At 58.3% G+C, this 57671-nt stretch carries 36 protein-coding genes and 1 tRNA gene (1 of these 37 cut by a window edge); 16 read left to right on the forward strand and 21 right to left on the reverse strand.

Annotated elements, in window-relative coordinates; all coding sequences use genetic code 11:
• Positions 1-123: 123 nt before the first annotated feature.
• A complete protein-coding gene (locus F8N36_RS12870) occupies positions 124-1218 on the forward strand; it encodes an NADH:flavin oxidoreductase/NADH oxidase (protein ID WP_291333219.1) in 1095 nt (364 codons plus the stop codon).
• 102 nt (positions 1219-1320) lie between these two features.
• Here F8N36_RS12870 and F8N36_RS12875 read toward each other — a convergent pair whose 3' ends face one another.
• The 17 genes from F8N36_RS12875 to F8N36_RS12955 all read right to left on the reverse strand — a co-directional run bounded on the left by F8N36_RS12875 (position 1321) and on the right by F8N36_RS12955 (position 20356).
• Positions 1321-2037, reverse strand: coding sequence for a hypothetical protein (locus F8N36_RS12875; protein WP_291333220.1), 717 nt, complete (start codon positions 2035-2037; stop codon positions 1321-1323).
• 75 nt (positions 2038-2112) lie between these two features.
• On the reverse strand, positions 2113-3246 hold the full coding sequence (locus tag F8N36_RS12880; RefSeq protein ID WP_291333221.1) for a sulfite exporter TauE/SafE family protein: 1134 nt from the start codon (positions 3244-3246) through the stop codon (positions 2113-2115).
• A 72-nt stretch (positions 3247-3318) separates the two neighbouring features.
• Positions 3319-4827: an NADH-quinone oxidoreductase subunit N gene (locus F8N36_RS12885; protein WP_291333222.1), complete on the reverse strand. Its 1509-nt coding sequence runs from the start codon at positions 4825-4827 to the stop codon at positions 3319-3321.
• 140 nt (positions 4828-4967) lie between these two features.
• On the reverse strand, positions 4968-6461 hold the full coding sequence (locus F8N36_RS12890) for an NADH-quinone oxidoreductase subunit M (RefSeq protein WP_291333223.1): 1494 nt from the start codon (positions 6459-6461) through the stop codon (positions 4968-4970).
• A gap of 18 nt (positions 6462-6479) precedes the next feature.
• The gene (gene nuoL / locus F8N36_RS12895) at positions 6480-8408 is read right to left on the reverse strand and encodes an NADH-quinone oxidoreductase subunit L (RefSeq protein ID WP_291333224.1); all 1929 of its coding nucleotides are present in this window, start codon (positions 8406-8408) and stop codon (positions 6480-6482) included.
• Position 8409: 1 nt separating this feature from the next.
• Entirely contained in the window at positions 8410-8709 is a 300-nt protein-coding gene (gene nuoK, locus F8N36_RS12900) for an NADH-quinone oxidoreductase subunit NuoK (RefSeq protein ID WP_366247055.1), read from the reverse strand.
• Positions 8709-9299 carry an NADH-quinone oxidoreductase subunit J gene (locus F8N36_RS12905; protein WP_291333226.1) on the reverse strand — a complete coding sequence of 197 codons (591 nt, stop codon included), beginning with the start codon at positions 9297-9299 and terminating at the stop codon, positions 8709-8711. The genes nuoK and F8N36_RS12905 overlap by 1 nt, the downstream gene beginning before the upstream one ends.
• 111 nt (positions 9300-9410) lie before the next feature.
• A complete protein-coding gene (nuoI, locus tag F8N36_RS12910; protein ID WP_291333227.1) occupies positions 9411-10091 on the reverse strand; it encodes an NADH-quinone oxidoreductase subunit NuoI in 681 nt (226 codons plus the stop codon).
• 167 nt (positions 10092-10258) lie between these two features.
• Positions 10259-11227, reverse strand: coding sequence for an NADH-quinone oxidoreductase subunit NuoH (gene nuoH, locus F8N36_RS12915; RefSeq protein WP_291333228.1), 969 nt, complete (start codon positions 11225-11227; stop codon positions 10259-10261).
• Between the two features lie 70 nt (positions 11228-11297).
• Positions 11298-12608, reverse strand: coding sequence for an NADH dehydrogenase (quinone) subunit D (gene nuoD, locus F8N36_RS12920; RefSeq protein WP_291333229.1), 1311 nt, complete (start codon positions 12606-12608; stop codon positions 11298-11300).
• Positions 12605-13162, reverse strand: coding sequence for an NADH-quinone oxidoreductase subunit C (locus F8N36_RS12925; RefSeq protein WP_291333230.1), 558 nt, complete (start codon positions 13160-13162; stop codon positions 12605-12607). Before F8N36_RS12925 ends, nuoD begins: the two co-directional genes overlap by 4 nt.
• Positions 13144-13686 carry an NADH-quinone oxidoreductase subunit B gene (locus tag F8N36_RS12930; protein ID WP_291333231.1) on the reverse strand — a complete coding sequence of 181 codons (543 nt, stop codon included), beginning with the start codon at positions 13684-13686 and terminating at the stop codon, positions 13144-13146. Before F8N36_RS12930 ends, F8N36_RS12925 begins: the two co-directional genes overlap by 19 nt.
• Entirely contained in the window at positions 13674-14108 is a 435-nt protein-coding gene (locus tag F8N36_RS12935; RefSeq protein WP_291333232.1) for an NADH-quinone oxidoreductase subunit A, read from the reverse strand. Before F8N36_RS12935 ends, F8N36_RS12930 begins: the two co-directional genes overlap by 13 nt.
• Positions 14109-14274: 166 nt before the next feature.
• Positions 14275-14781, reverse strand: a complete 507-nt coding sequence (locus tag F8N36_RS12940; protein ID WP_291333233.1) for a 4Fe-4S dicluster domain-containing protein — start codon at positions 14779-14781, stop codon at positions 14275-14277.
• An 89-nt stretch (positions 14782-14870) separates the two neighbouring features.
• On the reverse strand, positions 14871-16985 hold the full coding sequence (locus tag F8N36_RS12945) for a molybdopterin-dependent oxidoreductase (RefSeq protein ID WP_291333234.1): 2115 nt from the start codon (positions 16983-16985) through the stop codon (positions 14871-14873).
• A gap of 718 nt (positions 16986-17703) precedes the next feature.
• Entirely contained in the window at positions 17704-19377 is a 1674-nt protein-coding gene (locus F8N36_RS12950) for a GGDEF domain-containing protein (RefSeq protein ID WP_291333235.1), read from the reverse strand.
• 70 nt (positions 19378-19447) lie between these two features.
• Positions 19448-20356, reverse strand: a complete 909-nt coding sequence (locus tag F8N36_RS12955) for an HDOD domain-containing protein (protein ID WP_291333236.1) — start codon at positions 20354-20356, stop codon at positions 19448-19450.
• Between the two features lie 378 nt (positions 20357-20734).
• Between F8N36_RS12955 and F8N36_RS12960 the strand changes: the two genes are divergently transcribed.
• Positions 20735-21067: a hypothetical protein gene (locus tag F8N36_RS12960; protein ID WP_291333237.1), complete on the forward strand. Its 333-nt coding sequence runs from the start codon at positions 20735-20737 to the stop codon at positions 21065-21067.
• 130 nt (positions 21068-21197) lie between these two features.
• On the opposite strand, the gene F8N36_RS12965 is transcribed toward F8N36_RS12960, so the two are convergent.
• Both F8N36_RS12965 and F8N36_RS12970 read right to left on the reverse strand, forming a co-directional pair.
• Positions 21198-24749, reverse strand: a complete 3552-nt coding sequence (locus F8N36_RS12965) for an alpha/beta fold hydrolase (protein WP_291333238.1) — start codon at positions 24747-24749, stop codon at positions 21198-21200.
• The gene (locus F8N36_RS12970) at positions 24746-41707 is read right to left on the reverse strand and encodes a non-ribosomal peptide synthetase (RefSeq protein ID WP_291333239.1); all 16962 of its coding nucleotides are present in this window, start codon (positions 41705-41707) and stop codon (positions 24746-24748) included. Before F8N36_RS12970 ends, F8N36_RS12965 begins: the two co-directional genes overlap by 4 nt.
• Positions 41708-41943: 236 nt before the next feature.
• Between F8N36_RS12970 and F8N36_RS12975 the strand changes: the two genes are divergently transcribed.
• The 11 genes from F8N36_RS12975 (at position 41944) to F8N36_RS13025 (ending at position 53991) form a co-directional block, all read left to right on the forward strand.
• Complete coding sequence (locus tag F8N36_RS12975; RefSeq protein WP_291333240.1) at positions 41944-43080, forward strand: KamA family radical SAM protein; 1137 nt, start codon at positions 41944-41946, stop codon at positions 43078-43080.
• 11 nt (positions 43081-43091) lie between these two features.
• The gene (locus F8N36_RS12980; RefSeq protein WP_291333241.1) at positions 43092-43811 is read left to right on the forward strand and encodes an alpha/beta fold hydrolase; all 720 of its coding nucleotides are present in this window, start codon (positions 43092-43094) and stop codon (positions 43809-43811) included.
• Between the two features lies 1 nt (position 43812).
• Positions 43813-44553 (forward strand): 4'-phosphopantetheinyl transferase superfamily protein, encoded by a 741-nt coding sequence (locus F8N36_RS12985; RefSeq protein ID WP_291333242.1) that lies wholly within the window; start codon positions 43813-43815, stop codon positions 44551-44553.
• Between the two features lie 296 nt (positions 44554-44849).
• Positions 44850-45923 (forward strand): ABC transporter substrate binding protein, encoded by a 1074-nt coding sequence (locus F8N36_RS12990; RefSeq protein WP_291333243.1) that lies wholly within the window; start codon positions 44850-44852, stop codon positions 45921-45923.
• A 44-nt stretch (positions 45924-45967) separates the two neighbouring features.
• A complete protein-coding gene (locus tag F8N36_RS12995) occupies positions 45968-46573 on the forward strand; it encodes a DUF697 domain-containing protein (protein WP_291333244.1) in 606 nt (201 codons plus the stop codon).
• 277 nt (positions 46574-46850) lie between these two features.
• Positions 46851-48536: an ATP-binding cassette domain-containing protein gene (locus tag F8N36_RS13000; protein WP_291333245.1), complete on the forward strand. Its 1686-nt coding sequence runs from the start codon at positions 46851-46853 to the stop codon at positions 48534-48536.
• Positions 48533-49024: a hypothetical protein gene (locus tag F8N36_RS13005; RefSeq protein ID WP_291333246.1), complete on the forward strand. Its 492-nt coding sequence runs from the start codon at positions 48533-48535 to the stop codon at positions 49022-49024. Before F8N36_RS13000 ends, F8N36_RS13005 begins: the two co-directional genes overlap by 4 nt.
• A complete protein-coding gene (locus tag F8N36_RS13010) occupies positions 49021-50235 on the forward strand; it encodes an SPFH domain-containing protein (protein WP_291333247.1) in 1215 nt (404 codons plus the stop codon). The genes F8N36_RS13005 and F8N36_RS13010 overlap by 4 nt, the downstream gene beginning before the upstream one ends.
• 12 nt (positions 50236-50247) lie before the next feature.
• Positions 50248-50415, forward strand: coding sequence for a hypothetical protein (locus F8N36_RS13015; protein ID WP_291333248.1), 168 nt, complete (start codon positions 50248-50250; stop codon positions 50413-50415).
• A gap of 51 nt (positions 50416-50466) precedes the next feature.
• Positions 50467-51588, forward strand: coding sequence for an ABC transporter substrate binding protein (locus tag F8N36_RS13020; RefSeq protein WP_291333249.1), 1122 nt, complete (start codon positions 50467-50469; stop codon positions 51586-51588).
• A gap of 9 nt (positions 51589-51597) precedes the next feature.
• The gene (locus F8N36_RS13025) at positions 51598-53991 is read left to right on the forward strand and encodes an MFS transporter (RefSeq protein WP_291333250.1); all 2394 of its coding nucleotides are present in this window, start codon (positions 51598-51600) and stop codon (positions 53989-53991) included.
• A gap of 49 nt (positions 53992-54040) precedes the next feature.
• Here F8N36_RS13025 and F8N36_RS13030 read toward each other — a convergent pair whose 3' ends face one another.
• Together F8N36_RS13030 and F8N36_RS13035 are read right to left on the reverse strand one after the other, a co-directional pair.
• The gene (locus tag F8N36_RS13030; RefSeq protein WP_291333251.1) at positions 54041-55057 is read right to left on the reverse strand and encodes a formyltransferase family protein; all 1017 of its coding nucleotides are present in this window, start codon (positions 55055-55057) and stop codon (positions 54041-54043) included.
• Positions 55058-55150: 93 nt separating this feature from the next.
• Positions 55151-55852, reverse strand: coding sequence for a M15 family metallopeptidase (locus F8N36_RS13035; RefSeq protein WP_291333252.1), 702 nt, complete (start codon positions 55850-55852; stop codon positions 55151-55153).
• 157 nt (positions 55853-56009) lie between these two features.
• Between F8N36_RS13035 and selD the strand changes: the two genes are divergently transcribed.
• The 3 genes from selD to tig all read left to right on the forward strand — a co-directional run.
• The gene (gene selD, locus F8N36_RS13040; protein ID WP_291333253.1) at positions 56010-57068 is read left to right on the forward strand and encodes a selenide, water dikinase SelD; all 1059 of its coding nucleotides are present in this window, start codon (positions 56010-56012) and stop codon (positions 57066-57068) included.
• A 309-nt stretch (positions 57069-57377) separates the two neighbouring features.
• A tRNA-Leu gene (locus F8N36_RS13045) sits at positions 57378-57461 on the forward strand.
• Positions 57462-57488: 27 nt separating this feature from the next.
• Positions 57489-57671: the beginning of a trigger factor gene (gene tig / locus F8N36_RS13050; RefSeq protein WP_291333254.1), read on the forward strand. Its footprint extends 1170 nt past the window's final position; only the first 183 of its 1353 coding nucleotides appear in the window; it begins with the start codon at positions 57489-57491; its stop codon lies beyond the right edge, outside the window.

Below are 57671 nucleotides of genomic sequence, written 5' to 3' on the forward strand. Positions count from 1 at the left end.
CCCTCGAAATTACCGGCAATTGAGCCACGTTTAGCGACATAAGTAAATAGCTACAGGGCGTTGGGCAAGCGCTTAACAAACAGATAGCATTCTCATATGATGGCCTATAAGCAGGAGGAATCCATGAACCCACTTTTTTCTCCCATCAAGCTCAAGGGCCTGACCCTGAACAACCGCATTGTCGTGCCTCCCATGGATCAGTATTCGGCGCAGGACGGCTTGCCCGGCAACTGGCACGTCATGCATTACGGCAACCTTGCCGCATCCGGGGCTGGTCTGCTGATTGTAGAAGCTACCGCTGTGGAGGCACCCGGTCGTATCTCACCGCAGGACATGGGACTGTGGAATGATGCACAGGAAGCCGCCCACAAGCACATGATTGATACCATACGTTCATATTCCGCAACCCCTCTGGGTATTCAGCTTGGGCATGCGGGACGCAAGGGTTCCACCGCCCGCCCGTGGGAAGGCGGCAAACCGCTGCCAGCCGACGGCGCAGGTTGGGAAATATGCGCACCTTCCGCCCTGCCCTATGCGCCGGGCCATCAAACACCCGCTGAGCTCACCACCGCAGATATTGCCCGGCTTACAAGGTCATTTGTGGCCTCAGCCCAAAGGGCGGTACGCGCCGGGTACAACTGTATTGAACTGCATGCCGCCCACGGCTACCTGATGCACGAGTTTCTCTCGCCTCTCAGCAATGTCCGCGCAGATGCATACGGCGGCAGCCTGAAAAACAGGATGCGCTTTCCGCTTGAAGTGCTGGAGGCCGTGCTCGCGGCCGTTCCGGCCAACTACCCGGTTGGCGTGCGCGTTTCCGGCACCGACTTTGTGGACCAAGGCTGGAACGTGCAGGAATGCGCCACCTTCGCCCAGGCTCTGGAAAAAGCCGGGGCAGCCTATGTCCACGTTTCTGGCGGTGGCCTTGCGCCAGAGCAGCGTATCAATCTTGCGCCCGGCTATCAGGTTGGGCTGGCGGCTGCGGTCAGGGCGTCGGTAACCAGCCTGCCTGTCATTGCCGTTGGGCTCATCACCGAGCCGGAACTGGCCGCCAGCATTGTGGTGTCAGGTCAGGCCGACATGGTGGCCATAGGCCGCGCCATGATGTACGACCCGCGCTGGGCCTGGCATGCCGCGGCCGCTCTTGGGCAGACCATTGCCGCGCCCTCGCAGTATCTGCGCTGCAAGCCGCACAACGTAAAGGACCTGTTTGCCTGAGCGGTTTGACTGCACACACATAAATAACCAACGGCCCCGCATCTTATAGGATGCGGGGCCGTTGATGTTTATAAAACGGCACAGGGCCGAAATTTCAGGCTGTCAGGGCTTGTTGGCCTTCTGGACGTTTGACTGGCTTTCTGCCCCGGAACTGTTTTCAGCGCCCGATTCAGAACTGGCGCTTGCCTCTGCAGGGGCGAAGGGTTGCGTTTGCGGCTGGGCATCTGCCCTGCGCAACTGCCAGCGTGTGATGGTTTTGTTGCTGAACATGCGCAGCGGAATATAAAAAAGAATAAACCAGAAAACCATGCCTGGCTGATTGCCAAACAGGGGCAGGCTAAAGGGCAGCTCCGGGCTGATCAGGCCAAAACGCAGTTTCATCCAGGCCAGCACAATGGGCACTGGCCACAGCGATGCCACAAACAGCGCGTTGCTGAGCGAAAAATAGTAGCCAAAGGCTTCGTGCCCCTGACGGTTCACGGCCTTAAAGGCCTCCTTGCCAGAATTCTGCAAGGCCGATTCGCTCAGCTCATGGTAATGGCGCATGTCGTCCTGCAGCTGCTTAAGACGCTTGCGGTGCATGCGCTGGGCCATGCGCAGGGTGGCAATGCCAATAAGGGCCGTCAGCAGGGCCAGGGCGGCTGTGCCAAAAAAGTAGGCTGCCTCTGGCTGCCCCACAAGGCGGTAAGGCAGCACTAAAAAGGGATCAAGCCAGACCAGTAGTTCTTCCATATGCTCAGCGGCTCCGTTATCCGCGCCGGGGGCCTTGTGCGGCACCGGCGCACGGGCGGGTGGTTGATTGTGAACAAAAGCAAACACTGCATCCCCTTGGGCTTGCCAGGGAGATGCAGTGCTTGTTCATATTTTCAGCACAGTTCGGGCAATGCCCGAATGCTAGCCGAACATCTTGATGTTGAAGAAGCCGCGCAGGATGTAATCCGTACCCACGTACAGGGCCAGCACGATGAACAGGCGCTTCAACCAGATTTCGGAGAAGAAACGCGAGGTGTAGGGGCCAACAATGGAGCCCACAGCGATACCGGCCAGTTCAAGACCAACCAGGTTCCAGTCCACCAGCGCGCCGTGCAGCATGAGGGTGGTGATACCGGTGATCATGCTGAGCAGCACGGCCAGAGCGGAGGTACCGGCGGCCAGATACATGGGCAGCTGGGTAACACTGGTGATGAAGGGCACGAGCAGGAAGCCGCCGCCCACACCAAGGAAGGCCGCGATGCTGGCGATAACCACGCCGCCCAGGAAGGGAATCAGCGGATTAAAGGAAAATTCCACGCCGCAGAAGGTGAACTGGCAGGTGGTGAAGGTAAACTTGATGAGCTTGACGCCCGTGGGCATGGCAGTGCCTTCGGTCTTGCACTTGGCGGCAGCTTCAAAAGCCTTGGCGGCTTCCTTGGCCTTGGCCTTGGAGCGCTGGCCGGCGGGCGAGGTTTCCCACATCAGGTACAGGCCCAGCACCAGCACGAAAAGACCAAAATAGCCCTGATAGGACGAGAAGTTCAGCTTGCCAGCGGTCAACGAAACAGCCGCGAAAGCACCCACAATGGAGCCGAGACCCAAGGCAAAGCCCAGGGGCAGCACAAGGCGCTTCATGCGGTAGTAGCTGAACGTGCTGATAACGGCAGAAAGACCGGCGAGCATCTGGTTGGAGGCGCGCACAGAGTCGGTAACGGATTTGTTGAGCGGGGTTTTGCCAAAAGATTTGGCATACGCGCCAAGGCCGTGCACGGTCATGTGGCCCACGCCAGCCATAACGCCGCCAAAAGCGCCCACGGTCGAGAAAATCCAGCCCACCCACAAGGCCCAGCCAAAGGCCAGAATCATGTTGACCTTGGGGCCGCCGGGGATACCCAGATAGCCGGGTTCGGCCTGCATGTTCAGGGTTTCAGGGGCAGTTTCCACCTGTTTGGCAATGGCATTGGCAAGCACACTGCCGTCGGCGGCAAAAGCGGCGCTGGCGGCAAGCACCGCAAGCGAGGCTACTAGGCCCATAAGTATCCATTTGTTTTTCATTCCAACTCCTCCCGATCAACGCTGCACACGCAGCGGATTATAATACCGGAAAACGCCCCTCAAAGCGGATTCCTAAAAAAACACATGTACCCACGTGAGCAGCATCTGTGGAAAAACGCCCCACAGTACCACACCTGCCAGACAGAACAGAAGAACCGCCCTCACTCCCGCACCGCCCGAAGCTGCCTGAACAGGCACGGGGTGATTTGCCGGGGCGTCCTGCATATACATGCGTCGTGCCACTCCAAGATAATACCAGGCCGAAATGGTGCTGCTGACCACAGCCACAAGCACCGTCAGGGTATACCCAGCCGAAAAGGCTTCTTTAAAGAGCATGAATTTGCCCATAAAGCCCGCAGTCGGCGGAATGCCCGTCAGCGAAAAAAGAAAGACCAGCATGGCCGCAGCCAAAGCAGGATGATGCGCGGCAAGGCCAGCGTAGTCATCCAGATCTTCCCCCGCATCGGCCAGAGGATTATTGCCCAGTTTTTGCCCGTGCACGGCAAGGTAGCCCATAATGGCAAAGGCCCCCATATTCATGCACAGATAAATGGTCAAATACGCCGCTGTGGCGCGCAAGCCATCGGCAGTACAGGCGGCGATTCCCAAAAGCGCATAACCCGCGTGGGCTATGGCAGAATACGCCAGCATGCGCTTGAGGCTTGTTTGCATTACAGCGGCAATGTTGCCCAGAAGCATCGTCAACGCGGCCATAAAGGCCAACGCCCCGCTCCACTGCGTGCCCATCTGCGGCAAAGCCATGACCAGCACGCGCGCAAGTACGGCAAAGCTGGCCGTTTTGGCCGCCACCGACATAAAGGCGGTCACGGTTGTGGGCGCACCTTCGTACACGTCTGGAATCCACACATGGAAGGGCGCGGCTGCCACCTTGAAACCCATGCCTGCCAGCATGAGGGCCAAAGCAACAACCAGGGCGGGCAGCGTTTGCCCGTTAGCGGCAACAGGCAAGGCAGCGGCAATCTGCGTCAGCTCCGTGTGCCCGGTAAGCCCATACAACAGGGACATACCGAACAGCAACAGGGCCGAGGCAAAACTGCCCATCAAAAAGTACTTGATGGCCGATTCACTGCTGCGGGTATCGCCGGTGCGCAGGGCAGCCAGGGCATAAATGGGCAGTGCCATGAGCTCAAGGCCCAGATAAAGCACAATAAGATCGCCCGCCGATGCCATGATGCACATGCCCAGTGTTGAACATACCGCAAGGCAGTAATATTCCCCCTGGCGCATTTGGGCATGTGAAAAAAAACTTTCGCTCATTAACGCCGTAAATGCAAGTGCCATGACGCAAACAGCTTTAAACAGTGCACCAAAGCCATCGGCGCGGAACATTCCGTCAAAAGCAGTAACTCCACCGCCACCAGAAACCGCCACAATGGCCGCCAGAGTCGCCACTGCGCCAACTACTGTCAGCCATTGCAGAAAGGCCCGTTCGCGCGGAAAAAACATATCGCTGCACAGCAAACCGATGGCCGTGACCAAGAGCGTCAGCTCCGGCAAGAGGGCCGGGATATCTTTCAGCAACGGCAGAGCCGAAAGAGGCGCTACGGATATGGCTGTCATGTTAGCTCCTATGGTGTTGCCCTTGTGCGGCCAAGCACAATACCCCTGTGGGCTGCCGCCTTGCCAGCGTCCCGGGCCGGGGCCGCAAATATTTACCGGGCCGTGACAGCAGGCGGCATGCACCGCCCGCGTCGCAGCTGCTAGTAACTGGAATAAGCCGCAAAAGCCTGCTGGGTATTCGCCACCAGATGTTCCACCGTGGCGTGCATGTATTCCAGCAGCGCATTGGGGAAAATACCGATGCCAATGATCAGCACGGCCATGACCAGCAGTATGGCAACCTCGCGCAGATCAAGTCTTTCGCCTATCAGCCCGCTTACGGTTTCTGAAACCTGACGGAAAAACACCCGCTGATACAGCCACAGCATGTACCAGGCGCCCAGTATCAGGCCCGACGATGCGACCACCGCCGCCCACGGCGCGCGTTCAAACCCGCCGAGCAGGATCAGAAATTCGCCAACAAAACCGTTGGTGCCGGGCAGGCCCACAGCCGCCAGCGTAAAGAGCATGAAAAAGGCCGCCAGCAACGGCATGACCGAGGCAAGACCGCCGTAAACCCTTATTTCACGTGTATGGGTGCGGTCGTACAGCATGCCCACGCCCAGAAAGAGCGCGCCTGTCACAATGCCATGGTTGATCATCTGCAAAATGGAGCCTTCCACGCCCTTTTGCGTAAGGGCAAAAAGGCCAAGGGTCACGAAGCCCATGTGGCTTACCGAGCTGTAGGCAATGAGCCTTTTGACGTCAGTCTGCGCAAGGCAGACCAGCGCGCCGTACACAATGGCAATGACAGAAAGCACCAGCATCGGTTTGAGCAGCACCCACGCCGCATAGGGAAACAGCGGCAGGGAAAAGCGCAAAAAGCCGTACGCGCCCATTTTGATGAGCACGCCCGCCAGAATTACCGAGGCTGCCGTGGGCGCTTCGGTATGTGCGTCGGGTAGCCACGTATGCACAGGCCACATGGGAACCTTGACCGCAAAGGCCGCAAAAAACGCCCAGAAAAGCAGCAGTTGCAGCCGGGGGTCAAAGGTGTTGCGGGCAAGGACTGCGACATCAAAAGTATGCCCGCCCTTGAGGTACAGCGTAATGATGCCAAGCAGCATGAGCAGGCTGCCCAGCAGGGTGTACAGAAAGAATTTTACCGTGGCGTAAATGCGGCGCGGCCCGCCCCACACGCCGATAAGCAGAAACATGGGAATGAGCATCGCTTCCCAGAAGATATAGAACAGCATGAGGTCTGTGGCGCAAAATACGCCCACCATGGCGCTTTCAAGCAGCAACAGGCTGATGAAAAATTCCTTGGTCTTGACCTTGATGCTTTTGTACGAAACCGCCACGCCCATAAGGGTAATAAGGGCCGTCAGCGGCAGAAACAGTACGCTTATGCCGTCCACCCCAAGGGCGTAATTTATGTTCAGGCTCTCGATCCAGGGCTGGTTTTCCACCAGCTGCATCCGCCACAGACTTTTGTCAAAGCGGCTCAGGGCCACAAGGCTGAGGCACAGCTCAAGCAGGCACACGGCAAGCGCGCCAAGCTTGATGGCCAGCTCGTTACGGCGCGAAACAGCCAGCAGGGAAAGCCCACCCGCCAGAGGCACAATGATGAGCAAGGAAAGAACAGGTACAGACATGCGATCTCCCCGCCGTGGTTAGGAAAAAATGCCCAGTTGCAGCGCCAGCAGCAGCGCGGTAACGCCGCCAGCCAGCCATGTCAGATAGTGCGCCACCTGCCCGTCCTGAAGCCTGCGCAGGCTTGTGGAGAGTCTGCCGATGGCGCGCGGCACGCCGTTGACCACGCCTTCTATGCCGCGCGTGTCCACCACGCCCAGCAGCACCTTGTCTGCCAGCCACAGCGCGGGGCGCACCAGACAGGCCACATAGATTTCGTCCACCCAGTACTTGCGCGAAAACAGGCGGTACAGGCCCGAAAAGGCGCTGGCCACCCTGCCCGGCAGTTCCGGCCTGCGGCAGTACATAAACCATGCAAGGCTGATGCCCGCCACACCCGCAGCCACAGAAACCGCCATGAGCCCAAGCTCTCCAGCCTCAGAAACATGCATATGCGGGTGCCCCGTAACCGGCGCGAGAAACTCTGCCCAGTGGTTGGAACCGCCCAGCACATGCGGAATGCCCAGCCAGCCAGAGGCCACAGCCCCCACGGCCAGAACCAGCAGGGGAACAGTGACCACAAGCGGCGATTCATGCAGATGATCGCGCTGGTGATGCGTACCCCGAAACTCGCCCGTGAACACACTGAAATACAGACGGAAGGAATAAAAAGCCGTCATGAATGCCACCAGCACGCCTACGCCCCAGGCCAGATAGCCCGTGAACGTCCCGGCGTTGAAGGCCATAAGCAGAATTTCATCCTTGCTGAAAAACCCTGCCAGCCCCGGCACACCCGCAATGGAGAGTGAGGCCAGCAAAAAGGTTGCGTTGGTCACGGGCATGTATTTGCCAAGGCCGCCCATGGAACGCATGTCCTGCTCGTGGTGCATGCCCAGAATCACCGAGCCACAGCCCAGGAACAGCAAGGCCTTGAAAAAAGCGTGGGTAAACAGGTGGAACACGCCCGCCCCGTAAGCACCCACGCCGCAGGCAATAAACATGTAGGCCAGCTGGCTGATGGTGGAATAGGCCACCACCCTTTTGATGTCTGTCTGGGTAAGGGCGATGGTGGCGGCAAACAGGGTTGTTACCGCGCCCACCACGGTAATTACCGCCAGAGCTGTGGATGAGAGGGCAAACAGGGCATTGCAGCGCGCCAGCATAAACACACCCGCCGTAACCATTGTGGCCGCGTGGATGAGCGCGCTCACCGGGGTGGGGCCTTCCATGGCATCGGGCAGCCACACATGCAGGGGCAGCTGGGCAGACTTGCCCACCGCGCCGCAGAACAGCAGCAGACAGATGAGCGTGGGAGCGCTGACCGTATAGCCGCACAGGGTGAAGCTCATGCCCTCAAGCACGGTTGCCTGGGGCAAAACGTCCGCATAGTGCAGGCTGCCAAAGATGGTGAAGATGCAAAACAGGCCCAGCAAAAAGCCAAAGTCGCCAAACCTGTTGACGATAAAGGCCTTTTTGCCAGCGTCAGAGGCAGAATCCTTTTCATAGTAAAAACCGATGAGCAGGTAGGACGAAAGGCCCACAGCCTCCCAGCCAAAGAAGAGCTGCAAAAAGTTGTTGCCCATGACAAGCATGAGCATGGAAAAGGAAAACAGGCCAAGATAGGCAAAAAAGCGGTAGTAGCCTTTTTCACCCCGCATGTAGCCCACGGAATAAATGTGTACCAGGGTGCTCACGCTGGTAACCACCACCAGCATCACCGCCGTGAGCTGATCTACCAGAAAGCCAAAGGTCACGCGCAGGTTGCCAGAGGCTATCCATGTGTGGATATCGGAGTTGACCACAGTGCCGCCCAGCACATCGCGCAGGGCCATCAGGGCGCAGACCAGCGACGTGGCGATACCCGCAATGGGCAGCCAGTGCGCTCGTTCGCCCCAGTAGCGGCCACAGATCAGGGTAAGCACAAAGGCCAGCAGGGGGCAAAAGGGAATAAGCAGCAAATATATTGGCATGTTACCCCCGCATGATGGTGATGTGTTCACTACGCACGCTTCTGCGGCTGCGGAACAGGCAGATCACAATGCCCAGCCCCACGGCTGCCTCGCAGGCGGCCACGGTAATGATGAACACGGTAAAAGCCTGCCCGCGCAGTGCGTCCATAAAATAGCTCATGGCAACCAGATTGAGGTTCACGCCATTGAGCATCAGCTCGAGCGAAAGCAGCATGACAATAACATTGCGACGCGTGAGAAACCCGGCCACGCCTATGCAAAACAGCACCGTTGCCAGCGCCATGTACCACGAAAGGGGAATCACGCCGCGCCTCCTTGGTCTTTATTGCCGCACGCGCATGTGCCGCCCTCGCCCGCCTGAGTCTGAATCTCGGCATCTGTGGCAGAAGGTTGTTTGCGCGCAAGGGTCAGGGCCGCCACCAGCGCTATGAGCAGCAGCACGCCCGCAATTTCAAGCGAGAGAAAATGGTGGGTAAACAGCTCGCGGCTCAGGGCTCTGGTGTGTGTTACCTCGCGCAACGTTTCCAGCGGCCACGGTCCCTTGCCACCCGGCACAAAACCAGCCACGCCCCACAGCATGCCGCCGCACAGGGCAGCAGCCAGCGCGTAGCCCACAATGGGTTTTGGCGTAAGGGCTGGCAGGCGCAGTTCTTTTTGCAGGTTCACCAAAAAGAGCACAAAGAGGTACATGACCAGAATGGCCCCGGCGTAAACGATAATCTGTATGGCAGCCAGAAATTCAGCCTGCAGGGTCAGGTACACTGCCGCCATGTGGAAAAAGAGCACCAGCACAAGCAACACGCAGTGGATGGGATTGCGCAGAGTTATGGCCAGCACACCGCACACCGTTATGACAAAGGCGCAGTAGAGAAAAAATATTTCACCAAACACGGTTCCACCTCCGCAGTGGACTTGCGCTCCGTTCCAGAATGCCTCTGTGTCGAGGCCAAGCTTCCATCTGGCCCGCCTTTGCGCTTGGGTATGCCACGTTCAAAAGCCAGCTCATGCCTCTGCCCCGCCCTGCCCCGATGTGGGGCTTTTCTGATTCTGGGGGCTTTCTGCATTTTTTTGCACGGTACGGTGGTTTACACCCACCCACTGCTCGGTTCCGTTCCATTCCGAATCCACAGGCACGCGCTTGGCATGGGCAAGCATGCCTTCGGGCATATTGCGGGGACGGCACAGGGGGTTCACGTAACCTGCCATGTCACCCTTTTGGGCAGCAAAGTCGTCCCAGTTATCCAGCAGGGCCTGCTTGTCAAACCTGAAGGCGGCGCGACCATTGGCGGCGTAGGCATAGACCTCTGTAAGCACGATGGCGTTTACCGGGCAGACTTCGGCACAGTAGCCGCAAAAAATGCAGCGTAAGGCGTCAATATTGTAGGCATCTACCACGCGGCTGTTATCTGCGGCGCGGCTCCAGCGAATGCGTATGCAGTGCGAGGGGCACACGCGCGCACAACGCATGCAGGCCACGCAACGGCTTTCACCGGTTTCGGCATCGCGCACCAAGGCATGCCGCCCGCGAAAGCCAGCGGCAACCACCGGTTTTTCTTCCGGGTACTGACGCGTGATGGGTTTGTTGAACATGCGCCGCAAGGTCAGAGCCATGCCCTGGGCTATTTCTGTCTGCAACAGGGTTTGCAGCCAGTTGCGAGGCGCTTTGTACTGAATCTGCATCATTGCTCTCCTCATCAAGGGCCTAGGGCCTGTTAACACTATGAGAAATTTTGTTCCCTACCAGGAAAGGAGCCTTTTTATGAAGAGAGTGTACTCTTCCGGTACTCGACCGGAATAAAAAGGCTTCCTGACGCAGGCAGAGGGGAAAGGAGCCATAGTATTAACAGGCCCTAACCCAGCAGGGCCTTGCCAAGGGCTGTGATAACAATATTGAAGAGCGCCAGGGGGATCAGCACCTTCCAGCCGAGAGCCATAAGCTGGTCGTAACGGTAGCGGGGCAAGGTCGCCCGCACCCAGAAAAAGAAGAACATGACCCCGTAAACCTTGAGCACCAGCCAGAACGGCGGGAAAAAGCCCACCTCGACCGGGCCGCGCCAGCCGCCCAGAAAACACACCACGCCCACCGTGGCCATCACAAACATGGAGGTGTATTCGGCCATGAAAAACAGGGCGTAGCGCATGCCGCTGTATTCCGTGCAATAGCCGGAAACAAGCTCGCTCTCCGCTTCGGGCAGGTCAAAGGGAACACGGTTGGTTTCTGCCAGCATGGCCACGCAAAAAATGAAAAAGCCAATGCACTGTCGAAAGGCGAACATGCCAAAAAATGACTGCCCCTGCGCCGCCACAATGTCGCCCAGATTGAGCGAACCAGAGAGCAGCATCACGCCCACAAGGCTCAGACCCATGGCAATTTCGTAGCTGATAACCTGAGCCGAAGCGCGCAGCCCGCCAAGAAAGCTGAATTTCGAGTTGGAGGCCCAGCCCGCCAGCACCACGCCGTAGCCGCCAAGAGAACTCATGGCAAAAACAAAGAGCAGGCCGATATTGATGTTGGAGAGCGCCCAGCCCTCTGCCCACGGCAGGATTGCCAGCGAGGCAAAGGCGGGCACAAGGCAGATGATGGGGGCCAGCATGAAAATGGGCTTGTCTGCCGCAGAAGGAATGATGTCTTCCTTGAAAAAGCTCTTGATGCCGTCTGCGATGGGTTGCAGCAAACCAAGCCAGCCCACCCGGGTTGGCCCCATGCGCATTTGCATATGACCGATGACCTTGCGCTCAAAGTATGTGGCGTAGGCCACATGCAGCAGCACAATCACCAGAAGCACGACAAGTTGCAGCACAATTACCAGAACATTCATGGTTTCCCTGCCAGATTTATTGTAGCCGTAAACCCGTTATTATCCTTGGCCGTTTCATTGCTGAAAGGCCCTAGCGGTCTGATTCTCCCAGCACCACGTCCATGCTGCCGATATTGGCGATGAGGTCGGCGATCAGCCCGCCGGGGGCGATGCTGGCCAGCGCTCCAATGTGGATGAATGACGGCCCGCGCACGTGCATGCGGTAGGGCCTGCTGCTGCCGTCGCTTACAAAGTAGAAGCCAAGCTCACCCTTGGGAGCCTCGGTGGCCACATACACATCGCCGGGCATATAGATGTTGTTGCCGTGTATGACCTGCCGCAGGCTGCCGCCCGCAAGCGCGGTTTCGGGCTGGCTGCGCCACTCCCTGTAGGGCATGAGCAGGTCGGGGGCATCGGCGGCAAGCGTTGCGCCGGGGGGCAGATTGTCCACACACTGCTGCAAGATACGCACAGACTGGCGCATTTCTTCCATGCGGCAGCGGTACCGCGCGTAAATGTCACCGTCGCTGCCCAGAGGAACTTCAAAATCCACCAGATCATAGGCATCATAAGGTTCGTGCTTGCGCACGTCGTAATCCACGCCCGAACCGCGCAGGCAGGCCCCGGTAAGGCCCAGCGCCAGCGCTTCATCGCCGCTCAGAACGCCCACGCCCACAGTACGCTGCAACCAGATGCGGTTGGTGTCGAGCAGGGTTTCGTATTCTTCAATGCGCTTGGGAAAGATGTGCAAAAAGTCCTGCAAACCACCCATGAAGCGGCCGGTCACGTCCTGCCGCACGCCGCCGATACGCGGGTAGGTCAGGGTGAGGCGCGCGCCGCACAGGTCTTCAAACAGGTCGAGCAGCATTTCGCGCTCGCGGAAGCAGTACAGAAAAACCGTCATGGCCCCGATGTCGAGCGCATGGGTGGCAAGCCAGAGCAGATGCGAGCACAGGCGCGACATTTCGCAGGCGATGGTGCGGATGTAACGGGCGCGCATCGGCGCTTCGACGCCCAGCAGTTTTTCTACCGCCAGGCAGTAGCCCGTGTTGTTGGACATGGCGGCGATATAGTCGAGCCGGTCTGTGAGGGTGAGGGCCTGCGCGTAGGTGAAGGTTTCCGCCATTTTTTCAAAGCCACGATGCAGATACCCCACCTGTGGGTCGCAGCTAAGAATGGTTTCGCCCTCAAGCTCAAGGTCAAGGCGCAGCACGCCGTGCGTGGCGGGGTGTTGCGGCCCAAGGCGCAGGCTGGTGCGGTCTTCGTCGCCTTCGTCAAAGCAGTCGAAGTCATCCTCGCCTTCCGGAGCGTTGCCGCCCAGCAGCTCCTGCATGCTCTGCCGCCCCACGGGCTGGCCGTGGCGCACAGGGCATTCAATACTCTCTTTGCGAATTTCGCTCATGCCTCGTCTCCTCCCTGCCAGCTCAGGGCGTCGGCCTCTTTGGCGCGCTCCCGCAGCTCGGTCAGGCCCGACCACTCTGGCACGCCACGCAGGGGAATGCGCACGGGGTAGGTTTTGCGCAGCGGGTGGCCCTGCCAGTCATCAGGCAGTAAAATGCGGCGCAGGTCGGGGTGCCCCTTGAAATGTATGCCCATGAGGTCAAAAACCTCGCGCTCAAGCCAGTTTGCCACGGGCCACAGCGGCACGGCAGAATCAATGCCCGCCTCGGGGTCTTCCAGCTGGGCGCGCAGGCGCAGGGCCACGCGCTGCGTGACCGAGTACAGGTTGTACACAACCTCGAAAGCACCAAGGCCCTGTTCGTGACGACGGCTGTTGTCCACCCCGCAGAGCGAGCGCAGGTGCATTAGGCCAAGCTGCTGCCTGGCGTACACGAGCACATCAAGAATGCGCTCGTGGCGCAGCAGCACGGCCACCTGTCCTCGGTGCTCCCTGATGTCGAGCACTTCCCGAGGAAAAGCCTCACGCAGCAAACGCGCTATCTCCAGGGACTCCATCGAAATTGCTCCTTGTTAATTTTCTCCTGCAACTTGATAAAGCCGTCAAAAAGCGCCTCTGGTCGCGGGGGACAGCCCGGCACGTACACGTCAACCGGTACAATCTGGTCCACACCCTGGGTTACGGCATACGACTGAAAAAGCCCGCCGCTGCAAGCACAACTGCCCATGGCAAGCACATAGCGCGGCTCGGGCATCTGGTCGTACACCCTGCGCAGCACCGGAGCCATTTTTTTGCTCAGGGTTCCGGCCACCACCATGCAGTCGGCCTGCCTTGGGCTGGCGCGAAAGATAATGCCAAAACGGTCAAGATCGTGGGTGGATGCGCCAGTGGCCATCATTTCGATGGCGCAGCAGGCAAGGCCAAAGGTTACCGGCCAGATGGAACCGCGCCGCCCCCAGTTGACCAGGGAGTTGAGCGGCCCAAGCACTGCATTGGCACCGGGAAAAAACCGCAGGCCGTCCTTGTGCACCACAAGGGGCTGGCCGTCGTGCGCTGCGGGGCGCGTAACTACTTCACCCATTCGAAGGCCCCCTTCTTCCAGGCATAGGCATAGGCCAGTATGAGCAGGGTCATGAAGGTCAGCATTTCTACCAGCCCAAGGCTGCCCAGGCGTACAAATTCCACGGCCCAGGTGTAGAGATAGATGGCTTCCACATCGATAATGACAAAGAGAATGGCAACGTAATAAAACTTGATGGAAAAGCGCGTGCGGGGCGCTGCGGTTGGCTCGTTGCCGGATTCATAAGGCATGAGCTTTTCGCGATAGGGCCGACGCATGCGGAAAAACCGTCCGAAAAAGAGCGTGAGCACGCCAAACAGCAGCGCAATTATCAGCAGCAGCAAAATGGCAAGATACTCTTCTCCGGCAACCGTGCGCACCATAAAAGCCACCTTGTTGAATGCCCTGGCAATCACCGCAGGGCGATTGTAGCAGGTCGGCACCGCCCTTCCCGCTGTACGGCGGGAAGCCACATGGCGGAATGCACCCTGCTTACGGCTATTTCTTTCCTGCCCCGGGCCAGAGCCCTCTATGGCTCCGGCCCGGACAGGCAACATCCGCTAACAGTCTGGCTCAAGGCCAACCGCAGGCCTTGCTGCCAGCCAGCACCTAAAGCCCGGAAGGCCGGCTGCGCTGGATCTGCTCGGCAAACTCCTGCCTTTTGTCCTGACTTGCCGCATCCGGCGTGGAAAAATGTAGGCAGCTCATGGCGCAGGTGGTAACGCAGGCGGGTTTGAGGCCCTGATCAATGCGGTCGCGGCACAGGTCGCACTTGTCGACCTTGCCGGTCTGGGCATTCCACTGCGGCGCAGCCCACGGGCAGGCGGTAATGCAGGCCTTGCACCCCACGCAGAGAGATTTTTCCACATAGACTATGCCGTCGTGCCTGCGGCGCATGGCCCCTGTGGGGCAGGCCTTGACGCACCACGGATTTTCACAGTGAAAGCACGAGGTGTAGACAAAACCAAGGGTTGGCTTAGGTTCTGTCTGCTCTACCGAGAGAACACGGCAAAAAAAGGCTCCCGGCCCGCCGTTGTGCAAACTGCGGCACTGAACCTCGCAGGCCTTGCAGCCAATGCATTCTGCCGAATTGTGCATGACAATATATTTGCTCATAACCATCCTCCCACGCTGACCGGTGGGTTATGTCGAACGTTTTGGCAGTATCAGTTCATCCCTCTGACAATACTGGCAAAGGGCCGAAATTACGCGCTGGCACGGGCCACCTTTTGCAGGGTGACAAAGTGTTCCTGCATGGCCAGACCGCCGCCGCCCAGATCCTGCATATCAAGGCCGCCACGCAGGCATTTGCTGTCAGAAATGCCCTGATGGTAGGCCCGGCTTTCGCAAGGCAGGTCGTGCCCGAAACCGTGCACCACAAAAATGGCCTCTGGGTGGATGGCAGGGGTAATCTTGACCCCGGCCTCGCCCATGGCATTGCCAGCGGCATCAAGCACACGCACCCTGTCGCCGGGGTTGAGGCCTTCAGCCTTGGCCTTTTTGCTGTTGATCCACACTGTGTTTTCGGGAACCTGCTCGAGCAGCAGGGGATTATTCATGGTGTGCCCCTGAGTGTGCACGGCCACACGCCCAAAGGTGATGCGGTAGGCCCCCTCGGGCGGGGCCACGGGCGGAGTGTAAGGCGGCAGCATGTTGACGCCACACCCCTTGCCAAAGCCCTCGCTGGTCAGCTCTACCTTGCCCGATCCCGTGGGAAACGCATAAGAATTCAGCTCCACGTACAACGGGTCGGCAGTAAGCGAAACAAAGCCTTTTTCGGTAAAGTCGACGCTGGTGAGGCCTGTGCCCTCAAGCTGGTACCGCCACACATCCTCTGCCGTTTCAAAGACCAGGGGGTCGAGGCCCAGACGCTTTGAGAGCCCGCTGATGATTTCCCAGTCGGCCTTTGTATCATAGCGCGGCGGAATGGCACGGTTGCGCACAAAAAACTGCGGCTTGAGGCCATTTTTGGTGGCAATGATGCTCTCGCGCGAAAGGTAGGTCGAAAGGGGCAGCACCACGTCCGAGTACCAGGCAGTGTCTGACCACGAAAAGGTAACGCTCACCAGCAGATCAAGGCCGTCAAAGCGCTTGCGCAGGGCATCGGGATCGGGGTAGCCCTGCAGGGGGTCGTGCCGCCAGGCTATGTAGGCCTTGACCGGGGCCGCGCCCTGCGGGGGGTTGCTGATGGCCTCAAAAGCCTTGTGCAGCAGGCCCTTACCAGGATCAAAAGCCTTGTTGTCCGTGCCGAGGCCATCGGCGCGCAGCCCCTTGGGTGCAGGGAAGAGATCCACAAACTTTTTCAGGCCGTGCTTGCCACATTCCTTGGGCGTACGGCCGGGCACAATACCGCCCTTGCTACCCAAGCCGCCCAGCAGGGCCGTAATAACCAGCGCTGTGCGCGAAACCTGGAAAGAATCCGCGTAGCGCGAGGTCATCCAGCCGGGGTGCCAGATAACATGAGGGGCCGCAGCGGCAAGCGTCTGCGCGAGCCGTACAATGGCCTGCGCGTCTACCTGGCACTGCTCTGCCGCCCACTCTGCCGTATAGGGCGCCACAAACTGGGCCAGCTCTGCAAAGCCCGTGGTGTGGGCGTCCACATAATCCTTGTTATACAGATTGCGGGTAATGAGCGTGTTGATGATGGCCAGATTGAAGGCATAGTCCGTACCCGGGCGGATAAGCAAAAAATCGTTGGCCTTGGCGGCCGAAACATTGTGGCGGATGTCGATTACCGTCAGCTTGCAGCCCTTGCGCAGGGCCTGCATGACGGTTCTGGCTTCGCCGAGGTTGATGGCCTCAAAAATATTGCGGGTTTGCAGCACAATGTGCTTGCAGTTGGCAAAGTCGTTTACCGCCATGCCGCGCCCAAAGCCCATTACAGCCTTGCAGGCATGGTGGGCATTGAGGTCGCACGAGGTGCTGTGCGTACAGACATTTGGCGAACCAAGGCCGCGCATAAAGCCACGGTAAAGATCGGCAAAGGGGCCATCGCGGTCAGACCACAGCACGGCTTCCTTGCCGTGTTGCTGCTGCACATCGGCAATTTTTTTGGCCACATAGTCAAAGGCCTCGTCCCACGACACCTTTTTCCATTTGCCCTCGCCACGCTCACCCACGCGAATGAGCGGCGTCTGCGGGCATTCGGCTTCGCGTTCCAGCGCCTTGCCGGCAACACCACGCGCGCACAGGGCCCCCTTGAGCGGGCTGTGCGGGTTGCCATAAATCATACCCACAGCACCGTCACTTATTTCTACCGAAATAGGACACCTGGCGGTGCACATTCCGCATACACTCTGAACCAACTGCATACTGCCCATAGTGCTTCTCTCGTGCGAGTAAGGATGTTGACGCCTGCCAAAGGCTCTTGTTTCAGGCCAACCCCAAAACCACTTTAAAAAATGACTGCATTATCGCAGATGTATTGTGTTACTAGGCACCAAAGCCAACGTAACTGTACCAATCTGGTCAGATAAAAAAATCAGGAAGCATTGTCGTTAGCACAGTTCAATTTTCATTTCTAGCTACGTTCGCGTTTTCACACAATTTCTTTAAGGTCTAATTTAATTGTACTTTTTTTAATTTGTGTAACCACTCAACTTTTTTAGTTCATAAATCTAGAGTGTTAGGAGTATCGCTTTTTTATACATTAGTGATAAGATATTTATTTCACGCAAATCTTTTACATTCACGCTGAAAAACATACTATATAAGTATAAAATAGAAAGCATAGCACATGCTGTACTTACAAAAATGCATATGATTGCATGCTGATGCAGCGGCCCACACGAAAAAACAAATCAATACAGTATGAATTACGCGCGATCCACGTGGCATTCGATGGACATGGCCAAAGACCATGCACCATAAACTGACCGGGCAGAACCGCTGGCGGTTTATTCCGTCAGAATGCGACAATAGGATTTGGCAAGGAACGCGACTGAAGGCGGACGGGCTGAAGAAAGGCTGGTTGGGAAAAAAAGCGCTGAGTGCGAAAAAAAGTGACAAAACAGGGAGGAAGTGAGTGGAAAAAGAGAATCAGTCGGCAGAAGCGCCAAAGGCGGCGGCGAGAACAGAAATTTCCTGCACCTGTGAAGGAGTCATATCCTGCAAGGTAAAGCCCGGGCGCGCAAGATAAAAACCCTGTGCCAGATCAAAACCCAGGGCTATGACGCTTGCCAGCTCTTCATGGGTTTCGACACCCTCTGCAACAGTCAGTATGCCCTTGGAACGGCAGTATACAAGAATATTGGACAGGAATTCTTTTTTGGCTGCAGGCGCTTTGTGAATGGAGCGGATAAAGAAGCTGTCTATCTTGAGAATCTCGGGCGAGATATTTAACAGTCGCAATGCGTTGGAATGCGCACAGCCAAAGTCGTCAATGGCAATAAAGGCCGCCACCTCTGCCCGTAGCTCGCGAATTTTGCGGGCCAGGCCGTCTTCACTGGTGGCTGTTTCAATGATCTCAAACACCATATTACGACTGATTTCTTCGTAACACGGATGCAGATTGCGCAGCTCGTTCACATCAAGGTACTGCGCCGAGATGGCATTGAAAAATATTTTTTTGCTGCCAAGCGATGCCAGGTGCTCGCCCATCCAGTCAAAAATCATCCTGAAGGTCAGGTGCTCAAGCTGGGGCAGTTTTGACTGGGCTTCGGCCAGCTGCAACATATCGAGCGGTGAGGCGAAATGCGGCGTCGTGGAGCGCATGAGGGCTTCATAACCGTAGATGGAGCCGTCTCTGAGGCTAACGATGGGTTGAAAGGCAAAGCGTATCAGCTGCCCCTCAAGCAGCTCGTCCAGGCGCTCCTGCCTGCTGAGAATATTGGCCTTGGCGCGATAAATTTCGGGGTTAAAGCGCATGAGCGTGCCACGGTTGAAGTTCTGCACCTCAAACATGGCGTGGCTGGCGTAGTTCATTAGCACGTCACCAGTCATCGCGTCGCTGGGGTACACGGCAACCCCTAGCGAAGCCCGTATGCGCACGATTTCATTAGGTAAATCAATGGTGGTATTCAACAGGGTCTTGCGGTTGTCCTGCGCAAAACGCAGGGCGCTCTCCTCACTGTCAAAACCATGGGCGTAGACCGCAAATTCGTTGCCCGCGGTGCGCGCCAGCAGCACCGATTCGTTTTCACACATACGCAGAACTTCAACAACCTTGCTGATATACATGTCGCCACAGTCGTAACCGTGGGTATCGTTAACATACTTGAGATTATCGAGCCCACATGAAAAAAGCACCCCAAATTTGCCGGGCTGCATCTGCAGGGCCTCGCGCAGGCCACGCACAAAGGCCTTGCGGTTCATCAGGCCGGTTTCAACGTCGTGGTTCTGGTCGTGCTCTACCTGCTGTTTGCAGGTATGCGCCTGATCTATAAGAAAATTGAGCCCTTCCGACAGTTCACCCATATCATCAATGGCAGGCATGGGGTAACCGGCGCTAAATAGCAGCAGCTGCCTGGCCAGGCGTTTGAGCTTGGCGTGCAGACTTTCGAGGTGTGTGGAAAAATTGCGACAGGATCGTGGCGGACGAACGGAAAAATCACCTTCTGCCAGTGCTGCAGCATAGGCAGAAAGATCTGCGCACGCTCTCGCGAGTTCGCACAGCTTTTCTGCACCCGGCTGCTGCCTGCAACCTTCAAACTCGGCCAGGGCAGCATCAAAGCGCCCTTGCAACAAGTTATCAAGCCCGGTTTCAATGTCCATGCGCGCGCCTCAAAAATGAGCCTCAAGAAAAGTTGAAAAAAACATGCGCGCGGTCAGCCCCGCACATGGGCTACGCATTGAGTTCAGCAAAACCGGAGCCCTGCGCGCCAGCCATGCTCTGAAACACGGCCACGCTTACGGCTTCTGGGTCGCACCCCTGAGGCAGATACTCAAGCACATCATCGCCAAGAGTCGCCGGGGTGTCGTGACTGTAACGCGCCAGACAGTTGGCCACGGCGAGCAGCCGCGCTTCCATCCTGAAGCTTGTGGCAAGCTCTGGCGAATGGTGCAGATTGATGGGTTCGGTAAGCACCAGCGGCAGCTTCCAGTGGTGCAGCACGGCGGCACCAATGAGGGCATGGTCCATGCCCCATTCGGCATTTTCAGCCTCAAAAGTTTCCACAGATTCTACCTGCTCTATTTCCACAACCTTTTCCCAGATATCCGGCCGCATTGCGGCCAAAAACAGCTTGCCCACATCGTGCAGCAGGCCCGCTATGTATGCTTCGTCGGGAACCATCACCAGGCGGTCTTCTGCTTTGGCGTCAGGCCCGCAAGCGCCTTCCTTGCCGCCAAAAACATTTGCCAGCGCCCTTGAAATGGTAGCCACGGAAACCAGGTGCTTCCAGAACCGGTTGGTATCAAAATCCTTGGGCAGCTGGGCCTCGCGTATAAACGAAGACATGCCCACCATCAACACAAGCAGGCGCACCTCGCGCAGCCCCATGATGCTGATGGCCCTTTGCAGGGTTGAGACTTTGAATTCAAGCCCGTATGCAGCCGAGTTGGCAACGGCAAGTACGCGCGTAGCCAGCCGGGGGCTCTGCTCAATGAGCGAAACCACCGACTTCATGGAGGCATTGGAGCCCTCTTGAGTAACCGCAAACAGCAGGGGGAGCAGTTTGGGGTCAAACGGCAGCATGGGCGGGTTTTGCAAGAGCTTTTGCAAAAACAATCTGGATTCTTTTTGTGCCTGCATAACAAAATCCTGACCAGGGCTGCTGTCCCTGAGCGCGGTAACACGACTTGCCCAAGTCAAACACCTGAGCTCCATAACAAGCATATACAAAAAGTCCCCAGAAAGACAATAGGGACTCAATTTTTAATAACTAATACCAAATGGCCCCTAAACCATGCGTAGCATGATTTGATAGCAGATATTCATCGGAAGGTTATACAGGCAGCCACATCCGTACCATTTGCTCACACGGGGTGGCCTGCTTTAAACAATTACGTTAAATGATTGATCAAAAAAAATTAAGTAACAGCAGTGAACCTAACTGAAAATCCACCAGCGCATATAATACAATTACATATATACTGCGGCGGCGGCATAAATGATTCCATTTACGTGCGAATGAATACAGCAGACACTTTAGCGCAGCCAGTGAACCATCAATGCAGGCTCAAAAGATTCACTTACAGATGCTTGAACGCTAAAAATGCGGTGGCAAATTTTTACTTGCCCAACAGCTGGTTGTCCCGCCATCCACTGGCCATTTCAGGTCAGCATTTTTTTTCGCTGCCGAGCTGGTCGCCCGGACTCTGGGGCAAAAAACAAAAAAATGCCGAGAAAAAACAGCCTTGCAAACTTAAACACGACTGTTTCACTACGGCAAATAAATTTCAAGTAAAAACTTTAGGGGTAAACAAAAAAAAATTTCTCAATCGTGAAAAATACCCTTCTTGACAACTTTTACCGTGCAAAACACGGCCTGAAAATTGATTTTAAGCTCTCTCTAAACAAGAATGTGCCTCATTTGACCTCGGCAACATCGTTACAACATTGTCAAGAAATTCTCCAAGGCAATTTCTAGACTTTATTTAGAGAATTTATCCGCGCCTTCCTGCTCCAGGTACTCGAGCATCAGTGCGGCCACATTTGTTACAAGGCCAGCAGAAAGCATGGATTCGTGCGTTCCCTGCGTCCAGCGCAGCGCAATATTCTCCTTCTTCAAAAAACGGTTCCAGCCCTGGTAATCATCATCCAGCAAAATCTGCGGGTTATTGGCAAAATCCAGGGCCCGTACCAGCAACACCTTGCAGTCCGAGGGGGTTGGCCGCTCGTAGCGGGCTGCGGCCAGCGCGTTGCCACGGTAGGTCAGCAGCAGGTTGTCCATCTGCACTGCACTGAAGCCAGCGGGCAACATCCCGCTTTTTTCGGCGCATTCCACCAGGTAGTCTAGCTGCTGCTCACGCGGCATGCTGCGCAGCTTTTGCGGATCAAAGGCAAGGCCCTGTTGCAGTATTGACTGCAACAGTTCGATATCGTCCTTGGCGGCCATCTGTTTTGCGCGGCTATTGTCGGCCACGGTATCAAGAATAACCACTGGCCCAAGGTTGTGGCCTAGGGCGGCGTGACGGCAGGCAGTTTCGTAGGCAAGCAGCCCACCAAAACTCCAGCCGCCAAAAATGATATCTTTGTCCTCAACCTTGAGGATTTCTTCCAGATAATAATCTGCAAGGCTTTCAACCGTGTGCAGTTCTGTGGTGATTGACGTGCGTTTCTGGCTAAAACCCGCCGCCTCCACGGCATACACCGTGTACTTATGGGCCAGATGCCGTGCCAGGTCGCTGTAACAAAACACGCTGCCACCTACAGGGTGGAACAGAAAGAGCTTTTTGCCGCCCGGACAGTGACAAAGCCTGATAACCGGACTTTCGCGCATTTCTGTCTTGCCCGCCAAAAGCTCTGCCAGCGCGGCAATGCTCGAATGGGTAAGCAGTTCGTTGACCGCCACATGGATGCCCAGCTCCTTTTCAATCATGGCAATTAACCTGATGGAAAGAATGCTGTGCCCACCAAGGCTGAAAAATCCCGCATCCGCATCTGTCACGTCACTGCCCAGCAGCCGCTTCCATATTTCGGCCAGCTTTTCTTCCACTGGTCCAGAGGGCATACGGCCCCCTTGCGTTTTTGTGCCGCCAAGGGGCGATGGCAGGGCTTTTTTGTCAATTTTGCGATTGATGGAAAAAGGCAACTCCACCATGGGAACAAAAAATTCAGGCACGCAATAGGGGGGCAACTGCTGCTCAAGATAGCTGCGCAAAAGGGCCATATCCACCTGCCCAACCACATAGGCGGCAAGGCTTTTGTCCGCCCCGGTGCGAAAGATATCGGCCACCACGGCCACCTGCCGCACACCGGGAAAACCAGCCACGGCCTTTTCTACCTCGCCGAGCTCTACCCTGTTGCCCCTGATTTTTACCTGCTGGTCTTCGCGCCCGCGATAGAAAGCAAGCCCATTCTGTACAAATCCATTGTCACCAGTGCGGTAATAGTGCTGACCGCCGTGTACTACAAAAGCACCGGGAGATGCGTTGTTCAGATACCCGCGTGAAACACCATCGCCAGATATCCACAGTTCGCCGGTTACGGAATCAGGCAGCTCACAGCCATTTTTGTCCATCACGTGAATACGCACGCCCTGCAGGGGCCTGCCAATGGGATAGGCGGTAAAATCCAGGTAATTATCCAGATCAATGCAAAAGGCGCTGCTGTCCACCGTGCATTCTGTGGGGCCATATACATTATAGAGCACCACGCTCTCATTGCCGGGGATTGCATAAAACTTGCGTATCACGTCGGGCCGCAGCACCTCGCCTGCAAGCAACACGGCTTTGAGCGGCAAGGGTTGGCGCTGCTCGGCAAGCCAGTCTGTAAGCACATTGAAAAAGGCGGGCGTCATGTCGCACAGGTCAAGCCCACGCTCGCGAGCGCAGGCGCAAAACAACGAGGGATTTTTGCGCTCCTCGTCCGAAAGTACATACAGACTGTTGCCGCAAAAGATGGAAACCGCCAACTGTTGCACCGAGGCGTCGAACGAAAGCGGTGCCACAAGCCCCACACGTGCGCAGTCTGCTGCATAAGGCCGCAGGGCGCGCAATATGTGCATAAGGTTGCGGTGCTCTACCACCACGCCCTTGGGAACCCCGGTAGAACCGCTGGTGTACACGATGTAGGCCGCTTGCGTGGGCTCGCATAAAGGCAAGTGCGACCCACCAGCTGGCGGCAGATGCTGCGCTCCAAAGCGCGCGCGGGGCAAATGCTGCTGGCTGCCGCCCGGGCGGATAACCACATCATACCGAAAAGCTTCATTTCCCGCCTGTGCATCGTTCTGCACTCTCCCCTGCCCAAGCGAACAGGGAGTGATTTCTACCTGCACAGGCACCGGGCTCAGTGCCGCCCATTCCGCAAAAAAACAGCGCGGAACAAAAAGCTCGTCCGAAGAATCGTGGCGTAGCAAGCCCGTCTGGTTGCCACTTGCAAGGGCATAGGCCTGCAGGGCCGCCCGCAGGTCGTCCTGCCTGCCCAGATCGCGCACGGCCCCCACAAACAGTATGCCCTGCGGCGTCAATAAATCCACTGCCTGGTTCAGCACCTTGCGCAGATAGTTGTAGCCGGGAAAGTTTTCGGCAACACCGTTGAGAACAATAACGTCAAAGGTCTGCCCTTCGAGAAAGCGTATGTCGGCGGCCTCCATGCGGCGGGACGTTACCACTGCGGGCACGGTAAAGGCAGAAACACGGCTCAGCTCGTTGCGAGCCAGATCAACGGCCGCATATTCACTGGCTGCACCGCCAAGGGCGCGAGCGACAGTGCCAGACCCACTGCCCACATCCAGCACCTTGCGACCCAATACATGGCCCAAGTTGCCCGCCAGGCCGCACTTTTCAAGCACGGCTGCGGCCATTTGGGTTAGTTCGTCCTGCGGGCAGGGGGCTGCGTCAAAATCGCTCTTCCAGCCCATGTCGCTGCCCGCTTCCGCCACCTGCTCCCAGTATTCGGTGCTTATAAGGCCAGAACCCTTCTCGGCCACGTCGTCGTAAAACTGCTCATCAAGGCACAGCACGTGCTGGATGCCGGGGTTTCTGTAATGAAAATACTCGGCATCACGCAGGCAGGCGCTGTCGGCAACAATCAGACTAGCGGGTTGCAGCATGGCCTCTTTGCGTGCCTGCGGCTGTTCGCGCTCTACGGGCAGATACACGGCCCCGGCTCGCATGACGCCAAGAGCAGCTGCCAGATAGAGCGCCCCACGCGCGCAAAGCACACCAACCACGGCCTCGCGGCCATAGCCGCACGCCGCAATAAACCGGGCGATGCGCTCCGACAAAACATCCAGCTCGCCAAAACTGAGCGTGCAGCCCCCACCGGCGAGAGCTGGGGCATCAATATTGCGCGCCACGATACTGCGAAACAGCTCCTCAAGCGTAGAACCCTGCCCAGCTGCATGGTCTGCATCACGATCTGGTGCAAAATCCTTGGGCAATCCCGCTCCGATGGATGCTGCATTCACAGGCTTGGTGCCAGCCTGGGCCGGGCTCTTTTTAAGGGGCGCGCTTAAGGAAAAATCCGCTAGCTTCATCATGCCATTCCTTCCGTAATGCTTTCGAGAAAGCGCCCATAATATTCCAGCCAGTTCGCGGCAGTTTCAGCCGAAAGCAGACGGGGATCGTACACAAAACGCAGCAGATAGGCCTCGCCCAGTTCCGAAACCGAACACAACAGGCCGTGGTCACCCTGCCCGGCGCAGCAGCCCGTGCCAACAAATTCAAAACCCGTGCTTAAACAAGCAGCCGATTGCCGGTATGCCCGACCGGCCTTGCCAAGCCTTATTGCGGCAAGCTCCGCCCTGGTGTGCGCCAGCAGGTCATCAAAGTCCATGTTGTCGTCCAGCACAAAATCCACAGCGCGGTCGGCAACCCCCACGGACACATGTTCCTGCTGGCTTACCCTGCCCATCAGCACCGCAAATATGGCCAGCAATACCGCCGCAGGGCTTGCGCCCTTTTGCGCAGCAAGCGCCATGATTGCCTGCCGCAGGGCTGCCGGAGCAACAACCTCGCAGGCGGCTGCGGGCACAGTACTTGCCGCACTTTTCGCTGCGGGCAGGGCCGAAGGCTCAAAATGCAGGGCTTCGTCTGCAGGGCTGGTGGTCATAAGCTCTAGAATACGCACATAATCAGCGGCCATGCGCTGCATGTCGGCCTCGCTGAAGAGGTCGGCGTAGTATTCAAGGGCAATGCCAATGTTCGTGCCCGTATCACTGGCAAAAATGGAAATATCCGTCTTGCTGGCGTGCTTGCTGAACCGCAGGGTTTCAAACATGCCCTGCCCTTCGGCGGCAAATTCAAAGTTCATGTACGAAAGTATCACTTCTGAAAGGGGCGATCTGTCGGGCCATGTGGTCTGGCGCAGATCGGCCAGCAGGTTGTTGAGAATGTAGCCCCTGTGGCGCATGCCCTCGTTGCTGATCTGCCGAGTGGCACGCAGCAGTGCTGCAAGCGGCTGGGTGGGGTCAACACTGAAGCGCAGTGGCAGAACCGATGCCAGCATGCCAGCAGTGTTAAGGTGCTCGCCGCGCCCGTCCACAGAAACGGCGATCACCACATCGTGCGAGCCGGTGTAGGCCTGCGCCAGCAAACTCCACGCGCAGAGCGATACCTGATAGTTGGTCAGCCCTGCCTTGCGGGCCAGAGCCTTGATGCCCTGCACAAGCTCTGGCGCAAGCTCAAATTCATACATGCCGCCCCGGCCAGTGTGCACCCGTGGGCGCGGGTGCGATGCAGGCAGGTTGAGCTGCGGCAGTTCGCCTTTGTAGATGCCCTGCCAGTAGGCCGCCGCCGCAGTATCGGGCTGCGTAACCTGCTGCCAGGCTATGTCCTTCATCTGGGCCGATACGGGTGCAAGCGGCAGGCCGTGGTACATACGGTACAGTTCTGCATTGAGCAGCGACATGGTTCTGCCGTCGCCAAGGGCGTGGTGCACGTCGATGAACAGCACCTTTTCGCCAATGTCTGTCACCAGCAAGATGGCCCGGAAGCCCCCTTCGTTGCGCAGGTTGAAGGGGAGGATAACTTCGTCCTTGTGCGCAAGATCGGCAATGCGCCTCTGCTCCAGCGTAAACCCCGCAAAGGTATGGATGACCATGGCCGGACGCTCTGCCTCAAAATCGCAAAAGCTCGTGCGCAGAACCTCGTGCCTTTCCACCAGTTGACCCAGTGCTGCCTCAAGACGGGCACCATCAACATCTGGCGGCATTACAAGAAATGCCGGCAAATTAAAGCCAAGATCACCCTCACTGACCATGTCGGCATACAGAATGGCGAGCTGTTCATTGCCCACTGGGTATTTATCGAGCACCGGGGTTGCTGGCCCGGCCTGCTGTTCGGCCCGCAGTCCGGCTTGTCCCCCAGATTGCTGTTCAGGCTGGTCGGATTGCTGCACGGCCAGCGCACAGTCAACAATGTCGCCAAGGCTGTCGCTTTCAAGCAGATCAGCCACGCTCAGCGAGATGCCCGCGTCTTTTTCCAGACGGTTTACAATACGCGTGGCGGCAATGGAGTCGCCCCCCAGATCAAAAAAGTCGTCATCTCTCGCAAGCGGGCGGTCATATCCAAGGCAGTCGCGCATGATTTCAAGCAGTACGGCCTCGCCAGAATTACCATGGCCCGCCTCTGCCTGTGACACAGTTTTGATGGCCGCCAGAGCGCGGTCAACAATGTCACCAAGGTTGTCGCTTTCAAGCAGATCCACCACATTCAGCTCGATGCCCGCATCTTTCTGCAGCCGGTTGACGATGCGCGTGGCGGCAATGGAATCACCACCCAGATCAAAAAAGTCGTCTTCCCTGCTGAGCGGTCGGTCGTATCCGAGACAATCGCGCATTATTTCAAATAGTTGACGTTCATCAACATCTGATACTACGGGTGCGGGAGTTGCATTGCCAGGCAGAAGAGTTTGACGCGCTTGAGCAGTCTGCCCTTCCTTATTCGGCAGGCCATTGAGGCTGAAGGCCGCCACGTTCTCGCCGCTCATGCCCACAACCAAAGTTTCCCGACCACTGCCGAGAGCCGTAAGCAGCACTTCAAGCGCCTGTTGCGGCGCAAGCATGCCTGCGGCTTCTGGTCCGTTACCCATACCTTCGCGGGCAGCCATGCCCACATCCGACCAGGCATTCCAACAGATGGAAAGGGCTGGCAGGCCAAGCCCCGCCCGGTATCGGGCAAACGCGTTCAAAAAGGCGTTGGCCGCCGTATAATCGCTCTGCCCCGGCGCACCCACAAGGGCCGTACGCGACGAGGCCAGCACAAAGAAGGCAAGGTTGTCGTCAAGGGTGGCCCGGTGCAGGTTCCATGTTCCCGCCACCTTGGGGGCAAGCACTGCATCGTAATCCTGCCTGCGGCTGGTGAGCAGGTACCCCCTGCCCGCCACGCCCGCCGTGTGAATGACGCCCTGCACAGGGCCGACCTCGCGCCGTATTTGAGCAAAAGTGGCCTCGACCTGTGCGGCATCTGCGATGTCGCAGCGATAGGCGTCAAAGGGTACCCCCGAAAGAGTGTCGGGCGTGGGTTGTCCGCTGCGGTGCAGCAGCACCACGCGCGCGCCGCAGTAATCGTAAATCTGCCGCGCAAGGGTTTGGCCCATGCCGCCAAGACCGCCGGTAATCACCACGCAACCCTTGCTGCTGGAGATGGGAACGGCCACGGGGGCAGGTTGCAGGCTGGCAAGCTGGCGCACGCGCACCGTGCCGTCGGCAGCCACCACATACGACCCGTCTATGTGCCCAAGGCTGGCCGCCAGAGCCGCCACGCTGGCAGCAGTGGCCGTTGGTTCAAGTTCCACATAGGCGCAGGAGATTCTGGGTTCTTCCCACGGCAGGCAGAGCAACGGCCCCTGATGCAGTACTGCACCCAGAGCGTCCTGCTGTTCGCCCGGCACAAAGGCCCCACTGCCCACCACTGTCACCCGCAGGGCGCTGCGCATGCCGCCACGGCAAACTTCCTGCAGCAGGGCGCAGAGCGGCCATGCGGCTTCCTGCGCATCATTTTGCGCACAGGACTGTATGGTTGGCAGACAGACCAGATGGTCTATGTCTGCGGCCAGAACTTCATTGGCGAGAGCGCGGGCGTCTTCTGTCTGCACCGGCCAGATGCCCTGAGCTACAACCTGCGGGCCGAGAGCCTGCTTCAGGGCCGACGCAAGCTCACTGCCCAGCCCGCCCACAAGCATTATCTTTTTGCTTTCAGCAGGCTGCGTACCAATCCCGGTCTTTTGCCAGTTGATGGCGTAGAGCTGCGGCCTGGGCACCTCCAAGCTTTGCACACTGCTGCGCAGGGCCATAAACACCATACCCCTGAGCTCCACCAGCGCTCTGCCAGAGGCATCAGCAACCACGCAGTCAGCCGTGATCATGCCCTGCTGACGCTCGGTAATGTGCACCAGCGCCCAGGTCTGAGCGGTCAGGGGGCTGTAAAGCCGCACCTCCTTGCAGGCTGCTGGCACAAAACCAGATGCATGGCGCAGGGCAAGGCTGGCGGCAATATCCATCATGGCCGGATGCCAGCGGAAGGTATTGAAATCAGACCGGTAGGCATCGGGCAGGCACAGCTCGGCCAGCAGGGTATTGCCGTCCTCCGCAGCCCAAAGGCGTTTGCGGCACTGCCAGCGTTCGCTGACCTGAAGCCGCAGTTCGCTTTGCGACACATCAGGCTGGTTATGGCCTTCAAAGTCCTGATCCGCCACTTCTGGCAGCTCGGCGCGCAAGGTCGCCAGATCGAGCGGGGCCGGAGCAAGCACGCCAGTTGAGTTCACCCGGGCACTAGCCGCCACACTCCAAATTTCGTCATTGCCGTTGTCGGGTTGACTGGTGTGCACTTCCACATTCAGGGCATTGCCCTGCTGCTGTGTCATGAGCACCACCCGGCACCCGGGGCCGCAGAGCACAGGCTTGCGCCAGCGCAGGTCAGCAATGGCAAGCGGAGCCGCGCCGCCAATCCAGCCAAGGCAATCCAGCAGGCCCATGCCAACCAGCAGGGGTGTGCCGTCAATTCTGTGTTCTGCCGCAGGCCAGAAATCCGGCCTTGCCACGGCCAGGGCAAAGGCCTTGCCGCTTGGCGTAACTACAGGTTCAGAAAGAAATTTCGCCGCAAACCGGGGCCATAGCGTGGTTCTGGCAAGGGGGGCGGCAGGCAGGTGCAGCCTGAACGCAGGTTTATCTGCGGGCCACAACAGTGTGCCCCCGGCAAGGCAGGCGCTGGCTGCCGCCTGCGCCTCTGCCTGCGTGGCAAAAAACGCGCCGCACTGCGCATCTGCCATACTTGCCTTACTTACGGTTGTGGCTGTCAGGCGGGCCTTGAGCTGATCAAGCAGCTCCTGCCGGGTGCGGGCCACCACAGCGGCGCGCACGGGCAGGGCATCGCGTCCGGCAATGAGCGTGGCGGCAATGGCGTGCAGGGGCCAGCCTTCGTTGCGCGCCACGGCCGCCGCCACAGACGCTACATACTCATGCAGCGCGGGCTCGTCCGGGGCGCTGAACACCACACACTGCCAGCTGCCGTCGTCCTGCGGCAGGGGTTCTGCCATGTGTTCGGCCACAATAACATGGGTGTTCACGCCACTGAGGCCAAATGAACTTACGCCGCAACGCCAGGGCCGCTCGTGCGGCGGCAGGAATTCAAGCTTTTGAGCAACACGCACGGGCGCGGCATCAAAATCAATGTGCGGGTTGGGTCGCTCAAAATGCGGCTGGGGCGGCACAAGGCCCTTTTCCAGACACAGCACGGCCTTGGCAAGACCCGCAGCACCGGCGGCGGCATCCAGATGGCCCAGATTGCCCTTGACCGACCCAATGAGCGCCTTTTGCGGCCGCGCGGCGTTTTGCCGGGCAAAAGCCCTGCGCAGTCCTTCAACTTCCACCGGATCGCCCAGCACAGTGGCAGTGCCGTGGGCTTCAAAAAACTGGATTTCTGCCAGATCAACGCCCGCATTCTGAGCGGCAAGGGCAATGACCTCACCCTGAGCCTCGGGGTTGGGCGCTGCCATGCTTGAGGATTTGCCGTCCTGGTTGACGGCGCTGCCGGGAATAACCGCATGGATGGCGTCATGGTCACGCAGGGCGGCATTAAGCGGTTTGAGCAGAAATACCGCCGCACCCTCGCCTGCGCCCACTCCTTCTGCGCCAGCGTCAAACGTTCTGGTCTGGCCAGAGGCCGATTCGATGGCAAAGGCCGCATCTGCCTTGACGGGCAGATCAATAATATGCGCGCCGCCCACAAGGGCCACGGCGCATTCGCCTTCGCGCAGGCTGCGGCAGGCCTGATGCAGGGCCGCCAGCACCGATGAGCAGGCCGTATCAACGCTGGCCGCAGGGCCGTGCCAGTTTTTCAGGTAGCTCAGGCGGGCCAGCACATTGGAAGGCACGTTGATGAGATAGGTCTGCTCCGCCAGATCGGGAAAGGCCCGTGTCACGGCTGTCTGGAACAGGCGCACCGGGCTTGCCCCAACAAAAACACCCACATCGGCACTTTCAAGGGCGCTGCCGCCGTAGCCCGCATCGTCCAGAGCACGCAGGGCTGTTTCAAGGAATACTCGCTGTGCGGGATCGAGCAAGCTGGCGTCGTTGGGCGACAGGCCAAACCTGCGGTAATCAAACGATGAAATGTCTGAAAGATAGGCCGCCTCGCGTAGTTGTGCTTCGTCAAAGGCAAGGCCCACGGCGTCGAATATCTGCCGCGTTTCGTTACGCCGTTTTTCTGGCATGGGCACGTTCATGTCCGCGCCGCAGGCCAGATCGCGCCAGAAGCTCTCTGTATCTGCGTAGTCGCCCAGGCGCACCGCCATGCCGATAATGGCAATGGACGCTGTGGTTGCGCGGCGGTTTTCAACCGCACTGCCCGCCTGTTGCGAACGCGCGATAAAGGCAGCCTGCGCGCGAATGGTGCTTTCTGAAAAAAGACCGGCCAGAGTGAATATTCCCGGCCACTGTTTGTCCAGCAGGGTGTGCAGACGCACCAGCAAAAGCGAATTGCCACCAGCGTCAAAAAATCCAGTATCGGGCCCTGCTTCAACCTCTGGCATGACCTGCCGCCACACAAGACGCACGGCCTCGAGCGGCGCCCCGTCGGCATCTGCCTGCGGGATTGGTGTTGCAGCTACCGCGAGGTCAGCATCTGCCCCACCAGATTTTTCAGCATGAGGGCCAGCATGGGGACCAGCCAGCAGGGGCTTGCCCTGCAAGCGTTTGCGATCGGCCTTGCCAGAGGCGCTCAGCGGAATGTCGTCCACCACAAAAAAACGTGCCGGATGCATGTATTCTGGCAGCAAGACCGCAAGTTCAGCGCGGATACCCGCCAGATCAAGCCGTGCGCCGCCCTGCGGCAACAAAAATGCCTCAAGCGCCTCGTATTCGCCAATGCGTCCCATGCGCACTATTGCCTGCGATACACCCCGGCAACGTCCAAGTGCCGCCTCGACCTCGCCAAGCTCAATACGATAACCGCGAATTTTAACCTGATCATCGTTGCGTCCAAGATATTCAATGCTGCCATTATCCAGCCATCGTCCCAGATCGCCCGTGCGATACATGCGGTTGCCGGGAACAAAGGGATCATCCATAAACCGCAGGGCCGTAAGGTCGGGCCTGTTCAGATAGCCTCTGGCAACCTGTATGCCAGAAATGTAAATCTCGCCCGTTACACCCAACGGCACAGGGCGTTTGCCCTCATCAAGTACATGCAGGCGGGTATTGCTCACCGGGCTGCCAATGGGCACGGTGTAGGGTGGCGTTTGCAGGCAGGGCTGCCACGATACGTCCACCGTTGCCTCGGTGGGGCCGTAAAGGTTGTGCAGCTCAGCGCGTAGCTGTTCCGCCTGCCGCAGGGTATTCCAGCGGGCTACCAGCTCGCGGGGCAGAGCCTCGCCACTGGTGAACACATAGCGCAACGATTGCAGCTTGCCCGCCTCCAGTGGGTAGGCGTCCAGATAGTCGAGAAAAGCCCTCAGCATGGAGGGAACAAAGTGCAGCACAGTAACTCGGCGGGCCTCAATGGACTGCACGATCAAAGCAGGATTTTTTTCCGCACCGGGCTCAAGCAACGCAAGACTTGCGCCCTGCCACGACCACCAGAACAACTCCCACACCGAGACATCAAAGGTGATGGTGGTTTTTTGCAGCAACACATCGCCCTGCCCGATGGGAAAGCGCGACTGCATCCACAGCAGGCGGTTGGCAACGCTGGCATGTTCGATAAGCACGCCCTTGGGACGCCCGGTGGAACCTGATGTAAATATCACATAGGCCGGTGAATCAGACGGTAATATATCTGCCTCGCGGGCAGAATCCACGCCTCGCGTTTGCACGCCAGCAGCCAGGGCATCAAGATCAGGCGAGAGTATGCGTTGGCCGCTCTGCGCGTTCTGGCAGAATACTTCTGCAAAACGCGCCTCGCACAACACAGAGCAAGGCCCGAGGTCTTCAAACACAGACTGCAGACGCTCGGCGGGCAAGGTGGCGGCAAGCGGCACATACACTGCCCCAAGCCGCAACACGGCAAAAATGCAGGCCAGCATGGCGGGTGAACGCTCCACGCACACGCACACATACTGACCACGCTCCACGCCCTGCTCTTGCAGCCATTGCCACAAGTGATCTACCTGCGCATTGAACTGCGCGTACGAAACAGCCGTGCCTGCGGCGTCCAGTACTGCCGGGGCATGGGGAGCACGGGCGACCTGAGCTCGAAAACGGCTGTCCATGTCGGCGGTGATATCCAGCGGTTCCGCCGTGTCATTAAAGCTGGCGAGTTCTGCGCGCTCCTGCGCTGACAAAATATCCAGTTCGACCAGAGGTTTTGTATCATCAGCCAGAACAGCGTCCGCAAGGGTACACATGCGCTCGGCCATGCGGCTGACTGTCTGCTGGCTGAAAAGCTCGGTGCAGTATTCCACATCCACCGTATAGCCACCGTCCGCCTGCTCTTTGAAGTAAAAACTCAGGTCAAACTTGCTGCTCTGGTGCGGCAGGGGCAGAGGCTCCATGCACAGGGGTGCACGGCCAAAATCGTTCCAGCTTGCGCCTTCCAGCGCGACAAACACGTCAAACACCGGATTACGAGAGGCATTTCTCTCGACCCCCACAGCTTCGATAACTTTTTCAAAGGGGCAGTTTTGCGCGGACAACGACTTTTTGAACGTGGCATCCACCGTACCTGCCAGTTCGGCAAAGCCACCCTGAGTGTTCATGCGCGCCCGCACCGCAAGGGTATTCACAAACAGCCCAACAAGGCCCTGAACCTGCTCGTGTTCCCTGTTGGCGACGGGGCAGCCCACGATAATGTCGTTCTGCCCGGTATGGCGCAGCAAAAAGGCATCCACCAGAGCCATCAAAACGGGAAAAACTGTTACCCCTGCATTCCGCGCCCAGTTTTTTAGGGCGAGGCTGCGCTCAAGCCCCAGATCAAAGGCAAACACCGAGCCTTCAAAACGCTGCACAGCAGGCCGGGGGAAATCAAGCGGCAGCCGCAAGCGTTCTGGCAGAGGCACAAGGTCGGTGCACACCTGCTCCAGCATCTCTGGCTCACGCTGCGAATCCCACAGGGCGTAGCTGGCAAAATCCAGCTCCAGAGGTCGCCACTGCGGGGCCACTCCCTGCAGCACAGCGGCATAGGCCTCGTTGAGTTCGCGGGTAAAAATTTCTGCCGACCAGCCGTCAAAAATAATGTGGTGGAAGCAGAACAGCAGAGCGTGGCTGCCTTCCGGCTGCGGGTACAGGGCCACGCGCACCAAAGGCCTTTCCAGCCCAAGCGGCAGGCTCATACCCAGAAAAACGTCATCAGTAAGGGGCGTATCGTAGCATTCCAGTCGCAGGCTGCCAGCAGGGGCAAGCCTTTGCTCCGGTGCGTCCAGAGCAACACGCAGGCGCAGGGCGTCGTGGCGTTCTTCAAGCAGGGTAAGGGCCTTTTGCAGCGCCACAGCATCAACGGGACCGCGCAGCCGGGCGGCAAAGGGAATAACATAAACCTGCCCGCCCTCGTGCAGCTTTTGCATAAACCATATACGCTGCTGCGCTTGCGACAGGGGGTAGGTTGCAAGCCCCTCCGTTTGAGGAATAGCAGTATCCGCTTTTGCCAGACTGCCAATGCGGGCGGCAAGAGCACGCGGGCTGGGATAACCCATAACATCCTCAATACCCACCGCCACAGAGAGGCTCTTGCTTAACAGCGAGAGCAAACTCATGGCTATCAGGCTGTGGCCGCCAAGCTGAAAGAAATCCGCATCCACAGAATCTACAGAACAACCGAGCACGGCGGCGTAGGCAGCACGCACGGTTTCCGCCAGTTCCGCCACGTCCTTCCTAGGTGGAACCGGGGCTTGCGCGGCTGGTTCTGTAGTATCAACGGTGGTACTTTCCGTCCCGGTCTGCCCTGCTCCAAGATTTTCTGCGCCCGCCACTTGGTTATTTGCCGCTTCTTCCAGCGCAAGGCAGGTACGCCCGTCTCCAGATGCCGCTGCCGCAAGCACCGCATGAAGCCCGTTTCGCAGCGCAAGTGCCCGCTCTTCAGGTAAGCGTTCGGGGTCATACAAAAAGCGAAAGCGCAGATTTACGCCTGGAATAACCGAAATACCCAAGGCGTAAGGCAACTTTTCAAAACCGCGCATGTCGCACAGCTCAACACGGCTACGATCAAAACGCGTATCAACAGGATAATTTTCAAAGACCATCAGGTGGTCGAGCAGATTTCTGCCCATTGCCGCCAAGGGCACATAGCCATAACGCATTTGTTGCAGATTTTGCTCTTTCACCTGGGCCAGAAGCGCGCCGAGGGAATCGCTGGCGGACCAGCGCGCCCGCAACGGCAGGGTCTGGATGAACAGCCCCACGGCAGACTCAATACCCTCCACTTCTGCAGGACGGCCCGAAGTGACCACGCCAAAAACCACATCGCGGCTGCCATTATTGACGCCGCCAAGCACAATGGCCCACAGGGCCTGCACCAGAGCAGAAAGCGTCACGGCCTCTGCCGTTGCCAGTTTTTGCAAACCTGCACTCAGGTTCTCATCCAGCTCAAGCTCCACGGTCAGGGGCTCGGTAAATTCTGCAACAACTCTGCTATCAGTGCCAGTCTTAGGTTGGCCAACGCCTGTCAGCCCCCCAAAATTCTGCAACAACTCTGCCCAATAGGCCCGCGCGGCCCTTTCATCAAACTGCGCACGCCAGCGGCTGTAGTCCTCAAGCGGAAAAGGTTCGGGTAAGCACGAGCTGGCAGAAGTGGCATCGGCCCCGGCCAGGGCAAAAAGTTCACGCAGCAGCACGCCCATGCACCAGCCATCCATAAGCAGATGGTGGAAGCACCAGCTCATGACCACGCGGTCTGCACCCCGGCGAAAAAACCGCGCCCGCAGCAGAGGGCCGCGCTGCACGTCAAAGCCGCGTTGCCGCTCTGCGCGCAGCAGGGCCTGGGCCTCTGCCTCGGCTTCAGCTTCCGGCAAGTGGGAGAAATCGTGAAACTCAAGGCTGGTGCGGGCCTTACGCAGCACCACGCGGTAAAATTCGCCTTCCACCGGCATGGGAAAGAGCGAACGCAGGCTTTCGTGCCGCGCCATGAGAGCTTCCCACGAGCGCATGAGTGCAAAAATATCCACTGGACCGCGAAAATGAAATTCCACCTGCTGGGTGTAAACCCCCGACTGTGCAAGCAATGACTGGTACAACAGTGGCGCATGCCCTGCATCAGGCTGCGCAATGCGTTCCACATCTTCTGGCTGGCAGCGGCCTGCCACAAAAATGGCGTCCAGCGTCTGCTGCGGCAGGTAGGCTGGCAGGGTTTTGAGGGCGGTAATCCAGCTATCGAGCAGCCCGGCAACCCAGGCTTGCGGCAGGCATGCAGGGCTGAACCACGCCCCGAGATGCAGAGCCCCCTGCTGGTCAAAGTAGGCCGATATTTCGAGCGGCGCTTCGGCCTGCATCTGGCTGTGCACAAGTTCGGGAACAAGCCCCGGCGCAAGGGCCGAGAGCACCAGCGATGCCTCGTCGTCGGGCTGCCCTGTCATGCGGCCAAGGTAGTTGAAGGCAATCTGCCCCGCGTAATCGAAAGAATCGGGGTCGCCTTTCCGCAAATAGCCGTAGGCATTGCAGTTTTCTGGCGTAAAATGCTGTGCAAGCCACGGCCCCACGGTCTCGCGGGCCTGTGCGCAGGTCGCGGCGGGCTCAAGCGGCATGGGGCAAACAGCGGTAAACCAGCCAAGGCTGCGGCTGGAGTCAAAACCCGGCAAAAGTTCATCGCGCCCGTGGCTTTCAAGCGTTACGCGCACGGCTGCCAGCTGCCCCTGCGCGTGCAGGGCGCAGGCCAGAGCGGCCAGCAGGTCGGCTTTGGCATCGGGCGAATACTCAAGCCTGAAGCCTTCTAGCTGTACCAAAGCGCTGGTGCGATCCTCTGCCCTGTCTTTGCCGCCCGGCAGTAGTGCGCACAGCGGGCCTGCGGGTACGGCGCAGGCATCACGCCAGAGCGTGCGCTGCTCAGCGGAGGGAAAAGCACCGGCCGCCACAAGTCGCTCAACCTCGCGCGCCCGCAGGGCAAGGCCTTGCGCCTCGCGCAGGCCCTGATTCTGAAAAAGCCCCATACGGCAATAGTGCACAAGCTCCTGCCGCAACGCCTCGAGCGACAGCGCGTCCACCACAAGATGATGCGCCGCCAGTACAAGGATGCGCCTGCTGCCCTGCTGTGCAAGCACAGCCCCCAGGGTATGACCGGCTTCGGGATTGAGCCTTGCGGTGATGCGGGCCACGGCCTCGCGCAGCATGGCAGTCTGCCCTGAGGATTCGTCAAAATCGCAGTAGTCCAGCTGAATCTTTTGCGGCTCGGCCAGCACGGTGGCGTGATCGGGCGCAAAGGCCATGCGCAACGATTCATGATTTTCGGGCAGGCCCAGTAACCATGCTTCAAGGGTGGCGGTTGGCACATCCTTGCGTATTTCCAGCGGCAACAGCATAAAAAACTGCTGCCAGTGCCGGGGGTGCGCCGCAATAAAATGGTGGGCAAAGGGCAGCAGTGGCACGCGCTCGCCGGGGGCAACCGGCGTGTAGTCCACATTTTGGGCTGCACCTGGGGCCGCTGCCCGGCTTTCCAGCAGGGCGCAAACATCCGCAAAACGGGGCTTGCGCAAAAATTCTGGAGCGCTGAGTGTAGTGATACCGCTGCGGCGCAGGATGCCCGTAATCTGGATGGCCTTGATGGAATCGCCCCCAGCGCGGAAAAAGTCGCTGTCTTCCGATACCGTGCCGGTGGCGCCGGGGTGCAGAATCTCGCGCCAGGCATCGGCCAGCACCTGCCGAGGATTACGCCGGGCAATCCCCTCGCATGCACGGCGCATGCTCTGCGCCAGCTCTTGCAGCAATGCCGGGGCATCGGACACGCAGCCCGAATCGTATTCAAGCACAATGCGCGATGCTGCCCCGGTCACCAGCGTAAAACTTGCCGTAAGCTTGCTTGCCCGCAGCTGAAGCCCAAGCCTGCGCACATCCACGCCCGCTGCGGGCACTGGGTCAAAATGCGCGTGCGTGGCCAGAAATTCCGGCACAATATCTGCCGCGCCGTAACGACTGTGCTCAATGGCCTGCCGCATCTGGTGGGCGGCATCGGCCACGGCGGCGCTGTCTTCCTGCCCTTCAAGCCTCACGCGCAGTGGCACGGTATTGACGTAAAAACCGGCGGCGCAAAATTCGTCCTGCGTTTCTCGCAGGCCCATGGGCACGCCCAGCAACAAGTCCCTGCGCCCAAAGCGGCGGCAAAGGGTACGCCCAGCCAGAGCCACAAAACAGGCCAGCACGCTCGCGCCAGAAGTTTTTGCCAGCGTTTCAAAGCACCGGGCGGTTTCCGCATCAATATCCATGGTGGTCATGGCGCCGGTGCGGCTGGCGGCACCAGCAGTCTGATTTACCGGCTCAACACGGGGCTCAAGCACCGATTGCCAGTATGCGGCGTCGTCCGCACAGGCAGGCGAAGCGGCATAGTCGGCCTGCCTGCGGCAAAAGCCCTCCTGTGTTGCCAGTGCGCCATGCACAAGGGGCTCCCCGCGCAAATGCCGCAGGGCATTTTGCAGCAGAATTTCAAGGGTTTCGCCATCGCCTGCCACATGGTGCACCAACACCAGCACCTGTACGCAGTGGGGCAAGGTGGCAGCCACCAGGCGTACGGGCAGCTCTGCGCGCAGGTCAAAGGGCGTGTGTATCTGCCCGTCAAAAAAGGCCGCTGCCTCGTGCTCGTCGGTAAAGGCCACGCTGCGCAGGTACACCTCGCCCTTGCCGCGCTGAAAATGGGGATTGTCTATATCACCCGCCACCGTGCAGTGAAAAAGCTCCTGCGCGTTGGCGGCCCTGCGCAGACCTTCAAGAAAATCTGCTGTTTTTTCACCCCGCAGTTCAAGCAGCAGGGGCATATTGTAATCTATGGAGCCCTCGTTGACCTGCTGGTACGCCCAGATGCGAAACTGCCCCATGCTCAGGGGGGCGGTATCAATGGCCGCGCTGGCCGATTCCACCCTGCCGTTGCCAAGTAGGGCTTCCACATCAAACAGGGTTTCGCAGCTCACAAAGCTGCGAAAAGAAATATCCACATTATAGGCTTTGCGGATGGCGTGCAGCAGGGACATGGCATTGAGGCTGTTGCCCCCCTGCTCAAAGAAGGTTTTTGCGGGGTCGTAGCTGCGGCCAAGAACGCGTTCAAAAATGCCCAAAAGGTCCGCGTCCACCTGCCGCCCGCCGTTCGCATGCGCCTCGCCCTGCCGGGCGAGATTTTGCAGCGCCTTGCGGTCAATCTTGCCAGTGGGGGCAACCGGCATGGCCTCCAGCACATGCCAGGCAGAAGGAATCATGTACGGAGGCAGGCTGCCCCGGCTCCACACAACCACAGACTCAATGGTTGCCCCGGGCTTGAGCACAAAAAATGCGGCAAGGCTGGCCTGTCCGCCAGCATCCTTGACGGCCAGCACGGCAGCCTGGCTGACGGCCTCGCAATTTTCGAGCAGGCAGGCCACCTCGGCCAGTTCCACGCGGTTGCCGCGAATTTTCACCTGATCGTCTGCCCGCCCCAGCAGCAGAATTTCGCCCTTTGACGACCACAAGGCCAGATCGCCCGAGGCGTAAAACCGCGCGCCACCCTCCTGACGCAGACACATAAAGCGCTGCCCGGTCATTTCAGGCTTGTTGTGGTAGCCAAGGGCCACGCTGGCCCCGCCAATCCACAATTCGCCGGGCATGCCCGCAGGCAGTTCGTGCCCGTCGGCACTGCGGATGGAGAGCGTAACATTGGGAATGGGCTGCCCCACGCCAATGGGCTGCGGCTCAAAGGGCGATACTTCCTTCATGGCCGCGCAGACGCAGGTTTCGGTGGGGCCGTAGGCGTTGAAATAGCGCAACGATCTGGCGTAGTGCAGGGCGTCTGCCGCCACCGGCGGTTCGCCTGCGGTGATGAGCACACGCAAACCGGGAAAAGGTTCGCCTTCAAAAAGATTCAGATACGAGGGCGGCAGGGTTACCACGCTGATATCATTATCAATCATGTACTGTCGCAAGGTCCAGGGTGCATTGCGGCACTGGTCGCTGACCGGGTACAGCCCGGCCCCGGCCAGCAGGGCCATGAACATTTCTGACAGCGAGGCATCAAAAATGGGGGGCGCAAACTGCAGAACCCGGTCGTCTTCCTGCACGCCAAATAGTTCTATCTGCCCCTGAATCATGTTGGCAAAGCCGCCGTGGGGAGCCAGCACGCCCTTGGGCTTGCCCGTGGAGCCAGAGGTATAGATGAGATAGGCTCCCTCGGCGGGCAGGGGGGCCTGCGGCAGGGGAATCAGGGGTGACTGGCGGTAGGCAAGGTCATCGAGGTCAAGGGTAAGGCTTGCCCCGGCGTCTTCCACTATATAGGCGAGACGGTCGGGGGCGGCCTTGGGATCTATGGGCAGGTACACCGCGCCCAGCCGCTGGATGCCCAGCACAACCTCGGGCAGGTTGGCCGTGCGGCGTGCCGCCACAGCCACAATATGGCCCCGCCCAACGCCCCGCCCCGCAAGCCATGCGGCACAGCGCAGGGAATTTTCGCGCAGCTGCGCGTAGGTTACGGCATTGCCCCACTCATCCTTTACTGCGGTTCGCGCAGCAAATTTTTCTGCCGTGGCGTCAAACAGCTCTGGCAACGAGCGGATGTCATAGCTCCTGACCGGGCCGTTGCGCCACTGGGCAAGCTCCTGCTTTTCCTCATCCAGCAGATAATCGAGCACGGGCGGCTCAACACCTGCGGCCAGCTGGGCAACCACGTTTTCAACCCGTGCCACAAAGCGGTCAATATCCCTGTCGCTCAGGTGGTTGCGGCTGTTGCGCACGGTAAGCGAAAAACAGCCGGTGCGCAGCTCCTGCATGACCAGCATGCCAAAAAGAACGGGTTCCTTGGCGCTGTGGCGCTGCTCGGCCTCCACAATGGGAAATTCTGGCGTGCCGGGCGGTGTATTGGGCAAAAAATTGACAAAGGTATCGGCCAGAAAGGCAAAATTGCGCCCTTCAATCCTGCGCGCCGCCAGCTGGTAAGGCGTACGTATATGGCGGTAAAACGAAGCATTCTGCGCGCTGATGGCCTCAAGCAGTCTGGCAAATGTCTCGTGGGCAGCCACGTTTACCAGCAGGGGCGGCAGCGACATCATGGCACCCTGCCTGCGGTAGAATACCTTGCGCTCGCCGTAGGCCACCGGTGCAAGAGCCACGACATCTTTTTCGCCGCTCATGAACGAGACGATCAGCGAATAAATACCCGTAAAAAACACCGCAGGGCTGACCTTGTGAGCGGCGATAAGCGCTGCTGCCGCCTGCGAGGCCTTTTCAGACAGCACGTATTTTTTATGGCGGCTTTCACCGAGCACATCGGGGCGGCCCGGCAGGGCGCGCAGCAGCCTTTTTTCCGGCAGGCGGGCAAGGTGTTCTTCCCAGAAAGCCATGTCTTTTTCAAAACGTGGTGAGGCGCAGTGGGCCTGATCCTCAATGTAAGCTTCGTCGCAGGGGCATGGCTCGCCCAGATCTGGAGTTTCACTGCGGGCTAGCGAAGCATAAACATTTGCAATAACAGCAATATGAAAAAATATGGCCAGCCCGTCGAGCACAACATGCGAGCACTTTATGGCGACTGTGCAGGTTGAAGGGCCTGTAAGCACCAGAGCGTAGCGGATGAGGGGATTTTCTACGGGTTCTTCAAAAAACTCGTCGATCATGCGGTCGGCGGCAACGGCTGGGTCTGGCTGCGATGCCGCGTCCAAAATGCGAAAATCGGGCTCGTGGGGCTCGCCCAACAGAAAACGGGGTTCCTCCTCGTCCTGGCACAGCGAGGCCGCGGGCAGAGGCGTAAAATGGAGGGTGCAGCGAATGGCCTGGCGTAGAATCTCGGGGTTGAGCATGCCATCTATATGGTAGCATCCTCTGATGGAGGTTTCGGCATAGTCTGACAGGGCTGCTTTAGCAGAAAGCCACAGTTCCTTTTGACAACCGGTTAAAGGCACAAACTTTGCCATTCCGTCCCCCACTGCGGCATTTATTCGATCATATCGCCATCCTTTGCAAAATATCTTACAGTCTGGATATTAGCAAGTTTTACATATACTTTGGGCGGTTTTTGCCGTAAATTGCAAGCCGCGACAAAACCCGGATACAGCGCAAACCGACTATCTCGCCGGCCCACTTATCCGATGCTCTGGTTCGCCAGAATTGTGAAATTGCCGAAATCCAATCGCAAACAGAGGCCGGAATAATGCACGCAGAACCTTGCTGGAAATGCCTTGATTGGAAAAAGGAACTTACCAACAATGTTGTCAGCATCGACCAGCTGAAGGAATACGCTTCCTTCAGTGCGGAGGAAGAAAAAATCCTTCGCGAAGTGGCAAAGGTGCATCCGGTCAACATTCCCCGTTATTATCTTAGCCTTATTGATAAAGACGATCCTGCCGACCCTATCCGCCGCATGTGCTTTCCTGATGCCGAAGAAATGGTGGTTGCCGGATCCATGGGGGCGACCACTGCCGACCCCTACGGCGACGACAAGCACGACAAGGGCAACGGCATGCTGCACAAGTATGACTGCACCGCCCTGCTGGTAACCACAGAGTGCTGCGCCATGCACTGCCGCCACTGCTTCCGCCGCCGCATCGTGGGGCACTCGAGCCAGCAGACCCTGCGCAACTTTGCCGGAGCGCTGCAGTACATTGCCGACCACCCCAAGATCAACAACGTCATTCTTTCCGGCGGCGACCCGCTCACCCTGGCGACCCCGGTATTGCAAAAAATGCTGGCTGGTCTGGCCGAAATTGCCCACGTGGATTTTGTACGCATAGGCACACGTATTCCTGTCACCTACCCGCTGCGCCTGTTTGACGATGCCCTTATCGACTCACTGCGCACCTTTGCCGAACGCAAGGCCCTGTATATCGCCACGCACTACAACCACGCCCGCGAAATCACGCCCACATCCACAGAGGGCATCAGGCGGCTGCGCCAGTGCGGGGCCACCATCAACAATCAGGCAGTGCTGCTGCGCGGCGTCAACGATACCGCCGAAGACATTGCAGAGCTCATGAACCGCCTGCTGGCCATTGGGGTGAATCCCTACTATCTTTACCAGTGCATGCCCGTTTCGCGGGTGCGGCACCATTTTCAGCTGCCGCTCAAGCAGGGCATTGCCATTGTGGACAAGGCCAAGGCCAGACTCAGCGGTTATGGCAAGCGTTTCAAATACATAATCGGGCACGACATAGGCAAACTGGAAATTTGCGGCATCAGTGACGGCAACGTTGTTCTCAAGCAGATGCACGCCCGCATCGGACACGAAGAACAAGCCTCGCGCATAATCATCCAGAAGCTTGACGACGACGCCGGCTGGGTAGACCTGTAGGCAGAGAGTGCATGCAACATTCTGAGACAACAACGCTTTTCTGCATTCCCCACGCGGGCGGAAACGGCGCGTATTACGCGCTGTTTGCCGAGTTTTTTCCACACACAGTCAAGGTTGTGCCGCTCGATCTGCCCGGCAAGGGGCGCCGTTGCCGCGAGCCTCTGCCCACCAGCATGGAGGCCATGGGCCGCGACCTGCTTGAACAGATGCTTCCAACCGCCCAAACCTCGCCCTACGCCATTTTTGGCCACAGCATGGGCGGCCTGCTGGCCTACGCCAGCGCGAGGCTTGCACGCGAAGCTGCACTGCCCCTGCCCAAGGCACTGTTTATCTCTGCCGCGGCCACGCCAGACAAGGTGCACACGGGCATGGACCGCCCGGTCTCAGCGCTGCAGCCGGGCGAACTGTGGGAATATGTCATGCGCATGGGCGGCACCCCACCGGGCGTGGCGCTTTCTGACGACTTCAAAAGATACATGGAACCCATGCTTGTGGCGGATTTTTCTGCACTGGAAAACTGGCGGCCAGCCCCCTGCCAGCCCCTGCCGGTTCCCATTCACGCCTGCATTGGCAATGACGACACTGTAACAGAAAATGAAGCCAGACTCTGGCACCAGTTTTCCAGCGCGGGCGGTACGGTACGTGGTTTCAGAGGCGGGCATTTTTACATTCAGCACCACTGGCGCGAGCTGGCCGAGCACATCGCGCGTACTCTATACCCGGCGGGCTAACATGCTGGCGCGGCTGTTTTGCCAATGGTCGGCACCCGAGGCCGAGGCTGGCGCAATTCTATGCGTTGGCCTGCATCTTGAAGACATGGCCGCGTGGGCCAGCCAGTGCGTGCCCTATACCACCGAGCACGAAAGACGCGAGGCCAGCCGCTTTGCCCAGATGGCTGACGCAGTGCGTCACCTTGCAGGCCGGGCGCTCGCACGGCGCATGCTGTGCGCCGCAACAGGCCAGAACAATATCGCCCCCTTTGCCCGCAGCCCCTACGGCAAACCCTTTTGCCCACAGACAAATACAGATTTTTCCATCAGTCACAGCGCCGACATGGTTTGGGTGGCGTTGTGCCGCACCGCCACGGTCGGTATTGATGTGGAACAGCTGCGTGCCCTGCCGGACGCCGCCGACCTCACAGACCAGCTGCACCCGCAAGAGCGGCAGGCCCTGCGGGCCCTGCCCGATAATGAGCTGGAAAGGACGTTTCTGCGCTGTTGGACCCGCAAGGAAGCTGTGCTCAAAGCCTGCGGCACGGGGCTGAACACGCCACTGCACAGCTTTTGCGTTAATACGGGGCAGCAACAGGACAACTGGATACTTTCTGCCCCAGTGGCTGACGCCTGCGCCCCACAGTGCGCCGCAGCCTCGCCAGACCAGTGGACCAGCCATGACATTGCCGCCAATGCCGCCTACCAGTGCAGCGTTGCTGCCTGCGGCCCACGCCTTGAGGTGATTGTACGGGTTATGTGAGGTGCCCCGTGTTTTGGTCGCATCGTGGCGAAAACCATGCAGATATGCCGGTTCTGCCTGCAAATTCATGTGGACGATACCGCTTTTCCTCTGATACATTCAAATATGGGCGCAAGACTTTGCGCACCGCGCCAATATGGCACATACACAGCCCGCAAACCCGGTTCCGAACCCGGCTCGGCTGAACCGCCACCCGGCGGATACACTGCGTCTTCGAGAGCGCATCAAAGGTATATTGTTCCATGAGCAGCCGCCTCAGATCGTTCCTCGCCATATTTGCAGCGGCGCACAGAGTCATGACGATGTGCGCGGTAATGCTGTGCGCCATGGCGTTGAGCACTGCTTCTCTGGCTGCTCCCGCCCCGCTGTCTCCCGCACCCCAGACCACCAAACCCAAGATTGCAGCCTATTTTGAGGCTGGTTCGTACTGGGAATTCAGCCTGCTGCAAAAAGAAATCATCAAGGCCCTGCAACAACGTGGGGTTGCCCAGCACATTATTTTTCCTGACGAATTTCATATCAGCCCCGGCTGGGATGCCCCAGACAGCGAGTACCGTGCCGAAGCCCGCAAGCTGATGGCCAACCCGGCCATTGATGTGATCATCAGCATGGGCACAGAGGCCACCAAGGCCCTGCTGGCCGAAAACAACGGCAAAACCCCCATCATGAGCGTGGACGTGGCCGACCCCGCTGGCGCGGGCATTGTTGACCCGGTGACCGGCAAGGGGGCCGCCAACCTGACCATCCGCTATACCAAGAACAAGTGGTTCAAGGTATTTGCCCTTTTTCACGAAGCTCTACCCTTTCGCCGCCTTGGCATCATGTACCACGACAGCCCCGAAGGGCTCTCGTACTCCAACGTTCGCGAAGCCCGCGAAGTGGCGCGCGAACGGGGCTTTACACTGGTGGAATACCCCTTTCTGGACAAGGCCGAGAGCATCGAATCATGCACAAAAGGCGTGAACAGGCTTATGCAGGAAGGCATAGACGCCTTTTACATCTCGGCGCTCAACTGCTTTGACTGGACCCAGGCCAACCCGCAACCGATATTTGATATACTGAATACAAAGGAAATAAAGACCTTTGCGCGCGACGGCAGTGTGCATGTCAGCAGGGGGGCGCTCATGGGGCTGTCCACCCTTGATTATGTGCCCTTGGGCAAATTTTATGCAGACCACATGGCCGCGCAGCTTGGACTTTTGCCGCCCAACACACAGCTTGAAGAAGCGGCCTATACCCCCAAGATTGCGCTGAACCTTGTGACAGCGCAAAGAATGGGCATGGATCTGCCTCTGGTTCTGCTTATCTCGGCAGACGAACTTTTTGACGCTACCCTCGCGGGCGTTGATAAGACGCGCGCTTCACAGTAATTTTTCCCGTAACCCTGAAACCGATTTTATCGAGGTTGCACATGATGAAAGATACGTTGGAAAACAAGGTTGACGGTGTAGAAGATCAGGCAGCCTGCCAGACCGAAGCAGAAACCTGCGAATGCGCTTGCCCCGCTGAAGAAGTCGTGGATGCCATCATTCGCAAGCGCGTTTACGGTGCCATCGGCATCGGCTTTGTGCCCGTGCCGCTGGTTGACTTTCTGGGCCTCACCGCCCTGCAGATTGAGTTGATCCATGCCCTTGCCAAGGCCCACGGCGTGGAATTCAAAAAAGAACGTGTCAAGTCCATCATTTCTTCGCTCTGCGGTGGCCTGCTGACCACCGCCAGCGTGCCCCTTGCCGCCTCACTGCTCAAAAGCATTCCTGTCATCGGCATCACCGCCGGTGCGGCCACCATCAGCATCATGGGCGGTGCTACCACCTACGCTCTGGGCTGGGTTTTTGACCGTCACTTCAGAAAGGGCGGCAACCTGATTGATTTTGACGCCGAAGAAGCCAAGACCTACTTCAAGGAAAAGGTTGAAGAAGGTAAAAACTTTGTGGGCAAGCTCAAGAAAAAGGTAAAGAAGGAAGCCGCTGAAGCCCCCGCCGAGGAATCCGCCACCGAGGCGAAGACCGACGCGGCTTAGCAGCCCCAAACAATATCGGCATCCCCTGATCGGTTTCGGGAATCAGACACAGGGGGCCAGACGGCTGGCCCCCTTTTAGCCATGCAACCATGGCATGATCGCCCCGTGCACCACTGGGCTGCAAGATCCATATGCCTTGCATAAGGCTGCTGCCGCAGCACGCGGCAGTGTGTGTACTATTGCGTTTGACAGCGCCGCGAACCATCATGGGCTGCAAACAGACCGCCAGACCTTTTTTATGGCGCGGCGCACCTGAACACCGGGGCCACAGAACCACATGCTGCAACTGAAAAAATCGCTGTTTCTGAAACTTCTGTGGGAGCAGGCAGGCGACGAGGGCAACAAGATTGTTGCTGCGTGCCTTGGCTCTGGCATCATGCAGGGACTTGCCGTTTTTTCGGTTCTACAGGGTCTGGAACAGCTTTCCTCAGACGACGGCCTACAGTTCCACACATTTTTGGCATTCATGGTCTGTCTCACAGCCTTTTATTTTCTTTTTCGGTATATTACGGGCCACTCGGCGCAAGTTGCCCTGCGCGGCATCATGGCATGGCGCATGCGCATTGCCTCAAAACTGCGCGGCGTCTCGCTGATTGAATACGAAAAGCTGGACAAAAACCGTATCCAGTCGGCCCTGCTTGATGGACGAGAAATGGTGGTTGAAGCCGCCCGCATGCTGGTGGCTGCCTCGGCCAATACGGTGATGGTGCTGGTTTCATTTGCAAAAATGGCCACAGTTTCCATACCCGGCACACTGGGCGTTTTTGTGCTGCTTGGCGCTGGCTTCTGGATTTTTTTGCAGCTCATCAACAGCGTGCATGCCCACATGGGCCCCGCCATGCGGGCTGATCAGCGTTTTTGCGCGGGCCTGCGCGACCTGTATGCGGGCCTGCTGCAGCTCAAGATGCACAAGCCAAGAACTCGTGCCCTTTTTGGCGAGCAGATCATTCCCGACCTCTCTGTCGCATCTGAGGCAAGAGACGCCACCGAACACCGGCACGCGCTGGGCATTTCATTTTTTGCCATGTTCAACTTGCTGATACTGGGGCTGATTCTCTTTATCATGCCCAAGGTTCTGGGGCTTGAGACATCTGAAACATCCTCGCTGCTCGTGCTGTGCATGTTCAGCCTGAGCCCGCTCATCAGCCTGATCACCTCTGTGCCCATGATGGCCAAGGTTGAAATGAGCCTTCAGGAACTGGCGGGGGTTGAAGCCCAGATTGACGCCGTTACCGAGCCCTTTGAAAATGATGGCGTTGTGGCCCGCTGGCAGCAGCCCGACCCGGCTATCCCCGATTTTTCATCCATCGCCATGCGCAACGTGCGCTTTGACTACCGCGACCGCGCCGGGCTGCGAGTCTTTGGCATTGACGTGGAACATTTTGAACTGCACCAGGGCGAGCTGGTTTTCATTCGTGGCGGCAACGGATCGGGCAAATCCACCTTCATGAAGGTGCTGGCTGGGCTGTATGCGCCGCAAGCCGGTGAAATGTACCTCAACGATTCCCTGCTCTGCGATGTGAACATGGAATCGTACCGCAATCTCTTCACCATTGTGCCCACAGATTACCACCTGTTTTCGCGGCCTCTGGGGCTCAACATCACCGCTGAACAGCTTACTGACGTGCTGCGCACCCTGCATATGGAAACCAAGGTCACCCTGCTTGAAGACGGCACATTTTCCACACTTGATCTCTCGGCGGGGCAGCGCAAGCGCCTTGCTCTTGCCTGCGCCTTGCTTGAAAAACGACATATCTACCTGTTTGACGAAGTTGCGGCAGATTTTGACCCCATCTTTCGCCGATATTTTTACGAAGAACTGCTGCCCGACATCATCAGACAGGGCGGCACCATTCTGGCCATCTCGCACGATGATCGCTACTTCCATGTGGCAGACAGGGTGCTGACCATGCGTGAGGGCGGCTTTGTGGAAGAACCCGCAGACCTGGGGAGCACGGCATGAAAAGCCAAGTGATACGCCTGGCGCTCTGCCTTGCGCTGCTGCTTGGCCTGTGCCCTGCACAAGGGGCAGCGGCCAAGGATCTGACGGGCAACTCGAATATTCAGCTGGTACGCGAACTGTACAACAACGTACGTGAGACGCTGCCCTCTGAAGTCAACGCAGCTGAAAACACGCAAACCATCCAGAACCGCCTTAAATGCTACGAGGAAAACCACGATTACGGCCAGCGTATACAGATCTGCAACAATAAATATGTCAAGGGCATTGTGCACCATGCCCGCAAGGCCGTGCATTCACGGCCAAACCTCGGCGAATTTGTACTTAATGTCGATCTTTGCCCCATTCTTTACAATATCTGCATGGGCCAGACAGAAGACGATAAAGAACGCTGCATACTTTTTGAAAGGCAGTGCATAGACTATACGCTTGACATGTTCTGGCGCGGCTCTGCGCAATATACACAGCAAACCTACCGGTTGGACCAATGAAAAGTCTCTGGGCAGCAATACGGGACAAAATACGCCGCAATCGCATACGGATCATCTGTGGTGGTCTTGTTACCACGCTGATAATCCTGTTTCTCTGGCCGAGCATTGTCATTTCCATCAAGCCCGGCGAGCTGGGTGTACTGTACGCGCGTTTTCGCGGGGGCACGCAGTTGCAGCACACCTACGAGGAAGGCATACATTTTATCCAGCCATGGAATATCATGTATATCTATGACGTGCGCGTGCAGGAAGAAACGCAGAACATCGACGTGCTCACAGTGGACGGTCTGACCATCAACGTGCAGATTTCGCTGCGCTTCCAGATTATCCGCGACCGGCTGCCCGCCCTGCATCAGGAAATTGGCCCCCGCTACCGCGAAAAGGTCGTACTGCCCATCATGAATTCTGCCGTGCGCCAGACCATTGGCAGCTACCGGCCAGACGACCTTTATTCCACTGCGCGGCAAGAGCTTCAGGATCAGATGCTTGTGGACGCCGTGGAAGAAATGGGGCGCATCCCCATTCTTATTCAGGGTTTTGTGGTCAAAACCATCACCCTGCCCGAAGTTCTGCGCGATTCCATTGAGCGCAAGCTGGTGGCCGAGCAGAGTTACCTGCGCTACAAATACATTCTGCTTGAAGAACAGCAGGAAGCGCGTCGCAAGATTATCGAGGCCGAAGGCATCAAGGCATACCAGATGCTCGTCAATGAGCACATGACGCAGAACTTCCTGCGCTATCAGGGCATACAGGCCACCAAGGACCTGGCGTCTTCGCCCAACGCCAAGGTGGTTGTTATCGGCGGCAAGGACGGCCTGCCGGTCATACTGAATGCCGATTCGCAAACGGGCGCAGCCTCGCCTGACGCTCCGGCTGACAAATCCGCAGACAAATCAGGCTCGCAGGGGTCTGCCGCCAAATCTGCCCAACAGGCGCCCGCCAGGCAGGATGCAGGCAGGCAGGACGCACCAAAGATGGATCAGGGCAAGACATCGTCTCCCCGACCTGGCGCTGCCTTGCCAGACAATGCACGGCCCGATGCAGCACGTTCAGAAGCCCCCCGGTCCGGCGCAGCGCGGCAGGATTCCGCGACGCAGCCCACTCCCGACGGGGTAAGCTGGATAGCCCCCGGCGAAAGCGTGACAGACTACATCAAAAGGCTCGACAAATCACTGCTGCAACCCAACCGTGGCGGCGCGGTCAGGCAGTAAGGGAGGCCCATCGTGCAGATGCTAGCTATCATACTTGTTCTGAGCCTGTTTATCGGGCTGCTGGGCATGAATTCGCGTCTGGGCTTTTGGGGCAATTTTTTTGCCAGTATTCTGCTCACCCCGCTGGTGGGATTGCTGCTCGTGCTTGCATCGGGCAGCAAAAAGCAACGGCACAACTAGCCCGCGCAGGGCACTGCACAATGAAAAATTTCTTTCGGGCGGCACTATAGCATGTATTTCAATGCGGCTGTTGCCACCATGCCCTTGCTGCGCCCGCAGCACCTGATACGCTTTATGCGTTCCATGCTCATGACTGCCTGCATTGCGATTGTGGCGGCAGTGCTGTGCCTCCCCTGCGGTTCCGCCGCCCTTGCCAACCCACCTGTCAAACGCATCGGGTACCTTGAGGCTGGCCCATTCTGGCTTTTCGACAATACATGGAACGCCTTTCGCGACGGCATGGGTAAATACGATGACATGCGCTGCGAATATCCGGCAGATGCCCGGCTGAGCCCCGGCTGGCAGCCAGAGCAGATGCGCCGCCTGCCGGAACTGGCAAAGCAGCTTTTACAGCGCAGGGATCTTGATCTTGTGGTGGGCATGGGCACGGCAGCCGTAAAGGCTCTGCTTGCGGTCAACGATGGCCGCACGCCCATTCTGGGCATGGGCATGGCCGACCCCATTGCCGCTGGCGTGGTCAAAAGCGCTGATGATTCCGGCGTGGACAACTTTACCTGCCGCGTAGAGGTTGACCGATGGTCTTCCATGTTCCGCGTTTTTTATGACGTGGTGCGCTTCCACAAAATGGGCATCATGTTCCAGAACAGTCAGGAAGGGCGCGTGTACGCGGCGCTGGGCGATGCACAGGCCATTGCCTCCGAGCTGGGCTTTGAGCTGGTGCTCTACGACGGTCTCTCCTCTGCAGAAAGCACCGACGAATGCCACAAGGGGCTAGACGAACTGCACAAAAAAGGCATGGATGCCTTTTTTATCGGCCCGCTCAACTGCTTTGACATTGGCGATGCGGGCATGGCCCCGCTGCTGCAAAAACTCAATCAGTGGAAGATACCCACCTTTGCCCGTGACGGCTCGGAATACGTCAAGGCCGGTGCGCTCATGGGCTTTTCTACCTGGAATTTCGGCCCCAGCGGCACAGCGCTTGCCGGGCAGGCCCACGCCATACTCACCGGCACAAAACCCCGCACCCTGCCCATGCTCGACCAGTCAGAGCCATCCATTGCCCTCAACCTTGCCACCGCCAAGGCCATTGGCTTTGATTTTCCCTTTGACGTTCTGGTAACGGCAGACGAACTGCACGAAACCATCAGCCAGCCGCACCCCGGCACGCCTTAAGGATCGCCCGTGCTCATCCGCGCCACGCGCAAACTGCGCATCAATGCATTGCTTCTTGGGCTGGGGGTTCTGCTGGTCACCCTTGGGTTCAACGTGCTGCTCTCTGTTTCCACATTAAATACGCTGGCGACAGACATGGTGCTTTCGGGCTACCGCAGCGGTGCGGAACGTCTTGCCCGCGATATCGAACGCGGCATGCGCTTTGGCAAGCCCCTGGCCTCATATGCGGGCATGGAAGAAATGCTGGCAGAACTGGGGCAAAGCGCTTCGGGCATGCGCCGGGTGGTTGTTGCCGATGCCAGAGGGCGAATTCTGTATGCCCAGCCCGCGCAGGATGCCTCCGGCACCACGCTCCCCACGACGCAAGCGCCCCATGAGGCCTCAATACAGCTTCCGGCCGATGCGGAAGCAGCACAGGCTCCGCATAAAATAGCCGGTGGCTACCGCCTGACCATTCCATTGCGCTACAAAGCCCCCGTGGGCTGGCTGGTGGTAGACATTGACGGCAAACGCATAGATGCGGCCACAGACGATTTTCTGCGCCTGTCGTCCATGCTGCTGGGCGCGGCCTGCCTGGTGGCAGGGCTGATTCTGGCTGGCCGCCTTGGCCTGCTTACCGGTCAGCGAGCTGTGGGAATGAGCCTTTCGGGCATGACCAGAATGCTGCTCATCATCATTGGGACAGCACAGGTGCTTTACGCCTGCGGTACGCTGGCGCTCTTTGACACCTACGTCAAACAGGCCGTGCACACCAAGGCCGACATTCTGGCCGAAGCCACCGGGCGTGATTTCGAGTACCTTATCCACAAGGGCGTGGATATTGCCAGCCTGCGCGGCAAGGATCAGGCTCTGGAACAGCTGCTGGCAGCCAACAACGAACTGGCCGGAGCAAGACTGCTCACCCCCGATGGCACTGCCATCGCCTCTGCCGGACATGTGCCCGATGCTTCGCTCAGCGTTGAAAAATCGCTGAATACCTACTGGCCTAGCCGTTTCCGCCAAAAGCAGGAAGTGCTGCGCCTGCAGCTGGCCTTGCAGCCCCAGGCTATCACAACGCGCATTTCGGCCCTGGCTCTCGACCTTGGTGCCTCGCTGCTCATCAGCTTTTTGCTCCTGCTTGAGCTTTCCAAGCTGCTGGGACTTATCGCCCTGCGCACCCTGCCCCACGATACGGCTGTGGCGGCTCTGGAGGGAACGCACCGTTCGCGGGCTGTTCAGGCCCTGCGGGCAGCCGGTTTTGTGTTCTTTTTGGGCTACGACATGGGCATTTCTTTTATTCCGCTGCTGGCCCGCCAGCTGTACGAACCACTGTTGGGCCTGAGCCGCGATGTGGCCATCGGTCTGCCCATTTCGGCGGAGATGGTCAGCGCCGGTGTGGCCCTGCTGTTTTCTGGCGGGTTTTCGCTACGATATGGCTGGCAAAAAGTCTTTGCAGCAGGAACTTTGGCCGCGGCCGTGGGCCTGCTGATGGGCAGCATGGCCAACAGCCTGCACCTGCTGATTCTGGGCCGCATTGCTGCGGGCTTTGGCTTTGGGCTGGTGCTCATGGCGGGACAGATCGGCACGCTGGGCAAGGCCAATGCCGGGGCGGGCCTTACCAGTGTATTTGCGGGTATTTTTTCAGGCAGTATTTGCGGCTCTGCCGCAGGGGCCATGCTGGCCGATCATATCTCGTTTCAGGCAGTGCTTGGCACGGCGGCCTGCACCATATTGCTTGCCCTGTTTACGGTAATGCTGGGCAGAGAATCTGAAGAAGAAACAGCAACCGTCAACGCGGGCCAGCCTGCAACACCACAAGGGCACATGTTCTCGGGCTGCATGCAGCTGCTGCAAGACCCGCGCATGCACCTTGTGCTGCTGCTGGTGGGTATTCCCGCTGCCATGTGTCTGACCGGCTTTCTGCACTATCTGCTGCCGCTCAGGCTGGCAAACGCGCACGTGGACCAGTCGGACATTGGCCGTATCTTCATGCTTTATGGTCTGTGTTTCATCACGGCTGGGCCGCTGCTTGGCCGGTGGATAGACCACAGGAAGGACAAATCCCTGTTCCTGACCCTCACGGGCCTGCTCTCTGGCATTACACTGCTGATTGCGGCAAAAGCCACAGGAATGGCGGGGGCTGCCGCCGCGGTCATCACCCTGGGGCTGGCCCAGTGCCTGGCGGCTCCGGCCTCGATGATCTGCGTGCTTACGCTGGCTACGGCCCAGAAGCTTGGCAGGGAAAAAACCGCCTCGGTATACCGGGGGCTTGAACGCATGGGGCAGGTGGCAGGCCCGGTTGTGTTTGGCCTTGCCATCAGCATCATGACATCAGCCAGCGCACTGCTGCTTATGGGCAGCATTATTTGCGTGCTGGCGCTGCTGTTCCACCTGCTGTGGCGAACCGGCAAGCCAAAAAGCTGACCGCAAGGGCACGCGGGCCTGCCTGTTTGCTGACGTAGTGCGGATGCTGCTAGGCGCTGGCCAACGCGCCCTTCTGTGTGCAGGCATCATCGCAATCCGTGTCATTTTCCTGAGTATTATCGGGGCAGCAGCCCGGGCGGCATTTCTGGCTGTGCGCCGCGCTGCAGGTCAAGCTGCTGGCAGAGGAGCCGTCGCGTGAACCGCCAAGCGAACCTACAAATTTTCTCAGTTCCGGCATGGCCGGGTCAGCCAGCCCACCCGGCAAAAACCACGACAAGATTTCATAATAGTCGTCTTCCCGCACCAACGGCCCTACCTTTTGCGTAAAGCTGCTAAATTCCGCCTCGGTGGGATAACTGAAATACTGCCGCCCTGCCGAGCTCTGCACGCAGGTTGAGAGTTCCCGCCCCGCTTCCAGTTCCGGCAGGTGGCGCAGCAGCGTATCTATGCCCGCAAAATAGGTGTGCACAAAGTTCCACAGCAGTGAGCGCCCGTAATCAATAGGCCACCAGCCAATCTCTACAATGGGGCCTGTGTCCAGCCCTGCATCCAGATGAAACAGCGTGCAGCCAGAGCGCGCATGACGGTGCTGCATGGCGCGGAAGGGGCTGCACAGGCCTTGCAGGTCGGGCAGTGCGCCGGGGTGCATGCCGTAGGTTCCCAACCGTGGCATATCAATAACTTCTGTAGGAATAACATAGTCATACCGGCAGGAAATAACCACATCGGGCGCAAGGGCGCGCATACGCTGCCGCGATTCTGCAGACTTCATGGGCCCCCAAAGTTCCATGGGGATATTGTGGCGCTGTTGCAGGCCAAGGTATGTCTGGCACGGTGCGGAATTGCCCTGGGGAAAGCGGGCCTCAAGCCAGGGCAGAATATGCTCAACCATCATGCCGCGCTCGTGCGCCACAAGGCTTGCCGCATAGTCATTGCTGCATTCGGCATCAAGCACATAGTCCGAAAGAACCACAAATACTTCATGCCGGGCAATAAGCCCCGTCAGCAGCCTGTTGAGGGCAACACATCCGGCAAGGTCTTTTTTGGCGCACACAACAATCTTCACGGCATATCCTTTAGTGAAACATTGCTGGGTATGCTACGCCGCAACCTTATGGATGGAAAGAAGAAAACGATAACCTTATATGGGGTGACCCGCTTACTCCACCGCAAAATTGAAATAGGTATCGGGATAGGGCTCGTTTTTAAGGGTGTAGTGCCACCATTCTTCTTCATAGCGCTTGAAGCCTGTACCTTCCATAATCCCCAGCAGCGCGGCCCTGTTGGTCTGCTGCTGCGGGGTCATACCCTTGGCCCCGTGGTGCGAAGCCTCACCAAAAAAGTCAAAAGGCGTGCCCATGTCCAGCTCTCTGCCGCTTTGCCTGTCCACAAGGGTCAGGTCTACAGTGCTGCCTCGCGAATGCCCCGAACGGGTGGCCACATAGCCAAGGTCAAACACGCGGGCCTTTTCCACCTGCGGATAAAATACGGATTTCATGCGAATATCGGCGGCATCCATCCCCCAGCGCACAAAGTTGTCCACTGCGGCCTGGGGCCGGTATGCGTCAAATATCTTAAGAACATATCCTTTTTCTTCGGCCGTTGCAGCCGCCTTGCACAGGGCTTTGGCCGCGGGTTCGCTCAGTATGGCCTGCGGGGCCGCATAGCCGTTGATACGCTTGCCCACAAAGTTGTATGAAGAAAAATAGCGTATTTCCAGAATCACGTTTTCACACATGTCGGTCACGTGCACAAACCCCTCATGCACGGCTGCCCGGGCCTGCATGGGCAGCAGTAACGCCAAAGCCAGAACCAATGCTGGCAGTAATCCGGAGAAACAGCTCTTACGACATGCATCCATGGGTGACTCCCCTTGTTTTTCAAAAGGCTTGGTCAGACACATTACGGCTTTGTCATTGCATCCTATAATCGCATGGCCGTCAATTAGCGGATTTTGACCTTTTGTCTTCAAGCAGGCATAATTAACGAATGAACAGTAAAAAACCAGGGAGCGCAGCATGAAACTGCTGGAAAAAGCCCGCGCGGCCGGTTGAGCCGCCAAGCTGGCTCCAGGGGCCCTGGAGCGACTTTTGCGCGGTTTGCCGTCTGATACGCGCCCTGACCTTGAGGCCAGGGTTCTGGCTGGTCGCGCCCGGAACGAAGATGCCGTAGTGCTTACCGTTCCCCCTGGCTGCGCCCTGGTGCAGACCGTGGATATTCTTGCGCCCATCGTCAACGATGCCTTTGCCTTTGGCCGCATTGCGGCTGCAAACGCGCTTTCGGACGTATACGCCATGGGCGGCCAACCGTGGAGCGCCATGAACGTGGCCTTTTTTCCGCAGGCACTGGCAGAAGACGATCCGCAAGGCATACTGGAAAATATTCTGCGTGGTGGTCTCGACGCGATGAACGAAGCCGGAGCCGTGCTGGCTGGCGGGCACACGGTACAGGACGATGAACTCAAGTACGGTCTCGCTGTCACGGGCATCATCGACCCCGGCCACATGGCCCGCAACGATGGTCTCACCCCCGGCAACCGGCTACTGTTGACCAAACCCATTGGCACAGGCGTGCTCTCAACCGCCGTAAAAGCCCGCTGGGACCATGCGGAAGAAAGCGAGGCCGAGGTTACGCGCTGGTGCTCGCGCCTCAACAGCGTAGCCGGTGCCGTGGTGCGCGACCTCAAGATTACCGCAGCAACTGATATTACCGGCTTTGGCCTTGGCGGCCATGCCCTTGAGATGGCCCTTGCCTCAAAAGTTACCGTGGTGCTGCACGCCGAGGCCTTGCCCCTGATGCCGTACGCTCTTGAATACGCGCGCGACGGGCTTATCCCCGCTGGCAGCCACCTGAACAGGAAGTATTGGGCCTGCTCCACCCGTGTGGCACACGGCGTGGACGAAGCCCTGACGAGCCTTGCCTTTGACGCCCAGACATCGGGAGGGCTTTTGCTGTCAGTGCCGCCAGAACAGGTGGCCGAGGCCCGCGCACGGCTGCTCGCCGGGGGTGACCTGGCCTGCGAGGTGGGCGAAGTAACAGAAGCCGAAGCAGACGGCACGGCCCTGATTTTGCGCTGACTCTGCCCAGCGGTTGAGTTGATTCTGTGCTGATTTTTTTGCTGCTGCCGCCCGGCAGTCTGCCATAAGCAAGCACGGCCAGCCGCCATGCTGTGGCCATGCGGGCCCAGACCAAGGCAGAAGCCGAAGCAGGGCCGCATGTAATTTTTTTAACATTATGGCTTGCCCTATTGGCAAAACGACTTATCTAAACCAAAGATTTTGGGCATAAGCCTGTCCGCCCGGTGCATCGGCCGCGAACGCTCCCGAAAAAGGAGCGTCCCTCGCGGCTTGCAGCCCACCGGCAAGTGTGCTATGGAAACACGCTTTGCGAGAGTGGCGGAATTGGTAGACGCACTGGACTTAGAATCCAGCACCATTGGTATGGGGGTTCAAGTCCCCCCTCTCGCACCAACTACCTCACCAGAAAAGGAGTCCCTCGTGGAATATAGCGCAGAAGACATTTCGCCGGTCAGAAAAAAGGTCGTCATCACCACCGAAGCCCAGGAAGTGGATGCAGCCATCATGGGCGCCGTGGCGCTGTACAAAACTTCGGTGCAGCTGGACGGTTTCCGCAAGGGCAAGGTTCCGGCGTCGGTCATCGAACAGCGCTTCCGCGACAAG

Origin of the sequence: Desulfovibrio sp. (genome assembly GCF_009712225.1) — a bacterium.
Taxonomy (GTDB): domain Bacteria; phylum Desulfobacterota; class Desulfovibrionia; order Desulfovibrionales; family Desulfovibrionaceae; genus Desulfovibrio.

Excerpts from the sequence above, each read along its gene's own strand:
- F8N36_RS12965 (WP_291333238.1), bottom strand. The coding sequence starts at position 24,749 with ATGATGAAGCTAGCGGATTTTTCCTTAAGCGCGCCCCTTAAAAAGAGC.
- F8N36_RS13005 (WP_291333246.1), top strand. The coding sequence starts at position 48,533 with ATGAAAAGCCAAGTGATACGCCTGGCGCTCTGCCTTGCGCTGCTGCTT.
- F8N36_RS12930 (WP_291333231.1), bottom strand. The coding sequence starts at position 13,686 with ATGGGTGAAGTAGTTACGCGCCCCGCAGCGCACGACGGCCAGCCCCTT.
- F8N36_RS12995 (WP_291333244.1), top strand. The coding sequence starts at position 45,968 with ATGAAAGATACGTTGGAAAACAAGGTTGACGGTGTAGAAGATCAGGCA.
- F8N36_RS12890 (WP_291333223.1), bottom strand. The coding sequence starts at position 6,461 with ATGTCTGTACCTGTTCTTTCCTTGCTCATCATTGTGCCTCTGGCGGGT.
- F8N36_RS12950 (WP_291333235.1), bottom strand. The coding sequence starts at position 19,377 with ATGGACATTGAAACCGGGCTTGATAACTTGTTGCAAGGGCGCTTTGAT.
- nuoL (WP_291333224.1), bottom strand. The coding sequence starts at position 8,408 with ATGCCAATATATTTGCTGCTTATTCCCTTTTGCCCCCTGCTGGCCTTT.
- F8N36_RS12880 (WP_291333221.1), bottom strand. The coding sequence starts at position 3,246 with ATGAAAAACAAATGGATACTTATGGGCCTAGTAGCCTCGCTTGCGGTG.
- F8N36_RS13000 (WP_291333245.1), top strand. The coding sequence starts at position 46,851 with ATGCTGCAACTGAAAAAATCGCTGTTTCTGAAACTTCTGTGGGAGCAG.
- F8N36_RS12980 (WP_291333241.1), top strand. The coding sequence starts at position 43,092 with ATGCAACATTCTGAGACAACAACGCTTTTCTGCATTCCCCACGCGGGC.
- nuoD (WP_291333229.1), bottom strand. The coding sequence starts at position 12,608 with ATGAGCGAAATTCGCAAAGAGAGTATTGAATGCCCTGTGCGCCACGGC.
- F8N36_RS12885 (WP_291333222.1), bottom strand. The coding sequence starts at position 4,827 with ATGACAGCCATATCCGTAGCGCCTCTTTCGGCTCTGCCGTTGCTGAAA.
- F8N36_RS13035 (WP_291333252.1), bottom strand. The coding sequence starts at position 55,852 with ATGGATGCATGTCGTAAGAGCTGTTTCTCCGGATTACTGCCAGCATTG.
- F8N36_RS12975 (WP_291333240.1), top strand. The coding sequence starts at position 41,944 with ATGCACGCAGAACCTTGCTGGAAATGCCTTGATTGGAAAAAGGAACTT.
- F8N36_RS12870 (WP_291333219.1), top strand. The coding sequence starts at position 124 with ATGAACCCACTTTTTTCTCCCATCAAGCTCAAGGGCCTGACCCTGAAC.
- F8N36_RS13010 (WP_291333247.1), top strand. The coding sequence starts at position 49,021 with ATGAAAAGTCTCTGGGCAGCAATACGGGACAAAATACGCCGCAATCGC.
- nuoH (WP_291333228.1), bottom strand. The coding sequence starts at position 11,227 with ATGAATGTTCTGGTAATTGTGCTGCAACTTGTCGTGCTTCTGGTGATT.
- F8N36_RS12940 (WP_291333233.1), bottom strand. The coding sequence starts at position 14,781 with ATGAGCAAATATATTGTCATGCACAATTCGGCAGAATGCATTGGCTGC.
- F8N36_RS12925 (WP_291333230.1), bottom strand. The coding sequence starts at position 13,162 with ATGGAGTCCCTGGAGATAGCGCGTTTGCTGCGTGAGGCTTTTCCTCGG.
- F8N36_RS12970 (WP_291333239.1), bottom strand. The coding sequence starts at position 41,707 with ATGGCAAAGTTTGTGCCTTTAACCGGTTGTCAAAAGGAACTGTGGCTT.
- F8N36_RS12990 (WP_291333243.1), top strand. The coding sequence starts at position 44,850 with ATGACGATGTGCGCGGTAATGCTGTGCGCCATGGCGTTGAGCACTGCT.
- F8N36_RS12955 (WP_291333236.1), bottom strand. The coding sequence starts at position 20,356 with ATGCAGGCACAAAAAGAATCCAGATTGTTTTTGCAAAAGCTCTTGCAA.
- F8N36_RS12985 (WP_291333242.1), top strand. The coding sequence starts at position 43,813 with ATGCTGGCGCGGCTGTTTTGCCAATGGTCGGCACCCGAGGCCGAGGCT.
- F8N36_RS12960 (WP_291333237.1), top strand. The coding sequence starts at position 20,735 with ATGAATACAGCAGACACTTTAGCGCAGCCAGTGAACCATCAATGCAGG.
- nuoI (WP_291333227.1), bottom strand. The coding sequence starts at position 10,091 with ATGATGCAGATTCAGTACAAAGCGCCTCGCAACTGGCTGCAAACCCTG.
- F8N36_RS13020 (WP_291333249.1), top strand. The coding sequence starts at position 50,467 with ATGTATTTCAATGCGGCTGTTGCCACCATGCCCTTGCTGCGCCCGCAG.
- F8N36_RS12945 (WP_291333234.1), bottom strand. The coding sequence starts at position 16,985 with ATGGGCAGTATGCAGTTGGTTCAGAGTGTATGCGGAATGTGCACCGCC.